Raw genomic sequence first — 57,671 nt, forward strand, 5'->3', positions numbered from 1 at the left:
TGGTAAGAAGTATAAAAGAAGAAGGTGGACTCCAAGTTACAACTCTTGGTGGATTTCCTCTAAATTATGCAGAATTTGAAAATGTAAAAATTTTTACAAGAGATGGAAAAGAATTTGAAGGAGTTTTTAGACTAAACGAGCCTTCAGTTCATGGATCAGATCTCCCAAATACTTCAAAGAGAAATTTTGATGATATGGAAGTTGTTCTTGATGAAATTGTAGAAAGTGATGAAGATGTTGAAAAACTTGGGATAAATCCTGGGGATTTTATTGCCCTTGATCCAAGATTTAGGTATTCAAACGGTTTTATAAAATCTCGCCATCTTGATGACAAGGCTTCAAGCGGAGTTTTGCTTGCTCTTGCCAAAGAAATTAAAGAAGAAAATTTAAAATTTGATAGAAATATTTATATGATGTTTACAACCTATGAAGAAGTTGGACATGGAGCAAGTTCGGGCCATCCAGCTGGAATAAAAGATATGATTGCAGTTGATATGGGTGTGGTTTTTGATGATTTAAAAACAAATGACAATAAGGTTTCAATTTGTGCAAAGGATTCATCAGGACCTTATAATTTTGACTTAACAAATGATTTAATAAATACAGCAAAAAAAATCGGCATAGACTTTGCCATAGATATTTATCCATTTTATGGTTCTGACGCATCAGCTGCCATGAGCTCATTTTATGATTACAGGCATGCTTTGGTTGGATGTGGAATTTCTGCATCTCATGGTTACGAAAGATGCCATGAAAATGCTTTGATGGAACTTTTCCTTCTATTAAAAACTTATATTTCACTTTAAAAAAAGCTTTGAAAAATCCAAATAACTAGACATTATTATTAAATTCATATAAAATAGATTTGTAAAGGTAAACTATTTTTTAATTTTAAGGGGGAGAGATGAAAATTAAAAAAATTATGGCTGGAGCCTTAACTCTAGCACTTTCACTAAGCATTACAGCTTGTGGTTCAAAAAAAGATTCTGATAATGCATCAACAGCTTCAAACGGAAAAGAAGCAAAAGTTTCAGCAACTATGGTAACTGACCAAGGTGGAATTAATGATAAATCATTTAACCAATCATCTTATGAAGGCTTAAAAGCATACGAAAAAGATGGAAAAGTTAAATTTGATTATATTGAATCACATAAAGATTCTGATTATCAACCAAACCTTGAATCAGCTCTTGATAGTGAATCAGACATTATTTTTACAGTTGGATATGCACTTTACGATGCAACAAGCAAGGCTGCAAAAGATAATCCTGATCAAAACTATGCAATAATTGATAATGCAAATCCTGATAAAATTAAAAATCTTCTAGGAATTACATTTGCAGACCACGAAAATTCATTTTTAGTTGGATATATTGCTGGTATGACAACAAAATCAAATAATGTAGGATTTGTCGGAGGAATGGAATCAGCAGTAATTGATAGATTTGAATATGGTTACAGAGCAGGAGTCAAAGAAGCAGCAAAAGAAAAAGGCACAGACATAGAAGTTCAAGTTCAATATGCAAACTCTTATGCTGACCAAGCAAAAGGAAAAAATATAGCTAATCAAATGTATCAAAAGGGTGCAGATGTAATCTTCCACGCAGCTGGTGGTACAGGAATCGGTGTATTTGAAGCAGCAAAAGAAAATGATAAATATGTAATCGGCGTTGACCGTGACCAAAAAGATGAAGCTCCAGATAATATTTTGGTTTCTACAATTAAGGGAGTTGGAAAAGCTGTTCAACTAACAATTGATGATTACAAAGATGGAAAATTCAAAGGTGGAGAAACAAGATCATTCTCACTTAAAGATGGAGATGCTTTGGATATAGCTTACGGTGACAACGACCTAGTTGACCAAAAAGTTAAGGACAAGGTAGAAGATTTAAGAAATCAAATAGTTGATGGAAAAATTAAAGTTCCACAAAACGAAAAAGAATTTAAATCAATGGGTTACGATAAATAAAACGTACTAGAAATATGTAAATTAAAAAGAGTAGGAAGATTCACTACTCTTTTTTTTACAAATAAATGTTTAGAAAATTCTAAATTAGTAGTGAGGTAATATGGATAAGTATTTAAATGAAAGCCCTATTGTTTCATTAAAAAATATTCATAAAAGTTTTGGCGATAAAAAAGTTTTAAAGGGAGTAGATTTTGATCTTCACAAATGCGAAGTCCATGCTTTGCTTGGAGAAAATGGAGCAGGAAAAACTACTCTGATGAATATTTTATATGGAATGTTTCCACAAAATGAGGGGGAAATTTACATTAAAGGTGAAGAAATTGTAAATAATTCACCGAAAAAAGCAATAAAAATGGGCATAGGAATGGTTCACCAACATTTTATGTTGATAGAACCTTTTACAGTAACAGAAAATATAATTTTAGGTTACGAAGGAAAAAATAATTTAATTATCGACAGGAACAAGGCCAAAGAAGAAGTTCTTAATCTTAGTAAAGAATATGGACTTTTGATAGATCCTGATAGCAAAGTTTCAGATATTTCAGTTGGTCAACAACAAAGAATAGAAATTTTAAAGGCTTTATATCATGGAGCAGATATTTTAATTTTCGATGAGCCAACTGCAGTTTTGACACCCCAAGAAATAAATGAATTTATAGAAATAGTTGAAAAATTAACTGATCTTGGAAAATCAGTTATAATTATCACCCACAAATTAAAAGAAATTAAGGCCATGGCAGATACTTGCACCATAATTAGAAGGGGCGAGTTTATCGATAAGGTCAAAGTAAAAGATGTAAGTGAAGAAGAACTTGCAGAAAAAATGGTTGGCCGTGACGTAAGCTTTAACGTTAAAAAAGAAAAAATCGATCTTGGAGATGAAATTTTTAAAATTGAAGATCTTTGGGTTAAGGACAACAGAAAAGTTGACAAGGTAAAAGGTCTTAACCTTTCTATAAGAAAAGGTGAAATTTTGGGAATTGCAGGAGTTGATGGAAACGGTCAAACAGAATTGATTGATGCAATTTCTGGAATGAGAAAAGCTGAAAAAGGAAAAGTTACCTTAAAAGGCGAGGACATTACCAATAAAAATCCTAGAAATATAATTGACCTTGGCATGAACCAAATTCCAGAAGATAGGCAAAAAAGAGGCCTTGTTTTGGAATATTCAATAAAGGATAATTTAATTTTAGAAAAATTGGACAAAGATTTTTCAAAAAACGGAATTTTAGATTTCAAAAAAATTGAAGAAAATGCCAATGATTTGATTGAAAAATTTGATATTAGGCCAAATGATATGAATGAAAAAGCTGGAAGCCTTTCAGGTGGAAACCAACAAAAAGTTATTATTGCAAGAGAAATTACAAATGATCCCGATCTTTTGATTGCTGCTCAACCTACAAGAGGACTTGACGTTGGAGCAATTGAATTTATCCACCAATATTTGGTAGAACTTAGAAATCAAGGAAAGGCAGTTTTATTAATAAGTTTTCAATTAGATGAAGTCATGGACTTATCTGACAGAATTTGCGTAATATATGATGGAAAAATTGTAGGAGAACTCGATCCAAAAGAAACTGACGAATACGAGGTAGGAAGATTGATGGCAGGAGGAGATCATGAATAAAAAAGTAAAAACAAAAAGAAAATTTTCTTTTTCAAATTCAAAATTATTATTTACTCTTGTATCAATAATCTTGGGCCTTTTGGTTGGAGCTTTAGTTTTATCCCTTACAGGTTACAATCCGATTGAAGCTTATGGAAAATTGATTGAAGGAATTTTTAAATCCCCAAGAAATATTGGTTGGGCTCTTGTAAATTCAACTCCAATAATTCTTACAGGTCTTGGAGTTTGTTTTGCCTTTCAAACTGGCCTATTTAACATGGGAGCTGAAGGACAATTTATAATTGGTTCAACTGTAGGATTTTTGCTAGGATATTTGTTAGAACTTCCTCCAATAATCCATGTGATTGTTACAATAATTGTTGCACTTTTGGCAGGATTTTTGTACGGGGGACTTGCAGGATTCATAAAGGCAAAATTTGGAATTCACGAAGTAATTTCAACCATAATGCTAAACTGGGTTGCCTTTTATTTTCAAAATTTTGTAGTTTATCGCTATCAAAAACCAAATTCTATGGGAACATTTGACATTAAAGATTCAGCAAAAGTAACTCTTGTTACAAATGCTAGCCAAAAATTTGATGGATTTTTTGGGAAATTTTTTAGAGCGCCAATTCATTTGGGAATAATTCTTGCAATTTTAAGTGTAATTATTATTTGGTTTATTCTTGAAAAAACTACTCTTGGATACAAATTAAAAGCTGTAGGATTAAACAGAGAAGCAAGTGAATATGGTGGAATCGATGCAAACAAAAAAATAATTCAGTCTATGGCAATTTCTGGATCTTTGTGTGCCCTTGCTGGAGTTACTCAAGTTATGGGCTACACATTTTCACTTCCACTTTTATCAGCTATGGAAAATTTTGGATTTGACGGACTTGCCGTTTCACTTTTGGCATCAAACAATCCAATCGGTTGTATTTTCTCAGGCCTATTTTTGGGATCTTTGAAATATGCAGGAAGTAACTTACAAAGAACCATGGGAGTTCCAAGCGAATTAATTTCTATAATTATCGGAACAATAATTTTATTTACAGCTATTCCTTTGATATTTAGAATTATAAAAGCGAAAGCAAACAAAAAGAAAAATAGAAAGGCGGGAAATAATGCTTAATTTGACAGTTTTAGGATTAATAATTGGAAATACACTTTCAAATGCTACACCGGTATTATTGACAGGCCTTGGCGGAATGATGAGTGAAAAATCTGGAGTTGTAAATATTGGACTTGAAGGAATGATGACAATCGGAGCCTTGGTTGCTGCGACTGTGGGATATTATTTTGGAAATCCTTGGCTAGGATTTTTTGCAGGAGGACTTGCAGGAATGTTTTTTGGACTTATCCATGCTTTGGTTTCAGTAACTTTTGCAGGAGACCAAACTATTTCTGGTATTGCTATAAATACACTTGCACCAGGTTTGGCCTTATTTTTGGCAAGATTATTTTTTGACGGAGCAACTCAAACCCCATCAATTCCTTTGGAAAATAAAATCCCAAGATTATTTGACGGCTTAATTAAAAATCAAGGTTTGAAAAATATTTTCTCCCAATATGCAACAGTTTATATAGCTTTAATTTCTGTAATTTTACTTTATGTATTTTTATATAAAACAAAATGGGGCCTAAGGCTTATTGCAGTTGGTGAGCACCCAAAAGCAGCAGAAACTTTGGATATTTCTGTGAAAAAAATTAGATATCTTGCAGTTATGTTTTCGGGATTTATGGGAGGACTTGGAGGAGCAAGCATGTCACTTGCAGTTGTAAGTGTATTTTCTCCAACCTTAATTGCAGGACAAGGATATATTGCCCTTGTTTGTGTAATTTTTGGAAATTGGAGACCGCAAGGAGTTTTGATAGGATCCTTATTTTTTGGACTAACTCAAGCAATAGCAACCTATCTTACAGGAACAAGTATAAGACTTCCAATGGAATTTATTTCAATGATTCCATACATTTCAATTTTGATTTTCTTGATTTTATTTAATAAAAAATCAAGAGCACCGAAGGCAAGTGGTAAACCATATTTGACAGAAGATATATAAGAAAAAATAGAAAATAAAACCCATATCGATAGCAGAATTGATAGAGAACTCATATATAAAAATTAAGACAAAGTCAATAAATGAGATCTCTCGACTGGGCTCGAGATGGGTTATTTTTGTTTTTTGCTAATTACTAAAGAATTTATTATTTTAATGGCTTATTAGAATTTAATTTAAAATAAGAATGTAATAAATGAAAACTCATATAAATAGCAGAATCGATTGAGAACTCATAGATAAATCTAGATAGATTTAATAAATGAGATCTCTCGACTGGGCTCGAGATGGGTTGTTTTTGTTTTGAATTAATTACTAAAGAAAAAATCTCATAATATTAAAAAATTACAAAATAAACATTGTGACCAACCCATATCGACCGACTGAAAGGAGTGGAGATATCTCATAGATTATTTTAGTATTTGGAAATTGATTTTTTAATGTTTTAATTTTTCTAACCTATTTAAAAAATGAGATCTCTCGACTGCGTTCGAGATGGGTTATTTTTGTTTTGAGTTAATTACTAAAGAAAAAATCTCATAATATTAAAAAATTACAAAATAAACATTGTGACCAACCCATATCGACCGACTGAAAGGAGTGGAGATATCATGTGTATTATTTTAATATTCGGAGTGTTAATTTTTTCGAATATTTTAAATTTTCTAATCTATTTATAAAAAATAAGATCTCTCGACTGCGCTCGAGATGTATGTTTTTTCTTACGTTGATTACTAAAGAAAAAATCTGATAATATTATGAAATATTTACAAAATAAACGTAGCTACAAACCCATATCGACCGACTGGAAGGAGTGGAGATATCTCATAAATCATTTTTATATAGAAAATAAATTTGAAATTTATTTGATAGGTTTAAATTTAATTATTTTATTTAATCTATCTATTATTTTAAAAATGGGCATAAAAAAAGCACCATTTGGTGCAATTTTAAAAGGGAAAATTTACGTATTACAACTAAAAAAGCAAGCTTTAGCTTGCAAAAAAATGGTCGGGGTGAAAGGATTCGAACCTTCGGCCTCATGGTCCCAAACCACGCGCGCTACCAAGCTGCGCCACACCCCGATGTCCTAACGACAATATATAATATACCAGCTTTAAAATTATTTGTCAAATCTTTTTTTAAAGTTTTTTAATTTTTGTAAGATTCGCTTAATTTAGCTGATAAGTAAGAATAAAAATCTTCGATTTCTTTCTCACTGAAAATAATTATACCATTTTTCTTTAAGATTTGGCAAGTGACCCCGTCACCTTTTATTAAATTTTTATTAAAATTTCCATCATAAATTAAATCTTTTCCGCAAGATGGAGATTTTGCTTTTAAGAGGGCAATTTTTATCTTATTTTTTTTGCAAATTTTTAGGGCGATTTCTGCCCCTTTTTTGAAATTTTTTGTAAAATCTTTCCCATCAACATTTATTACTCTAGAATTTTTTATCTCACATGGTTTTCTTGGCGTTTTCATTCCGGAATCTACTTCTGGACAAATGTCTATGAAATTTACTTGGGGAAATTTTTCTTTTAAATTTTTTATTTCGTTATTTTTTCCATCATAGCGACAATTTATTCCCAAAAGACATCTTGATATTAATACATTCATATTTTTATCCTTTCTGATATAATTATAGCAAAGGAGAATTTAAATGAAAATTAAAAAAATTTTTTATAAATTTATTTTAAGCTTTTTTCTTATTTTTGCCTTTACTGGATGTGTAAAGCATGAAAATATTAATTCTAATGAAGATATTGAATCGAAAAATATTTTAGAGGATAAGGCTTATTATAAAAAAGATGATGTGGTTTCTTATATTAAATCTTTTAAAAAACTTCCCAAAAATTATCTTACAAAAAAAGATGCGAAAAAACTCGGCTGGATTCCTAAAAAAGGAAATTTGTGGGAAGTTACTGATAGTGGTGTAATTGGTGGGGATTATTTTGGAAATTTTGAAAATAAACTCCCAAAGGCTAATTACAAGGAATGTGATGTAAATTATTTTGGTGGAAGACGTGGTGGTGAAAGATTAATTTATGATGAAGATTTTAATATTTTTTATACGTCTGACCACTATAAAAGTTTTACTGAGGAGAAATAGATGATTTTTTTGGATGGAAATAAATTTAAGTCAAGGGATGAGGCCTTTTCTTATTTGAATGAAAAAATTGATTTTGAATATAAAGTAAATAATCTCGACGCTCTTTTTGACGCTCTTTCTATGGTTGATGAGAAAATAATTATTGAAAATTACCAAGAAATTTACAACAATTTGGGTCAATACGGGGAGAAATTTTTGTCATGTTTTATGAAGGCAAGTATTGAATTTCTTTTGGAAATTGATTTTTTATCTAAGCTTAATATAGTAAATTAAAGGAGCAAATATGGAAGATAGGTCAGTAAATAATGAAATTAGAAACTTTGTTGCCAAAAATATTATTAATAATTTTCTAAAAAATGGGGACAAATTTTATGAGAAGGAATTTCTTATTAATAAATTTAGGGTAAATCCTTCTTATGTCGACAAAACCTACCAAAGACTTTTGGATGAGGATTTGATTGAGGCAAAAAGTGATTATTATTATATGAAAATTGATCAAAATAAGATAAATGCCCTAATAGTTGAATTTTCAAATGGATATTTGAATGAATTTTTGAAAAATATGAATTCAATTGGAATTTCTAATGAAGGCGTTTATGATTTTGTAGCTTTGAGGATGAATGCTAATGGATAATATATTAGAAATTAAAAATTTGAAAAAAACTTACGGCAAAAAAAACGTGCTTGATGGGATAAATTTAAAACTTGAAAAAGGACAAATTTTGGGACTTATGGGTCCCAACGGGTCAGGAAAAACAACTCTTTTAAAATGTATCATGGGTCTTATTAAGCCAAATGATGGAGAAATTTTAATTGACGGGAAAAAAGTTGGAGTGGATACAAAAAAAATAATCTCCTACCTTCCAGATGCCTATCATCTTTATGATAATTTGACGATTGAAGATACGGTAAATCTTTACAAGGATTTTTATGATGATTTTAATATGAGAGTTTGCAAGGAACTTTTTGAATTTATGAAAATTCCAAAGGACGGCTTTTCTGATAAATTATCAAAGGGAATGAAGGAAAGACTTCTTTTGGCTTTGACTTTATCTCGTGATACAAAATTATATATTTTGGATGAGCCAATTGAAGGGGTAGATCCAATTGCAAAGGATATGATTTTATCTGCAATAATAAAAACCGTAGATATTGGTAGGACAATTATTATTACAACCCACCAAATTGGAGATTTGGAAAATCTTTTTGACAGGGCTGCCTTTATCCAAAGAGGGCAAATTCTTTTTGAAGATGACGCTGAAGATTTGAGGGATAAGTATAAAAAACAATTGGTAGATTTGTATAAGGAAATTTTTGTAATATGATTAAGTTTTTGAAATATGAATTAAAAAGATCAAGGGGATTTTTTCTAATTATGGCAATTTTTGCTATAATTTCCCAAGCCTTACTTAGTATATTTTACAAATTTAATAGCTTTGAGATAGAAAATAAAAATACTTCATTTTTTATTCTTCTTATATCTTTAGCCCTAATAATTTTATCAATTTCCTTGATATTTTTTACCGTAAGATATAAAAGAGATATTTTTGACAAGTCATCATACATTACTTTTACCATAAATATTTCAGTAAGTAAGATAATTTTAGCGAAATTTTTGGCAAGCTTGATTTTTGGATTTTTAAGCCTTGTAATTTTTGTGGGATCATTAATTTTTACTACAAAATTTTTGGGAATAAATGAAAGTTTAAATAATATTTCCATAAAAGTTCTAATACTTTATATTTTCGTTAGTGAAATTTATTATTCCATAGCCTACCTACTTTTGGTTTTTGGAATTACACTTTCAAAAGTACAAATTTTTAGAAGGTATTATTCCTTTGTTTCAGTGGTTTTATCCATTGTTTTATTTACCATTATAGTTTGGCTTTTAAGAAATATTTACACAATAAGTCCTGTGGTTTTAAGATTTAAAGACTTTGCCATTCAAAGAATTATAAATATAAATGGGCTTGATATATCCATGCTTTATAATGGAGTAGACGGAAAAGTTTTGGGAATTAATATTTGGATGTTGGTTTTTTCTATTTTAATTATAGCAGTTACATTTTTTTATAATGTATTTTTGATAGAAGAAAAAATAGATTTTTAGGAGAAGGATATGAGAAAATATTTAAAATATGATGTAAAATCAAATATGAAATTTTTTATCTCGACAATTGCAAGTTTTGTAATTCTCCTAATATCACTTTTATCAATAAAAACAATAGGAGCCATTTCAAGATCACTTGAAATAAATTCAGCCCTAAATTCAATAGAAATTATTGTACTTGTAGTATTTATCCTAACCATATCCTATTTTATTATAAATACATTTTACAAGGACCTTTATACAAATAGGTCCATACTTACATTCTCACTTCCAATTAGTGCAAAAGAATTTATTTTGGCAAAGCTTGTAGTAATAAATATTTTTTATTGGCTTTTGGTTTTTTTATCAGTATTTTTATTTTATATAGTAGGAAAATATTTAAACACAAAAACCCTTTTGTCCTTAATATTTATAATGAATCTTGTAAATGTTTTTTCCATGCTAATATTTTTTTATATGCAAATGGACAGGTTTATATTTAGAAAAAAAACTTCAGCCCTCGTGATTTTTACAATTACAGGATTGATTTTTGGTCTGGGATTTTTTATAAACAAAAATTTCTTGCTCTTGCACAATAAAATTGTTTTGAAAAATTATAATTACATGTCCTTTATTTATTCATATGTAAAATACAAGGGAGAAGCCTATGTAAATCTTACAGGGTTTATTTATTATATTTTGATATTTATGGGCTTATTTTTTATAAATGCAAAAATTTTGAAAAAAGATTTAGACTTATCGTGAGGATTTTATGAACAAGAATATGTATTTAGGGATAATTGGAGGAGTTATAATATCAATAATTTTAAATAATGCCTACAATTTTCCAAACAAAGAAATGGTAGCTGTAGCTTGTGCTGTAATAGGTGCATTTTTTGGGGCGAGCATTGATAATAAATTTAAAAAAAAGAACTAGGGTATAGTCATAGTAAGGAGATATTATGGATAATAAAATTAATGAAGTCAAAAAAATTATAAAAGAGTCAAATAATATTGTATTTTTTGGAGGAGCAGGGGTATCAACTGCATCCGGAGTTCCAGATTTTAGGTCTGCGACAGGACTTTATAATAGGGAAAATAATTCATCATACTCACCAGAATATATGCTAAGCCATGAATTTTTCGTAAATCATCCAGACGAATTTATGGAATATGCAAAAGAAAATTTGATGATTGAAGGAATAAAACCAAATGACTGCCACTTTGCTTTAACAAAACTTGAAAAAGAAGGAAAATTAAAAGGGATTATAACCCAAAATATAGATTCCCTCCACCAAGAAGCAGGAAGTAAAAATGTAATTGAGCTTCACGGAAATTTAAGAGATTATTATTGCACATCTTGCGGGAAAAATTTCGACCTTTCTTATGTAAAAAAATTTAAAAATTTAGTCACATGCGATGAGTGTGGATCGGTTGTAAGACCTGACATAGTTTTGTACGGAGAAAGTTTAAACAATGATAATATAAGCTATGCAGTAAAATTAATGAGCGAAGCAGATGTTTTAATAGTTGGAGGAACAAGTTTGGTTGTCTATCCTGCAGCAGGATTAATAGATTTTTATAGGGGAAATAAACTTATTGTAATAAACAGGGATCCTACCCCAAAAGATAATAAAGCAGATTATCTTTTAAAAGGAGATATTTCAAAAATAATGAAAGAATTAGTAGAAGGTGTTTAATTTTGAAAAAACGACATGGAATAGATGAGTTATCAATAGGCCTAGTTTGGATTGCCATAGGACTTATGCTAATAAACTACTTTGCAAAAATTGAATTTTTGCAAGCACTTCCCTTAGCTATAGTTTTTTATGCGATTTTTAGGACTATATCAACAAATGAAATAAAAAGAAACAGTGAAAATTATATTTTTAAATTAAAATTTTTAAATCCAATCCAAAAAAAATATGGGAAAATTAAGAGGAAAATATTTGGAGATAAAAAATATAAGTATATTAGGTGTAAATCATGTGGACAAGAATTACGTATTCCTAAAGGCAAGGGTAAAATAATCGTCAAATGCCCTAAATGCAAGACTAAACAAAAAATAAAATCTTAAAAAAAAATTAAATTTTAACTTTATTTTTTAAAAAAATTAATGTATAATACGTTAGGAAGGAGCATGTATGGATAGATTAATAGGAACAGTATCAACGGGTGTAAGGACACCTATTATTGAGACAGGAGATAACTTAGTAGATATAGTATTTGATAGCGTAAACAAAGCTGTTGAGTCAAAAAATATCGAAATAAACGACAAGGATGTAGTTTGCGTTACAGAATCCCTTGTAGCAAGAGCTCAAGGAAACTACGCAAGTTGTGAACAAATTGCTAAAGACATCAACAATAAATTTAAAGGTGATGAAATAGCAATCTTATTCCCAATTTTAAGTAGAAATAGATTTTCTATAATGCTAAAAGCTTTCGCTTTGAGTGGAAAAAAACTTCACATTTGCTTATCTTATCCACAAGATGAGGTAGGAAACTACATTATGGACAGAATGGATTTATTTGAAAGTGATGTAAATCCTTATTCAGATATTTTAACAGAAGAAGAATTTAGAAAACTTGCAGGAGATTACAAACATCAATTTACTGGAGTTGACTACATTTCACTTTACAAAGAAATGGCAAAAAATAGTGAGGTTCATTTCTTCAACAATCCAAAAGATGTACTAAAATTTACAAAAAGTGTTTTAGTTTGCCAAATTCATACTAGAGATTTAACAAAAAAACTTCTAGAAAAATCTGGAGCAAAAGAAGTATACGGACTTGATGAAATAATGACACAATCAGTTGATGGATCAGGCTATAATGAAGATTACGGTTTACTTGGATCAAATCTTTCTACAGAAGATGTAGTAAAATTATTCCCAAGAGATGGACAAAAATTGGTAGATGAGCTTCAAGAAAAATTTATTGAAAAATATAATAAACAAGTTGAAGTTATGATCTACGGTGACGGTGCTTTCAAAGATCCAGTAGGAAAAATTTGGGAGCTTGCAGATCCAGTTGTTTCCCCTGCTTTTACAAAGGGACTTTCTGGAACACCAAACGAATTAAAAATAAAATATATAGCTGATACCGAATTAAAAGATTTATCAATTGAAGAAAGAACCGCAAAAATGAGAGAAAGAATTTCTCAAAAATCAGAAGACTTAAAAGGAAGTGATGAAACACTAGGAACAACACCTAGACAAATTACAGATCTTTTAGGATCACTTTGCGATTTAACTTCAGGTTCTGGAGATAAAGGAACTCCTGTCGTTCTTATTCAAGGGTATTTTGATAATTATTCAAATGATTAAAAAAAAAGCCGCGAGGCTTTTTTTTTATAAACTTGGAGGATTAAAAAAAATTTAAGATGAAAGAAAAAAAAGATCCTAAACAGCTTTCAGAACAAGAAAAACTTAAACATATACTTGAAAGAAATGCTGCTATAAAAATTTTAAGAAAAGATAGGCACAAAGATAAATTTGCCCACGAGCCTTTAAGTAATAGAAAAAAAATTTTCCTAATGAGTTTTGCCGCAATACTTATGGCAAATGGAACTCATTTTTTTAAATATCCCAACCATTTTGTAATAGGTGGAGTAGAGGGGGCATCCATACTGCTTTCAAATAGCCTTCCTCTTTCTCCCGCCCTAATAACTTTAATTTTAAATGTGACTTTATTGGTTGTGGCATATTTTATTTTGGGAAAAAAATTTGTAATAAAAACAGGATATGTATCCATACTAAATTCCTTGACAGCCCTTTTACTAAGTAAAATAATTCCCCATACAACTCCCTTTACAGATAATAAATTATTGGAATTATTTTGCGCAGTTTTAATACCAGCTGTAGGCTCTTCAATTTTATTTAATTTAGCCGCATCAAGCGGGGGCACAGATATAATTGCCATGATTATAAATAAATACACAAAATTAAATATAGGAAAATCACTTTTGATGGGAGATTCTATTTTGACCATACTATCAATAAAAATTTTTGGAGTGGAAATAGGAATTCTTTCCTGTCTAGGACTTTTGATGAAGGGAGTCGTTGTAAATGAATTTATAAAATCATTTAATACAGCAAAACTATTTTTAATAATCACATCAAAGCAAGAAGAAATAAGCGTATTTATTAGAGATAAATTAAATAGGTCGGCAACCGTAATAGATGGGACAGGCCTATATTATAAAAAAGACCAATCAGTATTTTTGTGCGTAACAAATGATTATGAGGCAGTTTTATTTAGAAAATTTATAAAAGAAATTGACCCACGCTGCTTTATAACAGTTCTAGATACCTCATCAATAATAGGTAAGGGCTTTTATACTACAGATTTGCAATAAAAAAACTCCTGATTTTTCAGGAGTATTTTTTATTCCAAAAATAATTTTAAATGGTACATAAAGTAGGCTATTATTAAAATTTCTAAAAATTTTGCCACAACCATTATTTTTATGTATTCTTTAAATCTGATTTTTTTAAAACCTGCAACCATGGATAAGGCGTTGTCAGGGGCAAATGGAGTTGCACTTGTTATAAACAAAATCTTTTTGAATTTTTTACTACTTTGTCTTGTTGCGCTTTCATATTTTTTGAGATTCTTTTTTGGAATAAAAATATTTAAAAATCTTTTTCCATAAATTCTTGTTAAAGTATAATTTATTACTGCAGTCATAAGGCCAGTAATATAATTTAAAAATAAACCGAATTTTTGTCCAAATAAGGCAAAACCAATTATTATAAAAATGGTTGTTGGAATAAATGGAACAAATCCAATCATTACCTTCAAAATTATAAAAATTAAAGGAGCAAGGTATGTAAAAGCTCCGATATAATCATATAATTTGTCGGAATCTGTAAGAATTCCAAGTTTATATAATTTATATAGAAAGCTCAAAAATAAAATCGAAAGTCCAAGGCTTATTAATATTTTAATTTCTTTGCTGTATTTTTTTAAAAAATATTTCATAATTAGTTTTTAATACGGACTTAGAAAAAAGAGAGGCCGAGGGCCTCCCTTTAAAAAAATCTTATTCTTGTTCTTCGAACATATCTTTACCTACTCCACAAACTGGGCAAACCCAATCTTCTGGAAGGTCGTTGAATTCTGTTCCTGCATCGATTCCGTTATCTGGATCTCCTTTTGCAGGATCATAGATATATCCACAAGCTGTACATACGTATTTCATAATATTCTCCTTTCATTTGTTATATTTACATTATACTACAAAATAAAAAAAATCAATAATTTAGGAATTTGTACAAAATTTGACAATTTTTTTTAAAAAGATAAGAAACTTAATTTTCTTTGGGTATATAATTAATAGAGATGAGGGATTAAGATGGAACTTATTAGAAACACAATGCCGACTGACCTAAAAATGATAAAAAAATTTAGGGACGGGCTTGTTTTAAATTTAAAAAATAAAAATATAGATGAAAATTTAATTTTCAAAATTAGATTAATTTTGGATGAGCTAATAATAAATTCATACGAACACGGAAACAGGTGTCAGTATGAAAAAATTATCGACACAACTTTTATGATGGATGATGAATTTTGTCTAATAAAAGTTAAAGATGAGGGAGAAGGCATTGATTATCTTTTTGAAAATGACGGACTTCATGATCATGGCAGGGGAATCAAACTTGTTTATAGCCTAGCAGATGAGCTAATTATTAAAGATAATATCATAATTGCTTTTTTGAAAAGAGATTCCAAGAGAAAATTATATATATAATACTTGGTAAGTTTATTTTATCAAGTATTTTTTTTGATATTTATTGATAATCTTATCACATATGATATAATAAATTGATGAATAAATAGTTTAATTTAGATAAGAAAGAAGTGATTTAATGAAACGTGAAGATATAAGAAATGTAGCGATAATCGCCCATGTAGACCACGGTAAAACAACTTTGGTTGATGGACTTTTAAAAACTAGCGGAATTTTTAGGGAAAACCAACAAGTTGATGAAAGAGTAATGGATTCAAATTCTATTGAAAAAGAGAGAGGAATTACAATTCTTTCAAAAAATACCGCAATTAATTACAAGGGAATAAAAATAAACATAATCGACACCCCAGGCCACGCTGATTTTGGTGGAGAGGTTGAAAGAGTTTTAAATATGGCTGAAGCTGTAGTTTTGGTTGTAGATAGTCGTGAAGGCCCAATGCCTCAAACAAAATTTGTTTTGAGAAAGGCAATTGACTTAAATTTACCTGCAATTATTTGTATTAATAAAGTTGATAGACCTGATCAAAGGGTTGAAGAAGTAATGGATGAAGTACTAGATTTATTTATTTCACTTGATGCTGACGAATCATATCTTGATTCACCATTTGTTTTTGCATCAGCAAAAGAAGGCTGGGCAAGTCTAGAATTTGGCGAAGAAAAAAATGATATGACAGATCTTTTGGATACAATAATTGATTACACTCCAGCTTTTGAAGCAGATCTAAAAGCTCCATTTAAAGTTTTGGTTTCAACAACAGATTATGACAATTATCTTGGAAGAATTGCAATCGGAAAAGTTGAAAGCGGACAAATAAATAAAAATGATTCTTGCATAGTTGTAAATTACAATGACAAGGATAGAAAAGTAAAATCAAAAATTGTTACAATTTATGAATTTGAAGGTCTTCAAAGAAGTGAAGTAGATAAAGCAGAATATGGTTCAATTGTAGCTCTTTCTGGAATGGAAGATATAAATATTGGAGATACAATTTGTACAGAAAATGATATGGATCCAATAGAATTTACAAAAATTTCTGAGCCAACTTTATCAATGACTTTTTCTGTAAATAATTCACCATTTGCAGGACGTGATGGAGATTATGTAACAAGTAGACATATTAGAGATAGGTTATTTAAAGAAAAAGAAACAGACGTTTCTTTAAGAGTTGAACCAACTGATTCAACAGAATCTTTCAAGGTTTCAGGAAGAGGAGAGCTTCATCTTTCAGTTTTGATAGAAAATTTAAGAAGAGAAGGCTATGAATTCCAAGTTTCAAAACCTGAAGTTATGTTTAAAGAAGATGAAAATGGTAAAAAATTAGAACCAATTGAGCTTGCAACAATTGATGTCGACCAAGAATATACAGGAGCAATAATTGAAAAATTAGGTCTTCGTAAGGGAGAACTAATTGATATGGCTCCAAATTCATCAGGCTATACAAGAATGGTATTTAAAATTCCTGCAAGAGGACTTATAGGTTATAGGCAAGAATTTTTGACAGATACAAAAGGAACTGGAGTTTTAAATACAGAATTTGATTCATACGAAAGATATAAGGGAGATATTGCAAAAAGACAAGCAGGTTCACTTATTTCTTTTGAAACAGGAGTTGCAACAACTTATGGACTTCACGCAGCCCAATCAAGAGGACAACTTTTTGTAAAACCACAAGATGAAGTTTACGAAGGTGAAGTTATAGGATCAAATGCTAAGGGAATAGACATTGACGTAAATGTTTGTAAAAAGAAAAAACAAACCAACGTCAGAGCATCAGCAGCTGACGAAGCCCTTGTCCTAACTCCTGCAAAAATTATGAGTGTAGAAGAGATGATGGAATTTGTGGAAGAAGATGAATTAATAGAAATTACTCCACACAATTTAAGAATTAGAAAAAGAATTTTAGATAATAATCTAAGGTATAAAGCTAAAAAAAATAACAAATAAGGTGGAAAAAATGAAAAAGAGATTTGAAAGATTTCTTTCAAGTACTCTGCTTCTATCAGTATTAGTGGTTTTTATAGCAAATTTAATCCTAATTCTTACAAAAATTAACCCACAAGTAGTAAATGATATTTGGAATATTTCCTTTATCATTTCGTGGGTTATCATGTTGATATATCCTCTTTATATATTAATGGAAAAACAAACAAGAGGATATTCAATTTTTGTAGGAATAATTAGCATATTTGGATTTGCTGTATTAAGTTATCATGCCCTACTTGTGGCAAGCACTTACACACCACTAATTCCAAAATTTATAGCAGTAGATGAAAGAATATCAAATTATTGGCAAGAACTATTTTATAGTGGACTTATTATCGTTTATATTGCTCATTTATTAAATGTAATACTTTTAAATAGATTAAAATCAAAAGAAATAAAAAATGACTAGGGGAGGTTGTTATGAAAAAAGGATCAAACGTTTCTTTATCAGTTATAAAAAGGTTACCAAAATATTATAGGTACCTAGAAGCGATTAATGAAAAAGGCATTGTAAGAGTTTCATCAAAGGAACTTTCACAAATCACAGGTCTAACAGCAAGCCAAATTAGACAAGATTTAAACCATTACGGTTGCTTTGGCCAACAAGGCTACGGCTACAATGTAAAAGAATTGATGGATGAGCTTGCAAAAATTATTGGAGTAAACAAAGAATATTCAATGGTAATAATTGGATACGGAAATATAGGCCATGCTCTTAATCAATACTCAGGATTTAAAACTCTAGACTACTATGTAAAGGCAATTTTCGATAAAAACAACGAAGAAGTTTCTACAGATGAAGTAAAAGTTTTACCAATTGACGAATTAAAAGAATATTTGGAAAAAAATAAAATCGATATAGGAATTATTACAACACCAAAAGAAGGTGCCCAAGAAGTTTGTGATATTCTTTGTGAAGGAGGAATAAAAGGAATTTGGAATTTTGCACCAGTTGATTTAAAAACAAAAAATAATGTGGTAATAGAAAATGTTCACCTAGACGAATCATTATTTACCCTAACATATTTTATCAACTCACCAGAAGATTTCATTTTCTAAAAAAATTATGATTGTAGCTTCAGTATCAAATTTATCAAAATCCTATCCTACCCAAGATGTATTTTCAAATTTATCCTTTACTATAAATAAGGGAGACAAAATTGGCCTAATAGGAAATAATGGTTCTGGAAAGTCTACACTATTTAATATATTAACAGGAGAAATTTCAAAAGATTCTGGAAATATACATATACCAAACGATGTAAGTCTTGGTTATTTGAAACAACAATTAGGACTTATGTCTAACAAAAGTATATACGATTATTGTTTGGAAGTTTTTAAAGATCTGATAAAACTTGAAAAAAATTTAAGAGATCTTGAAATGAAAATGAGCGAGGAAAAAAATCCAGATAAGCTCAATGATATAATGGCAGAATATGCAAGAAAAAGCGAGGAATTTGAAAAACAAAACGGCTATTCCTACAAATCAGAAATAAGAGGGGTTTTGATTGGAATGGGCTTTAGCGAAGAAGATTTTTCAAAAGAAATTTCGCTTTTATCAGGAGGACAAAAGGCAAGGGTTGAACTTGCCTGTCTTTTATTGGAAAAACCTGACCTTATTTTGTTAGATGAGCCGACCAATCACTTGGACATTAAGGCTATTAATTTTTTGGAAAATTTTGTGAAAAATTTTAACGGATCGGTTATTGTTATAAGCCACGATAGGTATTTTTTGGATGCGACAGTTTCCAAAATATTTTTGTTAGAAAATGGTGGATTAAAAATTTATGATGGCGATTATACTTCTTTTATGAAACAAAGAAAAAAAGATTTGAAAGTTCAAAACCACCTTTACAAAACCCAACAAAAAGAAATTAAAAGGCAAGAAGAAATAATTGATAGGTTAAAAAATTTTGGCGGATCAAAAAGAAAAAGAGGAATTTCTCAATCAAGATCTAGACAAAAACTTTTGGATAAGATGGAAAGGGTAGAAAAACCTGAAAGTCTTAATGAAACAATAAATATAAGATTTACTCCAAGAATTGTTTCAGGAGTTGATGTATTAAGTGTAGATAAACTCAAAAAATCCTATGATAGGGAAATTTTTGAAGATATTTCTTTTAATATTTATAGAAATGATAGGGTTGCAATAATTGGAGAAAATGGTGTAGGAAAAACTACTTTATTTAAAATTATTTTAAACCAAGAAAGAAAAGATGACGGAGAAATAAAATTAGGATCTAGCGTAAAAGTTGGATATTTTGACCAAGAACAAAAATCTCTTAATACGGAAAACACTTTGTTTGAAGAAATAAGAGAGGCTTATCCCGACCTTACAAATTATGAAATTAGGTCTTATCTTGCAAAAATAATGTTTTACCAAGATGAAGTTGATAAGCCAATAAATGAATTGTCCGGAGGTCAAAGGGCAAGAATTTCTTTATTAAAACTTATGCTTTCAGATTGTAATTTTATTTTGATGGATGAGCCAACCAACCATCTTGATATAGATTCGAAAGAAGCTTTGGAAGATGCTCTTATAGCGTACGAGGGGACCGTTCTTGTAATAAGCCACGACAGGTATTTTCTAAATAAAATTGCTGTAAAAATTCTTGATATGCACAAGGATTATATGAAAGAATATTTGGGTAATTACGATTATTATGTTGAAAAATTAAAAGAAGACTTGATGGAAGATGAGAAAAAACCAGAAATGACTCAAACCCAAATTAAAAAGGAAGAAAAAAAGAAAAAATTACAAAGGCTTGAAATCAAAAAAATAAAAGATAAGCTAGAAAAATTGGAAAAAGAATCAAATGCTATTGATGCAAAAATTCATCACCTTACGGAAGAAAGCCTCAAGGAAGGTTTTTATGATGATCAAAAAAAAGTTATAGAAACTTTTAATATGATAAAAAATCTTGAAGATAAAAAGCAGAGATATCAGGATAAGTGGTTAGAATTATCTTTGGAATTGGAAGAAAATTAAAAATTATTTGTTTCAAACGATATAGCATGGGTAAACTTATAGTGAGGAGGCATTATGGGAGGATTTAAGAAATTTTTGTGGTCACTTATGACTATAGTATTGATAATAATTGCCGCAATTTTAGGAACCGTCTCTCTTGTTGACGATGGAATCAGGCATGATTTGTTATCATATCTAGAAATTCAAAACTATAGATACGTGCTTCTAGGCGTTGCAATTGCTATTTTAATTTTTGCAATTATTCTTTTAATAGATATTATCGCAAATCAAAATGATAAGCGTGAGTATTTAGTAGAAGATAATAATGGGGATATTTTTATAACTAGAAATTCTTTAGATGCAGCTGTGAATTCTTCAGTAAAAAAATTTGCTGGAGCTGAGCTTACAGATTCAAAGGTTAAAATAATTAAAGGCGAAACCGTTGAAGCAAATATAAAATGCGATATTTTTGGAGACAGAGACTTTGAAGACTTGGGAAGAAAAATCCAAGCGGAAGTTGAAATGGGACTAAAAATGCTTACGGGCATTGAAAATGCAAATGCTCATGTTCAGCTAAACAAGGCAGAAAAATCTCAAGAAAGAGAAATTAGGTAGGTACAATATGGAAAAAAATAAAGAAAATTTAGATCTTGAAAATAAAACTCAAGAAAAACAAGTATCCGCCTATGACGTAGAAATGAGAAAACTAGACATAAGGGAAAAAAAGGAAAAAGAGTGCAAAGAATTTAAAGAAAAAAATAAGCACAAAATAATTGCCCTTATTTTGGGAATTGTGACTATTGGATCTTTATTTGATTATGGATTTTTTAGAACTTTAGGAATTTGGATAGTTTTAGGTTTTTGCTATTGTTTAGGTGGATGGTTTGACAGAGATCCTAAAGTAATGGGATTTGTAATTAACTTATTAAAAAAATTTCAATAAAAAAAGATAGGGGAAAATTATGACAGAAAAAACATTTGACAAAGATTACGAAAAAGGAATCGAACAAGACCAAGAAATTGAACAAGAAGTTTCAAAGCTTACAATTGCTGATAAGGTTGTAGCAAAAATTTCAAGAATTGCAGTAAACAGAGTTGATGGAATTTTGGATATGAAAGCAAGTTTTTTTGATTCAGTTTCATCAGTTTTCCAATCATCAAACGAACAAGATACATCTGGAGTTGATGTAGAAGTTGGACAAAAAGAAGCAAAAGTTAATATGCAAATAATTTTAGAATATGGAAAGTCTGCTCCAAGAATTTTTGAAAATATCAAAAAAGTTGTAAAAGAAAATGTAAAAGAAATGACAGGCCTTGATGTTGTAACAGTAAATGTAGATGTTGTTGATGTTATGACAAGAGAAGAATACAAAGCAAAAAAATCTGATAACGACGATAGAAAATAATAAAAACTGAAGGGATTGGCTTTGCCAATCTCTTTTTTTAAAAAAATTTAGGAGAAATTATGGAAGCTTTATTAATTGGATATAAATCATGCTCAACTTGTAAAAAAACTGAAAAATTTTTAGAAGAAAAGAAAGTTGATTATAAATTTCAAGATGTAAAAGAAGAAAAACCAGAAAAAGATCAAATAAAAAAATTATATGAAAAAAGTGGTTTAGATATTAAGAAATTTTTTAATACATCTGGACAAATTTATAGGAAATTGAATTTAAAAGACAAATTAAAAGATATGAGTGAAGATGAAAAATTGGAATTACTAGCATCAGATGGCATGCTATTAAAAAGACCAATACTAGTTTATGGTGATGATGTTGTAGTTGGTAGATTAAATATAGAAAAATATTTTGAAAAATAGGGCAGGAAATCCTGCCTTATTTATATGCGCTTTTGTTTTCATAAATTACAAGAATCATGCCCTTATCAAATTCTATTTTAAATTCTTTTCCAACCGGTTCGTTTGAAACGCCAATATGCATATGATTTTTTAAAGTGAAATTTTTTAATTCGTATTTTAAATTAATAAGATTTAAATTTTCTATCTTTTCTGTTAGGGCAAAAAGAGAAATGTAGGTATTTTCTATTTGTTTTTTTTCTACAAAATTTTTATCTATCACAAATAATTTTTGATTTTTATTTTTTAATTCTATATCAATTCCTTTTTTCTTAAACTCTTCCATTATTTTTATATTTGCAATTGTGTGGGAAATTCTTCCTCCAAGTCCTCCATAGACTATTATTTTTTTGTATCCTTTTTTTATGGCAATATTTATTGCAGCATAAAGGTCAGTTTCATCTTTTTCAGGCTTTAATTTTGTTTTTTCTTTAAAATCTGGCTCTTTTGAGGAATCAAAATCTCCGATTATTTCATCTGCCTCTAAGCCAATTTTTTTTATATAAGTATAGCCCTTGTCAGCTCCAATGATATAATCTTCATTTTTTATTTGGTCAAAAAATCCATCAAATTCTCCGCCAGCAAATATATAACATTTTTTCATAATCCACCTCAAAGCTATTATATCATTGTATAAATGGAGATGAAAAATTTCTATGGTAGAATATAGATAAATGAATAAGAAGGAGTATTAAATGTAATGAAAAAATTAGATGAAAAGAATTCACAATTATTAAAGGTTATTCTTATATCTATTTTAGTATTTTTTGCCTTTTGGTATATTGAAAGTGTAAAAAATGGCTTATCTGTATTTATAGCTGTAATTCAACCTTTTTTGATTGGATTCATGTTGGCATTTGTCATTAATTTGCCTATGAATTTCTTTGAAAAAAAAGTGTATTCTAAAATTTTTAAAACAGAAAAGACAAAAAAGTTAGTTCCAATATTTTCGCTTATAACATCTTGGATTTTATTTATCCTAGGCATATGCATATTTTTAAATGTATTAATTCCAAGAATTTCAAATGCGGTAACAACTCTTATTAATAAGTTTCCAGACTTTTTAAATGATTTGGTAAGGCTTTTAAACAAAAATAAAATGACAAAGAGATTTGCAGATGACGTTCAAGATTACATTTATAGTGTAAATTGGAACAAAAGTTTGGAACAAATTAAGGATTATTTCCTTGGTGAAGCTGGAAATATTTTTACCAAAACAACTTCAATTATAAATTCAGTATCATCAACACTCGTTACAATTGTTGCTGCTATAGTTTTTTCAGTCTTTGTTTTGATAAACAAAAAAGATTTGAAAATTTTTTCTAACAGGATTATTTATTCTTTGTTTAAAAAAGAAAATGCCGATGAAATAAACAAGGTTGCAAGTCTATCATATTCATCATTTGCTTCCTATATAAATTCAAAAGCCCTTTCAAGTTTAATTCTTGGAATTTTGGTATTTATTGGAATGTTAATTTTGAAAATTCCTTTTGCAGCCATGGCAGCAATTTTGGTTGCAATTGCAGATTTTATTCCATATGTTGGACCTTTGATTGCAACTATTATAATGATGATTTTAATTTTTATAGAATCACCTTTCCAATCTTTGGTATTTTTAATATTTTTATTAATTGCCCAACAAGTTCAAGGCTCAATTATTTATCCAGCTATTGCAGGAAAAACAATAGGTCTTCCATCAATTTGGGTAATTGTATCAATTGCAATAGGAGGAAGTTTGTTTGGAATTGTTGGAATGCTTGTTTCAATTCCAATAGCTTCAATTTTGTATACACTTATGAATGAAAAAATGGATAAGACCTTGGCAAAAAAAGAAATTTCTGAAAAAGAGATAGAAGAAATATCAGAAAAAATTCACTATAAGAAGGGTGAAAAATAAATGAAATTAAAAAGATCTAGAATGGGCGAATTTGTTCCTGTAATAAAAAATGAAAAAATTTATTATGGGGGCTATCAAAATGACTTAAAAGAAGTTGGGGTAAGTAAATTTTATAGGGATAGGTCCTGTGTAGTTACTGCCTTTACCAATACTTATCTTTATCTTTTTAGACCCTTTGAAGAATTTAGCCTAGATCAATTTAATGATTACCAATATTGGTTTTTTAAAATTTTGAAACCGAAAATCTATGGAGTTCCAACGGCAAGAGTCTTAGATTTTAAATTAAATAAAATAAGATCAGCCTATCATTTGAAATTAAAATCCCATATTTTGGAAGATTTTCCACTAAGAAGAAAATCCTTAGATGAAATAGCGGGTTTTATTTCAAGGGCAATTGGACAAAATTTACCCGTAATATTTTTTAATTGGTTGAGCAGTTCAGTTGATCTTATGAAACATCATGGGGTTACAATTACAGAAATTGAAAAATATAATGATGATTACAAGCTAACAATTTCTTCCTGGGGTGAATTATATAAAATTTCATTAAAAAAATTTTTGGCCCAAAAAAGAACCTACACAGGTTTGATTTATTTTGAAAGAGATGACATATAAGTGTTTAACCTAAAGTTGATAAAAATTTAAAGTGTAAAAAAGATTCATTGAAAAAGGAATAGGAGATAAATATGAATAAAAATAAATTTATGGAAAGCTACATTGAAAACCTGCAAAGGATCACCCTTAAAAATTTTAGTGATACATCTGATAAGGACAGGTATTTTGCCCTTTGCGATACAATAATGGAGCTTATTAATCAAGAGTGGAGAAATTGTAAAAATAGGACAAGAAAATCTAGAAAAGCCTATTATTTTTCAGCAGAATTTTTGGTAGGAAGGTCTCTTGGAAATAACCTTATAAATCTTGGAATTTATGACCAAGTTAAGGAAATTTTAAGCGAAATAGATATTGATTTTGAATCAATAGAAAATTTTGAAGATGATGCTGCTCTTGGAAATGGTGGTCTCGGTAGACTTGCTGCTTGTTTTATGGATTCAGCAGCAACCCAAAAGCTAGATTTGTATGGTTACGGCGTAAGATATAGAGAAGGACTTTTCAAACAAAAAATTGAAAATGGATTTCAAGTAGAAGAGGGCGATCACTGGATAAAAGATGGTGATGGTTGGTCAATAAGAGTTGAATCTGATTCAAAAATTGTAAAATTTAGGGATCAAACAGTAAAGGCAGTTCCATATGATATGCCAATGCTTGGCTTTGAAAATGAACAAGTAAACACCCTAAGACTTTGGCAAGCAGAGCCATTTGAAGAATTCGATTTTTCATACTTTAATAATTTTCAATATGATAAGGCAGTCGAAGAAAAAAATAGGGCTGAAGATATAACCAGAGTTTTATATCCAAATGATATGCAAAGAGATGGAAGAGTTTTAAGATTAAAACAACAATATTTCTTCTGTTCAGCATCAATCCAAGATATGGTTTCAAAATACAAACAATTTTTTGAACACGACCTTCAATTTAATGATTTTCCAAAATATCATGTAATTCAATTAAATGACACCCACCCAATAATTGCAATACCAGAGCTAATTAGGGTTTTGGTTGATGAAAATTCAATTGAATTTAATAAAGCAGTAGAAATAACCAAAAAAACTTTCGCCTTTACAAATCATACAGTCTTACAAGAAGCCCTAGAAACTTGGCCAAAAGATATAATGCTAGAAGTTTGTCCAAGATGCTTTGAAATAATTCAAAATTTAAATGATAATTTAGTAAAAGAATTTAAAGAAAAGGGACTTTCAGAAGAGGCAATCGATCCATACAGAATTATAAGATTTGATCAAATAAGAATGGCAAACCTTGCAATTGTTATGAGTAAGTCAGTAAATGGAGTGGCAAAACTTCACACACAAATTTTAAAAGATGATACTTTTAACAATTGGTATAAAATAATGCCAGAAAAATTCAACAATAAAACAAATGGAATAACTCCAAGAAGATGGCTTGTTTATTCAAACATCAAACTTTCAGATTTTATTACAGAAAAACTTGGAAACGATGAGTGGAAATATGACCTTACAAAATTAAAGGAACTTGAAAAATATCTTGACGATGAAAAAACTCTAGAAGAACTAAACCAAATAAAATTTGAAAACAAAAAAGATTTGGCAAAATATATTTTAGACAATGAAGGAATAAGTATAGATCCAAATTCAATTTTTGACATTCAAGTAAAAAGAATTCACGAATACAAAAGACAACACTTAAATCTCCTTCATATAATTAGTCTTTACCATAAATTAAAAAATAATCCAGACATGGACTTTTATCCGACAACTTTTATACTTGGAGGAAAAGCTGCGCCAGGATATTTTAGGGCAAAGGCAATAATAAAACTTGCAAACGAAATAGCAAGAGTAATAAATAATGACGAGGATGTAAATGATAAAATTAAACTTGTTTTTGTAAAAAATTACAGGGTAAGCTATGGTGAAAAACTCTTCCCAGCAGCAGATATTTCTGAGCAAATTTCAACAGCAGGAAAAGAAGCTTCAGGAACTGGAAATATGAAATTTATGCTAAATGGAGCTTTAACACTTGGAACATATGATGGGGCAAATATAGAAATATTTGAAAATGCAGGATTAGAAAATAATTATTTATTTGGAGCAAGGGTTGAAGAATTAAATGAAATTTATGATTCTTATAATCCAAAAGAATTTTATCACACAAACCAAGCTATAAAAGATGCAGTAGATGCCCTAGTTTCAGGAGAATTAAAAGACAATGATTCCTATATGTTTTTAGATATTTATAACTCTCTTATAAATCCACAAGGTGGAGAAAAAGCCGACACATATTTTCTTTTAAAAGATTTTGAAGATTACAAAAATACACAAGAAAAAATAAATAAAGAATATTCTAATAGACTTACATGGGCAAGAAAGAGCCTAAAAAATATAGCAAACGCAGGATATTTCTCATCAGACAGAACAATTCTTGAATATGCAAAAGATATTTGGAAATTATAATTTAAAATAGAAAGAAATAATAATAATGAACAAAGATATAATAATAGGAATACTCATACCCTTTATAGGTACAAGCCTAGGAGCGGCTATGGTGTATTTAATGAAAAATGAATTATCAAAAAAATTACAAAAATCCCTATCAGGCTTTGCTGCAGGAGTAATGGTTGCAGCAAGTATTTGGTCACTTTTAATTCCTGCCATGGAAATGGTAGAAGAAAAAATGGGAAGAGTTTCTTGGGTTCCTGCCGTAGTAGGATTTGCAGTAGGAATAATATTTTTATTATTTTTAGATAATGTAATACCCCACCAACACTTTGATAGCGATGTAGCAGAAGGACCAAAAAATGAGTCTTTAAGAAAAACAACAATGATGGTTCTTGCAGTTGTAATTCACAATATTCCAGAAGGAATGGCAGTGGGAGTTTCATTTGCAGGAGTTTTATCAGGAAATACAGATTTGACAATGGCAGGAGCTATGGCACTTTCTTTAGGAATAGCAATTCAAAATTTCCCAGAAGGCGCGATAATTTCTATGCCTTTAAAAAGTCAAGGAATTGGAAAAAATAAATCATTTGTTATGGGAGTTTTATCAGGAGCAGTAGAGCCAGTAGCGGCAGTTTTGACAATAATTTTATCCCAAATAATGATTCCAATTTTGCCATATTTATTAAGCTTTGCAGCTGGAGCAATGTTTTACGTAGTAGTAGAAGAATTAATTCCAGAAGCAACAGGCGAAGGCGAAGACCATTCAAACCTAGGAGTAATTTGGTTTTCAGTAGGCTTTTCAGTAATGATGATCCTGGATGTGGCATTAGGCTAGAAATTGTGCCAGTGGCACAATTTCTACTAATGCCCCGCGGAGTAAAAACGAAGAATTAAAAATTAGTTTTAATTTGGAAACTAACCACATTAAGTTTAACGCAACCAAAGAGCGTATGTTGGGCTAAAAAATGTGCCGGTGGCACATTTTTTACAAGCATGCCGCGGAGTAAAAACGAAGAATAAAAATCAAGTTTTAAAATAATAAAAAATCAAATTAAGTTTAACGCAACCAAAGAGCGTGCTTGGATAATAAATTGTGCCAGTGGCACAATTTCTACTAATGCCCCGCGGAGTAAAAACGAAGAGTAAAACTCGAATTTCAAATTAAAAAAAGATTAAGTTAAGTCAAACGCAACCAAAGAGCGTATGTTGGGCTAAAAAATGTGCCGGTGACACATTTTTTACAAGCATGCAGGTGATAAAAAACGAAGAATAAAATTTAAATTACAAAAATAAATAATAGTTGAAAACAAAAATTAAAATTAACAAAAACACCAAGCTAAAAGCTTGGTATTTTTTTGTGATTTTTTTCCATTAAATTCAATCAGCAAAAAAATTTATCAAATTTAAATTTTATTTTAGCCTTTCTTTTCTACAAAAATTCATAATAAAGTATATAATATACTTAGAATTAGGAGGTAGACATGTCATATTTAGATAATTTTATTGCCTATTTATCATTAATTAGAATTACAGATATAATTGATATAGCGCTAATCGCCTTTATTGCTTATAAATTATTAAAGCTTCTTAAAAATACTAGGGCTGAGCAGGTTATGAAAGGATTTATTTTTGTTTTAATTTTTGCATCGATTGCAGATATTTTCAAATTAAATACAGTTTCATGGCTTATGAATCAATTTTTTACTGTATCTTTGGTATTTATAATTGTTGTTTTTCAACCAGAATTAAGGTCTGCCTTGGAGAGAATTGGTAGGGGAAGAAATTTTTTTGTAAATGATTCTTACAATAAAAATGAGAGGTCCATTGATGAAATTGTTTCGGCTATGAGTTCTTTGTCAAGGCAAAAAATTGGTGCCTTGGTCGTTATTGAAAGAGAAGTTGGTCTTAATGATATTATTGAAAGTGGGACTCTTTTAAGATCAGAAATTTCTAGTGAGCTTTTGATAAATATTTTTATTCCAAACACTCCTCTTCACGACGGAGCTGTAATAATTCGTGATGATTTGATTGAGGCTGCTGCTTGCTATTTGCCTTTAACTACAAATAATACTCTTTCCAAAGAGCTTGGCACTCGTCACAGGGCTGCTATTGGAATTAGCGAAAAAAGTGATTGCCTTGTGGTTGTTGTAAGTGAAGAAACGGGAACAATTTCAATTGTAAGTAATGGAACCATCAACAGATATTTTGATGAAGAATCTTTAAAGGATAGGCTTATTAAAGAGCTTAAAGAAAATGAAAATAAATTGAATTTTAAAAGGAGGGTTGATGATGAACAATAAAAATGATAGAAAATTAGTTGCTTTGTCAATTCTTGTTGCAGTTATCATGTGGGCTTTTGTAATGACTTCAACCAATCCTTCCCTTTCAAAAACTGTTAGAAATGTTCCTTTGACCATAAAAAATCAAGAAGATTTACAAAAAGATGGATACACCTTGGTTGGAAGAGATCAAGTTTCAAGTGTAAATGTAAAAGTTGAAGGATCAAGATCAGATCTTGCATCTTTAACAGCTGATGATTTAATTGCAAGTGTTGACTTGGGAGTTCCAACTGAGGGAATAAAAACTTTAAATGTAAAAGTTGAAGGCCCTTCTGGAATAAAAATCGAAAGTGTTAGTCCTTCAAATTTTAATTTTAAAGTGGAAAAAATTGTAAAAAAGGACTTGCCTATAGAGGTAAGAATTCCTGATAGATTAAAAGAATCAAAAATTATTAATGTTAGCGAGCAAGATCCGAAAAGAATTACTGTTTCAGGTCTTAGGAATAATGTTGATAAGGTAAATAAGCTTGTCATAAGTATTAATGATGATGAATTTCTTGATGGAAAAATTCACGATATTGGAGTAAAAGTACTTGATAAAAATGGAAAAAGTGTAGAAAATATCGACCTTTCAAAAAACGATGTATCAATTGCCTTTGATGTTTTACAAAGTAAGGAAGTAAATCTAGAACTTGATTATGAAAATCTACCAAAAAATATGCAAATTGAAGAAAGTAAAATTTCTCCTCAAAAGATAATTATTAAGGGCGAGAAAAATATTTTAGATAAAATTAATAGCATAAAAACTAGAAAAATTGACCTATCTAGCCTTAAAAATAATGTATTTGAACAAAGTGTAGAGTTAAATATTCCAGAATCTGTTGAACTAAGCGATACTGATTCTTTTGCAAATGTTTATATAAAATTAGGAAAGAAAAATTAATGTCCTACAAAGATTTAGTAAAAAGGCTAGAAGATGAGGGCTTTGAAACTTATCTGGTTGGAGGAGCCTTAAGAGATAAACTTTTGGGAAAAAAAATCCATGATATTGACCTTACAACAAGGGCAAGGCCTAGTGATATAATTAGAATTTTTTCTGATTTAAAATTAATAGATATAGGGAAAAAATTTGGAACTATTAAGGTTATCTATAAGTCCAAAGAATATGAAATCACAACTTTTAGGGCAGAGTCATCTTATAAGGACAAAAGGCATCCGGATGAAATTTCTTTTTCAAATACAATTGAAGAAGATTTAAAAAGAAGAGATTTTACCATAAATGCAATGGCTGAAAGAAAGGGCCAAATTATAGATTTATTTTCTGGAAGAAAAGATTTATCCCAAAAAATAATAAGGGCAGTTGGAAATCCTTACGAAAGAATAGAAGAAGACTATCTAAGAGCCCTAAGGGCTGTAAGGTTTGCCACTGTTCTTGATTTTTCTATAGAAAAAAATCTAAAAGATGCCATAAAAAATAAGGCAGGTCATATTGAAGAAATTTCAAAAGAAAGAATTAGAGATGAGATTGATAAAATTTTACTTTCAGATAAGCCGTCAAGAGGAATTAGGCTTTTGAATGAATTAAATCTTTTGGCATATATTTTTCCGGAAATAAAAAAAATGATAGGCTTTGACCAACACTCATCCCACCACAATTTGGATTTATTTGACCATTCCATGAAGGTTTTGGATTTAAGTCCAAAAAATTTAAAAACTAGGATGGCAGCTTTATTTCATGATACAGGAAAAGTTCAAAGCTTTTTTCTCGATGAAAATGGGGAAGGAAGATTTTTTGGCCACCAAGATATTTCAAAAGAAATAATTGAAAAAAGATTAAAAGAATTAAAATATCCAAAAAAATTTATAGAAAACACTTCGCTTTTAGTCGAAAGGCACATGGATAATACCAATACCTACACAAAAAAATCTGTAAGAAAGCTTTTGAGAAAAGTTGGAGATGAAAATATTTACGATTTATTTGACCTTCAAAGAGCAGATGTTTTATCGACAGTCCACGATAATACAGAAAATATTTCAAATGCTAAAATACTTTTGGAAGAAATTTTAAATTCAAATACGCCAATAAAAAAAGACCAGATAGATTTTTCTGGTCACGATTTGATAAATTTGGGATTTAAAGAGGGCAAAGAGCTTGGTATAATCTTAAATGAAGTTTATAATTTGGTTATGGATGAAAAATTAGCAAATAAAAAAAATGAAATTAGCAAATATATTAAAAATAAATACAATAATCTTGATAGAAATTATTAGAAGTAGTATATTAAACTAATGAGTATATAGTGTTTTAGGAGGCAAAACGATGACAGAATTAAAATCACATGAAAATAATATAGCAAAATTTGACCTAACAGTAGCTGCTGAAGATTTCCAAAAAGCAGTAGATAATGTTTACAAAAAAAATAAGTCTAGATATAGGGTAGACGGATTTAGAAAAGGAAAAGTTCCAAAAAGAATAATTGAAAAAATGTATGGAGCTGAAGTATTTTATGATGAAGCAATCCAAGAAGTTTTCCCAGAACCTTATAACAAGGCTATTGAAGAATTAAATCTTGAAGTAATTGATCAACCATCAGTTGATTTTGACGATATAGAAAAAGATAAAGACGTTGTATTTAAGGTGGAAGTTGAAACAAAACCACATCCAACTCTTGGAGATTATTCTGAACTTGAAGTTACAGAAATTCCAACAGAAGTTACAGATGAAGATGTAGAACACGAACTTAAACACCAACAAGAAGAAAATGCAAGAATTATTCCAGTAGAAGACGGCGAAGCTCAAGATGGAGATACAGTAAATATCGATTTTGATGGTTTTCTTGACGGAGAAAGATTTGAAGGCGGAAAAGCTGAAAATCACGATTTAGTTCTTGGATCAAAATCATTTGTAGGCGATTTTGAAAAACAAGTTGAAGGCCACAAAGTTGGAGACAAATTTGACGTTAATGTAACTTTCCCAGAAGATTACCAAGCAAAAGAATTCCAAGGAAAAGATGCAAAATTTGAAGTAGAAATCAATTCAATTTCAAGAAAAGAACTTCCAGAAATTGACGATGAATTTGCAAAAGATATTTCTGAATTTGAAACATTAGAAGAATTAAAAGAAGATACAAAGAAAAATCTTAAAGAAGATAAAGAAAAATTTGTAAAAAATCAAATTCAAAATGAAGCAATCAAAGCACTAGTTGAAAAATCTGAAGTAAGTGCTCCAGATCCATTAGTAAACCAAGAAATTGATCTTGAAATGCAAAATCTTGACCAAAGATTACGTCAAATGGGAATTTCTTTACAACAATATATTGAAATGACAAAAATGGACATGTCTGCCATTAGAGATCAATACAGACAAGTTGCTGAAGACAAAGTTAAGGCAAATCTTGTAATGGATGAAGTTGCTTTAAAAGAAAATGTTGAAGCAAGTGATGAAGAGATAGAAAATGAAATAAAAGATGCTGCTAAGCAATATGGAGTAGACGATTACGAAAAATTCAAAGAAATCTTCGAAAAGAATGTTTCTAGAGATACAGTTATAGAAAATATTAAAAGAAGAAAAGCTGTAGAAATTCTAGAAAAAAATGTAAAATTAGTTCCTGCAAAAAAAGATTCACAAGAAGCTAAAGAAGAAGAAAAAGAAGATTAGTAATCATAAACTCCAAAAAGATAAGGAGATTTAATGAACGCAAAAAATTTTTTAGTTCCTACAGTAATAGAGCAAACAAATAGGGGCGAGCGTGCTTATGACATTTACTCAAGATTATTAAAAGACAGGATTATTTTTCTAACAGGTCCTGTTGAAGATGGAGTAAGTGATATAATTATTGCTCAACTCTTATTTTTGGAAAGCCAAGATCCAAACAAGGATATTCAATTTTATATAAATTCACCAGGTGGAGTAGTTACAGCAGGTCTTGCTATCTATGACACAATGAATTATATAAAACCAGATGTATCTACAATTTGTATAGGACAAGCTGCATCTATGGGAGCAGTTTTACTTTCATCTGGAGCAAAGGGAAAGAGATTTTCTCTTCCAAATTCAAATATCCTAATTCACCAACCATCTGGTGGAGCCCAAGGTCAAGCAAGCGATATTCAAATCCAAGCTGAACAAATTTTAAAAATCAAAAAAAGATTAAATAAAATTTTGGCAGATAATACTGGCCAAAGTATTGAAAAAATTCAAAAAGATACGGACAGAGATTTTGCTATGGATGCTTATGAAGCAAAAGAATATGGTTTAATAGACAAGGTAATAGAATAAGTATGGGTAAAATGGAATTTGAAGAAAATAGATGTTCCTTTTGTGGTAAAAGTGCTGACGAAGTTGATAGGTTAATTGCAGGGCCAGATGCTTTCATTTGTAATGAATGCATTGAGCTTTGTGCTTCAATTATCGAAAGAGAAGAATTGGTTGAACACAGCCACATGGATGTTGATCTTGCAACACCAAGTGAGATTAAAGAATATTTGGACCAATATGTAATCCAACAAGATATGGCGAAAAAAACTTTATCAGTTTCAGTTTATAACCACTACAAAAGAATAAATTCAAATTATGATAATGACAGCGAAGTTGAGCTACAAAAATCTAATATTTTGATGCTAGGACCAACAGGTTCTGGAAAAACTCTTCTTGCCCAAACTCTTGCCAAAAAATTAAATGTTCCATTTGCAATTGCAGATGCTACAAGTTTGACCGAGGCAGGTTATGTTGGAGAAGATGTTGAAAATATTATTTTAAAATTAGTTCAAGCTGCTGATTATGATATTGAACTTGCCCAAACAGGAATAATCTATATAGATGAAATAGATAAAATTACTAGAAAAAGTGAAAATCCTTCAATAACTCGTGATGTTAGTGGAGAAGGAGTTCAACAAGCACTTTTAAAATTGATTGAAGGAACTGTTGCAAATGTTCCTCCTCAAGGCGGAAGAAAACATCCAAGCCAAGAATATATCCAAGTTGATACAACAAATATATTATTTATTGTCGGCGGAGCCTTTGATGGAATTAAAGATATAATAAAACAAAGAACCAACAAAAAATCAATTGGTTTTGGTTCAGAAGATAGTGAAAATAAAGAAGTTTCTTTGGCAGATGTTACTACAGAAGATCTTTTGAAATATGGATTAATTCCAGAATTTATTGGAAGAGTGCCAATAGTTGTTTCGCTAGAAGATTTGAATGTGGAAAGTCTTGTAAGAATTTTACAAGAGCCAAAAAATTCTCTATTAAAACAATATCAAAAATTATTTGAACTTGATGGAGTAAAATTAAGTTTTGAAGATGAAGCAGTCAAAGAAATTGCCGAAAAAGCCTACAAGCAAGAAACAGGTGCGAGAGGTCTTAGGACAATTTTAGAAGATTTGCTTTTGGATGTAATGTTTGAAATCCCTTCAAAAGATCATATAAAAGAAGTTATTGTATCAAAAGGTGCTATAGAAGATAAGAAAAAATTAATATACAAATAAAAGGGGAGACTTAGTGCTCCCTTTTTATAACACAAGGAGATAAAATGAACTTTATCTATAAAATAGATACAAAAGAATATCCAATGGTCCCTGTAAGGGGCTTGTGGGCTTTTCCCGATACAGTTGTCCATTTTGATTGCCAAAGAGCAGTTTCAAAAAAAGCTGTTGAAGATGCCTTATTGAATGAATCTGAAATTTTTTTGGTAAATCAAAAAGATATACTTGAAGACAATCCAAAAAAAGAAGATATTTATGACTTTGGAACTGTTGCAAGCATAAAACAAACTTTTAATTTGCAAAACGGCGAGCTTAGGGTTTTGATTGAAGCGAAATCTGTTGGGGAAGTTTTGGATGTAAAAATCGAAGATGGTTTTTTTAAGGCGAATATTAAAGAATATATTTTTGATGAAGAAAACTTTGAAAGTAATGAAAATATAGAAGCCTTGAAAAAAATGCTAATTGAAGATTTTAGGTCTTATGTCGAAATTGATAATTCTATCCCACCAGAAATTGCCTTTTCTTTGGTAGAAATTGAAAATATTGATAAACTTGCAAATCTTATAACTTATTATCTTCCTTTAAGTCCAAAGGAAAATTATTCTCTTTTAAAAGAGCTTGATATTGAAGAAAAATTAATAAATCTTCACAAATTAATTCAAAAAGAAATTGAGTTAAAAGATTTATCCAAAAAAATTGACGCCAAGGTTCAAGAAAATATTAATAAGGGACAAAAAGAATATTATCTTAGGGAGAAACTTGACGCTGTAAAAAATGAATTAAATGATCTTACAGGAAAAGATTTAAACGAGGCGGATGCCTTTAGAAAAAAAATCAAAAAATTAAAAATCAATAAGGAAGACAAGGAAACTCTTCTTAAAAGTGTCGATAGGCTTGAATTAATTCCTGAAATGAGCCCTGATTATGGGGTTATTACCTCCTATCTTGATTTTGTCTTATCACTTCCGTGGTCAAAAAAATCAAAGGATAATTTGGATATAATTCATGCAAAAAAAGTTTTGGATGAAGATCATTATGGACTTATGGAAGTAAAGGAGAGAATTTTAGAATCAATTGCTGTAAGAAAGAAAAAAGGCGACAACCAAGCTGCTGTAATTTGTCTTTCAGGCCCTCCTGGAGTTGGAAAAACTTCAATTGCAAAATCAATTGCGCGTGCTTTAAACCGTAAATTTATTTCTATGCGTCTTGGTGGAGTAACTGATGAATCAGAAATAAGAGGTCACAGAAGAACTTATGTTGGAGCTATGGCTGGAAGAGTTTTATCAAATATTTCAAGAATAAAAGTAAAAAATCCAGTATTTTTGCTAGATGAAATTGATAAATTGGGCTCGGATTTTAGGGGAGATCCTTCATCAGCCTTGCTTGAAGTTTTGGATCCTGAACAAAATGATAAATTTATTGACCGATATCTTGATATAGGTTTTGATTTATCAGAAGTATTTTTCATAACAACAGCAAACGACATTTCAAATATTCCTCCAGCCCTTTTTGATAGGCTTGAAATTATAGAAATTTCTGGCTACACTCAAAGAGAAAAGGAAGAAATTGCCAAAAGATATTTGATTAAAAAAGAAATGGAAAACAATGGTCTTTGTAAAGATGATTTGAATATTTCAGATAAGGTTATAGAAAAAATCATAAAATCCTACACAAGAGAAGCAGGAGTAAGGTCACTTGAAAGAAATATTGCAAAAATATGCAGACGAGCTGTAAAAGAAATTCTTGAAGGAAAAGATAAGGTCAATGTTTCTATGAGAAATTATGAGAAATATCTTGGTAAGGAAAGATTTTTTGAAGACCAAAGACTCAAAGAAGATAAGGTTGGAATTGCAAATGGACTTGCTTGGACCCAAGTTGGTGGAACAATTTTAACAATCGAAGTAAATGTAATGGATGGAAAAGGTGCAAATTTATTTACAGGAAGTCTTGGAGATGTTATGAAAGAATCGGCTCAAGCTGCGATTTCATATTTGAGAAAAAATTCCAAAGATTTAGGAATCGATCCAGATTTTTATAAAAATAAAGATATCCACGTCCATGTTCCAGAAGGGGCAACTCCAAAAGATGGTCCATCAGCAGGAATTACAATGACAACTGCCATTGCCTCAGCTCTTACAGGAAAAAAAGTAAGGAGTGACCTTGCAATGACTGGAGAAGTTACAATTACAGGAGAAGTTTTGCCAATCGGAGGGCTTAAAGAAAAAGCCCTTGCAGCTTATTCTTATGATATTAAAAATGTAATTATTCCAAAAGAAAATGAAAAAGACATTGAAGATATTGACAAGGAAGTTAGGGAAAAAATAAACTTTATAAAAGTATCTCAAGTTGGAGAAGTTTTAAAGGAAGCTTTGCTATGAAAATAAAATCAGTAAATTTGGACCAAGTTGCAGGATTTTCTTCCCAATTTCCAAATGATAATTTTGAAGAAATTGCCTTTGCAGGAAGATCTAATGTGGGAAAATCTTCATTTATAAATTCATTTTTGGATAAAAAAAATCTTGCCAAAACTTCATCAAAACCAGGCAAGACCAAAACCATAAATTTTTATAAAATAAACGATAAATTTAGGCTAGTCGACCTTCCAGGCTATGGCTATGCCAAAGTTTCAAAAAAAGAAAAAGAAAAATGGAATAATTTAATCCACCAATATTTGTACCAAAGGGAAAATTTAAAAGAAGTTTTTCTTTTGGTTGACATAAGACATGCTCCTACCAAACAAGATAAAGAAATGTATGATTGGATAATAGATTCTGGATTTACAGGATTTGTTATAGCAACAAAATACGATAAAATTCCTAAAACACATTTAAAAAAACACATAAAAGAAATAATGAAGACATTAAATATTGATGATGAGGGTTTGATATTTGCCTACTCATCAACCACATCTCACAATAAAAATGTTTTGCTTGAGCAAGTAGAAGTAATAATAAATTCATAAAATAAAAAGATTTCACTAAATAAAAAGTGAAATCTTTTTTTGTGTAAATTAAAAAAGATGGCAAAGCCATCTCAGAGCGTAGACAAAGTCAGTTTAATAATTTATTAATAATTTAAAAATAAAATCATGCTAGAACCCATCTCGACTAAGTGAGTGAAACGAACGCATGGAGAGATCTCAGGAGATTTCTCGACTCACTACGTACGATAAATCGGGATAAACAACCGAAACCGACGGTCGTTTATCTGCTCGAAACCTGCTAGGAAAAATCAAGTCTTTTTTTAAAAAAATCAAATAATTTTATTACTAAATTTGACCATAGGAAATAAGCCCTCTTGTTTGGGCTTTTTTTTTCTATTTTTTTATTATCCCAAATGGGCTGCGTCTGTTACCTTCATTATATTAAAAAAAGTGTAGGTAGAAAGTTTTTTCTACTTACACTTTTATAGTACTGAAATGGGTGAAAATTTAGTTTGTCAACAGTCTGAGATGGCAAGGCCATCTTTATATTAGTCAATAAAATCTATTTCTTTTCCGTCCATGTGGGAAATTCTTGCAAGAGAATAAACATCAAGACCCATATCGTCTAAAAGTTTTCTTCCATCTTGGTAGGATTTTTCTATAACTATTCCAACTCCAGCGACATTTGCTCCTGCTTGTTTACAAATTGCAACCATAGCTTTGGCAGCTTGACCGTTTGCCAAAAAGTCATCTATCAACAAAACATTATCATCTTCATGCAAGAAATCCTTGCTTACTATAAGTCTTTTCATCTCTTCTTTTGTGTAAGAATAGCAAGTTGATGAATATGTATTGTCATCAGTTGTAAGAGATTTTTGTTTTCTTGCAAAAACTACATCACAATCAAGAACAAGACCTGTTATAACTGCTGGGGCTATTCCTGATGATTCTACTGTCAAAATTTTATTAATATTTTTATCTTTAAAATGTTCGGCAAACTCTTCTCCCATTTCCTTTATCAATTTTGGCTTTATTTGATGATTTAGGAATGAATCAACCTTTAAAATATCTTTGCCAAGAACTTTTCCGTGGCTTAATATTACTTCCTCTAATTTCTTCATTATAAATACTTACCTCCATACCCTTTTTACTATTATAATGCATAGTTTAAGCAAAAGTCAAAATTCGCTTTTAATAAAGACTCTAAAGGGTACTATATATTATATGAATAGAGAAAAAATAATCAATGATTTAATAGAATTTATTGACAATAGTCCTGTAAATTATTTTGCAGTCAAAAATTCTATTGAAATTTTAGAAAAAAACAATTTTAAAAAATTAGAAGAAAATGAAAAATGGAAACTTGAAAAAGGCGGCAAATATTTTGTAAGTCGTGATGATACAGCTCTTATAGCCTTTAGTGTGGGAGATGATCCAAGGGAGGGCTTTGATATAATTGGATCTCACACAGATTCTCCAACTTTTAAAATAAAATCAAATCCAGAAATGACTTCAAATGGATTTTTGAAATTTAACGTTGAAGGTTATGGGGGAATGATTGTATCTTCTTGGTTTGACAGGGACTTATCCCTTGCAGGCAAAGTTGTTTTTGAAAATAAAGGTGAATTTAAATCAAAACTTGTAAAAATTGATAGAGATCTTTTGACAATTGCAAATTGTGCAATCCATATTAATAGGGATTTAAATTCAGGCTATAAATATAATATGCAAGATGAGCTTTCTCCAATAATAAAAACCATAGAAGATGATTTTAAAAAAGAAGGATTTTTGCAAAAATTATTGGCTAAAGAAATTGGAGTTGATGAAAATAAAATAATAGATTTTGATTTGGCACTTTTTGATAGGCAAAAAGGAAAAATTCTTGGAAGTGAGGATGAATTTATTCACATTGGAAGACTTGATAATCTTGCAAGCGTCCACCAATCTCTTACAGCTTTAATTAATAGTAAAAATGAAAAATTTAATATATGCGTATTAAATGATAATGAAGAAATCGGATCTGGGACAAGAACTGGAGCAGCTTCACCATTTTTAGATCAAATTATGGAAAGAATTGTAATGAATTTGGGATACGATAGGGAAGATTATTTTATTGCCCTTGCAAATTCATATCTAATTTCAGCAGATCTTTCCCACTCAATTCATCCAAATTATTCAAATCTTTTTGATAAAACAAATAATACCAGAATAAATATGGGTATAGGAATAAAGGTAGCTTCTAATGGTGCTTATACAACAAATGTAGAAACTAGGGCGAGATTTTTAAAACACGCAAAAAATGTTGGAGCAAAAGTTCAAACTTTTCACAATAGATCTGACAAGGTCGGTGGATCTACAATTGGACCAATTGTTTCTTCAAAATCTGGAATAAAATCAATCGATGTAGGAACACCAATTCTTTCCATGCACTCAATAAGAGAGCTTGGTGGAGTAGATGATCATATAGAAGCTATAAAAATATTTGAAGATTTTTACAATAACAAGTAAAGGAGATATTATGGCAGTTTTAGAATTAACAGTAGTACCAATAGGAACAAAAGAAACTTCTGTTTCAAAATATGTAGCAGGTTGCGAAAAAGTTTTGAAAGAATACGAAGATTTGGAAGTAAGGTTAAATCCAATGGGAACAGTTATCCATGGAGATATAGACAGAGCTTTCGAAGCAATCAGAGCCTGCCAAGAATCAGTTTTTAAAAACGGAGCTGATAGAGTTTACTCAGTAATAAAAATAGATGATAGACGAGATAAAAAAGCAAGTCTTGACCAAAAAATAAAATCTGTTGAAGATAAGATGTAAAATTTAAAAAAATATAAATATGTAAAAAAATTCCCCAAATACTGGGGAATTTTTTTTAATTTTTTATGAAAATAATGGAAGCATATATCTTAGTAAAAATACTAGGGCAAGTACATAAACAAGTGGTGAAACTTCTTTGCCTTTTCCTGTTAATAATTTTACGCTTGCATATGAAATCATTCCAAAAGCAATTCCTTCTGCAATTGAGTAAGCAAATGGCATCATGATTATTGTCATAAAGGCTGGGAATGATTCTGTGAAATCTCCAAAATTTATATCAACGATTGAATCTATCATAAATAATCCTACCATAACTAGGGCAGCTGCAGTAGCTTGGGCTGGAATTATTGTAATTAATGGATAGAAAAATATTGATAGGAAGAAACAAAATCCTGTTGAAAGTGCAGTTAGTCCTGTTCTTCCTCCTTCTGCAACTCCTGTTGCACTTTCTACAAAAGTTGTTACAGTTGATGTTCCCAAAATTGATCCTAGGGTTGTTCCAATACTATCAGCCAAAAGAGCACGGCCAGCATTTGGCAATTCTCCATTTTCATCTAACATTCCTGCCTTTGTAGCAACTCCTGTTAAAGTTCCTACTGTGTCAAATAAGTCTACAAATAAAAATGCAAATACAACAGAAAACATTTCAAATGAAAATACTGATGATAAATCAAGTTTGAAAAATATTGGGCTAAGTGATGGAGGAAGTTGAATAAGTCCTCCTTCTGGAATCTTGCTTACTCCTGTAAAAAGAGCAATAATTGTAGAAATTACAATTCCTATTAACAAGGCTCCCTTTGTTTTTCTTGCAGTTAAAACTGCCATAATTAAAAGTCCTATAAAAAATATAAAACTTTCTTTGCTAACTAAATTTCCAAGGCCAAGGCCTATATCATTTTTTACAATTACTGTTGAATTTAATAAACCGATTAGGGCAATAAATAAGCCGATTCCTACAGACACTGCTGTTTTTAAACTTCTTGGAATGGCATTAAAAATTGCTTCACGCACATTAAAAAATGTCAATAATATAAAAATAATTCCTTCTATAAAAACGGCTGCTAGTGCAAATTCCCAACTTTTTCCCATAGTCATTACAACCGTATAGGTGAAAAATGCGTTTAGTCCCATTCCTGGAGCAAGGGCGAAGGGAAGATTTGCATAAAATGCCATAATTATAATTGCAATAATTGATGAAATAATTGTTGCAGTGAAAACTGCTCCCTTATCCATGCCAGCATCTCCCAAAATTTGTGGATTTACTGCCAAAATATAAGACATGGTCATAAATGTTGTTATTCCTGCCATAATTTCAGTTTTAACATCAGTTTTGTGTTCTTTTAATCTGAAAATTTTATTGACAAGTGATTTGTTCGAATTTTTTTCCATAATTCCTCCTTTTTTTCGCCCATATTATACCCTAATTACTTTACTTAATCACTTTATTTTTTTATAAATATCTCTTATAATATATGCAAGGAGGAAGTTTTGACGACAAAAAATATAATTGAGTTAATTGTAATGATTGTTGGAATTTTATTTTCCGCATTTTTTTCATCTTCTGAAACTGCAATTACATCTATAAATAAATTTAAATTAAGGCAGCTTGAAGAAAAGGGTGTAAAAAATGCATCATTACTTAGAAAACTCGTTGATGATAGCCAAAATACCATTACAACAATTCTTGTTGGAAATAATATAGTAAATATTCTTACAACAACTATAGCAACACTTTTTTTTACTGATATTTTTGGAGGAGCAGGAGCGGCGATTTCCACAATTGTTGTAACCATAACTGTATTAATTTTTGGTGAAATCACTCCAAAACTTGCAGCTCAAATAAACAGCGAAAAAATGGGTCTTAAATTTTCTAAGGCTATTTTTATTATTTCTATAATTTTAAAACCTACAGTAATTTTACTCGGAATTTTTACCAAATATCTTACCAAAAAAATGTCCGATGGGGCAGAAAATTCTGATAAGGTGACTGAAGAAGATTTGAAAACCATAGTTGATGTTGGTGAAGAGCAAGGTGTTATTAATAATGAAGAAAGTGAAATTATAAATAATGTTTTTGATTTCGGCGGATCTTTTGCATCAGATATTATGACTCCAAGAACAAATATGGAAGCGATAGCAATAGATTCTACAAAAGAAGAATTGGATAAGTTTTTAATTGAGTGCAAACATTCAAGAATTCCAGTTTATGGAGAAAGCATTGATAATATTGTTGGAGTTTTGCACATGAAAGATATAGTAACTTTTGTTGCTGAAGGTCGCGAGGCAATTTTAAAAGATATGGTCAGGCAAACTTACTACGCCTACGAAAATATGAATATAATTGATCTTTTTAAATCAATGAAAAAAATGAACGTTTCACTTGCCATTGTTGTTGATGAGTATGGTGGAACGGAAGGACTTGTTTCAATTGAAGATATAATTGAGGAGCTTGTTGGAGATATTTATGATGAATATGATCCTGCTGATGAGAAAGTCTACAAAGTTTCTGACAATGAATTTATAGTTGATGCAAGCATGCACATAAATGATTTTAATGATTATTTTGATAAAAATTTAAAGGAAGTTAAAAACGATTCGGTTGGAGGTTTGGTTATTGATTATCTTAACCGTCTGCCAATAACTGGAGATGTTGTAAAGATTGATGATGTTACTTTAATTTGTGAAAAAGTTGAACGTTACAAGATAAATTTACTAAGGGTAAAATTTAACAGCGAAAGTTAGAGGTTTTATGAAACAAACAGTTTATATTACAGGTCACAAAAATCCAGATACTGATTCTATTTGCTCAGCTCTTGCCTATGCAAATTTAAAAAATAGGCTAGGTGATACAGAAGCAATTCCAATTAGGCTTGGTCACGTTAATCAAGAAACCCAATTTGTTCTTGATTATTTTGGAGTAAAGGCTCCCCTTCATAAGGATTCAATGAAACTTCAAATAAAAGATATTGATTACGACAATTCTTACAATGTGGATGAGTCTCTTCCAATTAGAAATGCCTGGTCAATAATTCAAGAAAATAAATTGAATTCTTTGTTTGTAGTTGATGAAAATGAAAAATTAATCGGAGTAGCATCCCTTTCAAATTTGACCCATTCATACATGGAAGTTTGGGATGATGGGATTATTGGAAGGACTCACACTCCTCTTGAAAATATAGTAGATATTTTATCAGCAAAAATTGTTGTAAATCCTAAAAATCCTAGAGCATTTACAGGAAAAATGATGGTTTATGCCATGAATGAAAAAGATTCACCAAAAAATTCCTTGGTTGGGGATGGAGATTTGGTTATAACTGGAAATAGGCTTGAAGCTCAAGAATATCTAATAAATACAAATATTTCCCTAATAATTTTGACAAATGGGTCAGAAATGAAAGAGGATTTAATAAAAGAAGCTGAAAAAAATAATATTACAATTATTTCAACTGAATATGATACTTTTATGACTGCAAGACTTTTGCCAATGGCAGTTCCAATTGCAAATGTAATGAGTACTGAAAATTTAGTTTATTTTTCACCAGAAGATACAGTTGATACAGTTCGTGAGGTAATGGGGAAAACTAGATTTAGGTCTTATCCAATTGTTGATGCAAGGGGAAGGGTTCTTGGGGCAATTTCAAGATACCATTTGATTTCAGATGAAAAGAAAAAATTAATTTTGGTTGACCACAACGAAAGAAACCAATCAGTTGATGATATTGATTATGCAGAAATTATTGAAATAATTGACCACCACAGAGTTGCAAATGTCGTTACAAACCAACCCCTATTTTTTAGGGCAGAACCTGTGGGATCAACTGCAACAATTGTAGCAAAAATGTTTTTTGAATCTGGAATTAGACCAACAAAAGAAATTGCAGGCCTTCTTTCAGCAGCTATAATTTCTGATACTCTTTTATTTAGGTCTCCTACAACAACAGAAACTGACAAAAGAGTTTTAAATAGACTTACAAAAATTGCAGATATAAATCCAGAAGAATTTGCAATGAAGATGTTTAAGGCTGGAACAAGTTTAAAAAATAAATCGCCAGAAGATTTGATTGATGGGGATGTAAAGGCCTTTACAATTGGCGATGATAAAATTAGGGTTGGACAAGTTATGACCATGAATCCAGAAGAGCTTAATCCAATAAAAGATAAGCTTACAAGTTTAATGGAAGAAAGAATTCATGCTAAGGGAGAAAACACCTTTGTTCTTGTCCTTACAGATATTTTTAACAAAAAATCTGAGCTTTTGGTTGTAGGAAATTATTTAAGTGATATAGAAAATGTTTTTGGAAACAAGGTAAAAAATGGAACGATTTCAGCTCCAGGAGTTTTATCAAGAAAAAAACAAGTTATACCAAAACTAACTGAAGCTATTATGAATTCACATAATAATTAACTTTACTGAAAAAAATATCTGTGCTATAATATAAAAAAATTTAAAACAGGAGAAAATAATGAAAAACTTAAATTTTGCACAAAATAGCTTTTACTTTTTTAACTTTACTTTTGACAAAAGTAAGGCTATTTATCATGTGCAAAATTTTTAAAAGATTTAAGTTTTTTTGAATTTTAGCTTCTTGGTAATAGCCAAGAAGCTTTTTTAATTATTTGGAAAAAAATTAGGAGGAAAATTATGATTATTAAATTAAAAAATAATGCAAATGAAAAAGAAGTTCAAGATCTTATAAAAGAAATTGAAGATATGGGACTTAAAGTAAGCAAGGCAGTTGGTTTTAAAACAACAATTTTGGGACTTTTGGGAGATACATCCAAGGTTTCAAAGGATGATATGAAATCAAAAAATGTTGTTGACGATGTAATAAGAATCCAAGAACCTTACAAAAAAGCAAACAGAAAATTTCACCCAGAAGATACAATAATTACTCTTGAAAATGGAACAAAAATCGGGGGAGGTTCTTTTGTTTATATGGCAGGACCATGTTCTGTTGAAAGTGAAGAGCAAATTTTATCAATTGCCAAAAAAATAAAAAAATCTGGTGCAACAATTTTAAGAGGTGGAGCTTTTAAACCAAGAACAAGCCCATATTCTTTCCAAGGTTATGGAAAAAAAGCCATTGATTATCTTGTAAAAGCAAAAGAGGAAACTGGTCTTGCCCTTGTTTCAGAAATTATGGAAATAAACCAATTAAAATATTTTGACGATGTAGATATTTTGCAAGTTGGAGCAAGAAATATGCAAAATTTTGATTTGTTGAAGGCACTTGGCGAAACTGATAAGCCAATTTTATTAAAAAGAGGTTTGGCTGCAACTTATGAAGAATTATTGATGGCAGCAGAATATATAATGAGCAGGGGAAATACAAAAGTAATTCTTTGCGAAAGAGGAATTAGAACTTTTGAAACTGCAACAAGAAATACTTTGGACGTTACTGCGGTACCATTTTTACATGAAAAAACTCACCTTCCTGTAATAATTGATCCATCTCATGCAGCTGGAATTGCAAGATATGTAAAAGATTTGTCCCTTTCTGCGGCAGCTGTTGGAGCAGATGGACTTATGATTGAAGTTCACGAAAATCCTTCCAAGGCATTTTCAGACGGGGCCCAATGTGTTATTCCAGATGAGTTTGATAAGATTTTAAAAGCAAGCAAAAAAATCCATGATTTAAGAAAGGAATTCTAAAATGAGCCAAAGCTTTGGAAAAAATTTAAAAGTTACTATATTTGGATCAAGCCACCAAGAATATATGGGGGTTGTGATGGATAATGTAAAAATTGGTTTTGAAATTGATATGGAAAAACTAGACCATTTTATGCAAAGAAGAGCTCCGGGTAAATCAAAATTTACCACAAAAAGAAATGAAGCCGACCAAGCTATTTTTATTTCTGGAGTAAAGGAAAATAAAATAATTTCAAAAACCATAACAGCCCTTATAAAAAACAAGGATTACAAATCCAAAGATTATGATAATTTAAATGATATTCCAAGGCCATCTCATGCAGATTACACTAGTTTTATAAAATATGGAAGCGAAATGGATATGAATGGTTCTGGTCCATTTTCTGGAAGATTGACTGCGCCATTTTGCCTTGCAGGGGCAATTGCCAAGCAAATTTTGGAAGATGATGGGATAAAAATTTCATCTAGGATCAAAAATATTGGCGGAATTGAAGATAAAAAACTTGATTTGGCAAATCCTCCCATGGATGATTTAGAAAAAATTTCTCAAAAAGAAATTCCTCTTTTGGATGGGAAAAAAGAAGATGAGATAAGAAAGCTTTTGGAAGAGGTTAAAAGCGAAGGGGATTCTCTTGGTGGAATTTGCCAAGTTTTTGGAGAAAATATTCCAGAGGGTTTGGGAGAGCCTTTGTTTGATTCTTTTGAGGCAAATATTTCCTATCTTTCTTTTGGAGTTCCAGGACTTAGGGCAATTTCTTTTGGGGAGGGACTTTCTTCAATAAATATGAGAGGCTCAGCCCACAACGACCAATTTGAAATCAAAGACGGGAAAGTTAGAACTCTTACCAATAATGCTGGTGGAGTTGTCGGCGGAATTACAAATGGTATGCCAGTTGTTTTCGATTTAATTTTTAAGCCGACTCCATCAATTTCCCTTGCTCAAAAATCTTTTTCTATAAAAGAGAAAAAAGAGAAAATTTTACAAATTAAGGGCCGTCACGATCCTTGTTTTTGCTTAAGAACACCCCCAATTGGAGAATCAATCCTCGCTTTAACAGTATTGGACTTTTTAAATGAGTGAAAATATGAAAAAACTTATTAAAGATTTAGAAAAAGAAAATTTTAGTAGAGAAGATCTGGAAAAAATCGATAAAATTATAAAAGAAAAATACAAAAATTATTTGATGGAACTTGATGATGGCGATTTTTCCAAAAATCTTCAAGATAAAATTATAAATGAAAATTTTCCCAAAAAAGGAAAGATAGGTCTTGGAGGAGCTAAGGGATCTTATGCCGACCAAGTTGGAAATATTATTTTTCCTAAAGGCGAGATGAAATATTTTAAACAATTTGACCAAATTTTAGATGCAATTGATAAAAAAGAGTGTGATTTTGGGATTTTACCTTTGGAAAATTCTTCCTTTGGTTCTGTAAAAGAAGTTTATAATTTGATGCTTGAAAGAAATTTTTACATTATTGGAAGTTATAAGCTTGACATTAACCATTATCTTCTTGGAAATTTGGATGCAAATTTATCCGATATTAAAAAAGTTTACTCTCATCCCCAAGCTTTGGGTCAGTGCGGAAAATATATCAAAAGATATGGTTTCATTCCTAAAGAATATTATAATACGGCTCTTTCTGCAAAATTTATTAAAGATAAAAAGGATAATAGTCTTGGGGCAATAGGGTCAAAATTTGCAGGGGAAATTTATGACCTTAAAATTCTTGATGAAAATATCCAAAATCAGTCAAATAATTATACAAGATTTATAATTGTAGCCAAGGACTTAAAAATTTATAAAGATGCCGATAAAATTTCTGTAAGATTAAAAGCTCTTGATAAACCGGGATCTCTTATAAATATTGTTGAAAAATTTAAAATTTTGGGTGTAAATATGACCAAACTTGAATCATCCCCAATACCGGGATCTGATTTTGAATTTGTTTTTTATTTTGATTTCCAAGGATCTGTTAATGAAAAAAGAATTAAAATTCTTTTGGATTTTTTAAAGGAAAAGGCAAGAGATTTTGTTTTTATGGGAGCTTACATAGACTTTAGCAAGGTAGTTGACAAAAATAAAAATACCTTGTATAATCAAAATAACTTATAAGTTAAAAAAATAAAACTTTGATCAGAAGTAAGTAAGTTTTATAAATCTTTTATAGAGAGCTTGTGTGTAGTGGAAATAAGCAAAGAAATAAAACTGAATGGATCTGAGAGTGCCGAGGTGAAAAAAGTACCCGAGGCCGTCTTCCCACGTTACAGGGATATGATATGAAATTATTTTAAATTAGTATCAGAAAAAAGATGTGTAAAATTTAGAAAATTATTTTACATAAAAAGGATGGCACCGCGAATTCAACCATTTGCTCCTTTGTGGAGTGGATGGTTTTTTTATTGGAAATTTTTAAAGGAGAAGATTATGAAAACAAAAAATATAACTCAAGCGTCAATTTTACTTGCTATTGGAACAATACTTCATTTGATTCCAGGATTTGTAGGAATGGTAAAACCAGATTTTATGTTATTTTGTGTCTTTATAATTATTATTTTAAATAAGAATTTTAAAACGAGTCTTGCTGTAGGAATAGCTGGAGGAATTTTGGCAGGAATTACTACAAGTGCACCAGGAGGCTTTTTGCCTAATTTAGTTGATAAAATTGTTTCTTCATTATTTGTATATTTTGCTGTAGTATTTTTGGAAAAAGCAAAAGTCGAAAATATTTTTTCTATTGGATCTTTATATTTTATTGGAACAGCAATTTCTGGACTTGTATTTTTAATTTTGATGAATATGGCAGGGGCCTTGCCTGAAGGATTTGGTTTAAAATTAATGTTTGTAAGCCTAGTTCTTCTAACAGCTGGAATAAATATTATTGTTGGCCTATTTTTTGATAAGGTTATGGGAGTTTATAATAAAAATTTTGCAAGAAGTCTAGCTTAATAAGGAATTTATATTTTTACAAGAGGATAAAAAAAGATACTGTTGCAAAATTATTTTTATTAATAGTTTTGCAACAGCTTTTTTTATTAGATAAAAAATTTTTTTAAAAAAAATATAAATTACTATTTTATTTTTCAAAAAATAGTTTATAATATTAAGAATGAGCTTATATTAAATAGAAAGAAGGTTTTGTCCTATGGATAATATTATAAAATTAAATTCTAAGCTGAGCGACTTTTTGTGGGGTTATCCTATGATAGTCGTTTTGCTTTTTGGAGGTCTTGTTTTAGTTTATAGGTCAGATTTTTGGGTTTTTAAGAATTTTTCCTATATTTTCAAAAATACTTTTGGTAGACTTGTTAAGGATTCAAAATCTGATGAAAATTCAATTTCTCCTTTTGAGGCAGTTTCGACTGCTCTTGCTGGAACTATTGGGGCTGGAAATATTGTTGGAGTTGCAACTGCAATTGACTTTGGTGGACCCGGTGCAATTTTTTGGATGTGGATAGCAAGTTTTGTTTGTATGACTACAAAAATGGTTGAAGTTAGTATGGCAGTTGCAAGTAGGGTTTCAGATGATGATGGAAAATATATTGGTGGGCCCATGTATTATATTGAAAAGGGAGCAGGCTCAAAAATTTTGGCAAAAATATTTTCATTTTTTGCCTTTATAGCAATTATTGGAACAGGAGCCTTGGTTCAATCAAATTCAATTTCTGAATCTTTAAATGCTATGACAGGTTTAAATCTACACCTTGGTGGAATTTTAATTGTAATTTTCATGCTTTTGGTTGTTGTTGGTGGAATTAAAAGAATTGGTGCTTTTGCAGCAAAAATTGTTCCAATCATGTCAGTTTTTTATATTATTGGCTGCATTTTAATTCTTATTTTCCAAATTGAAAATTTGATTCCTGCTTTAAAAGAAATTATTATTTGTGCCTTTAATCCAAAATCTTTTGCAAGTGGAGCGGCAGGTTCTGGAATTTTAATTTCAATTAGGTGGGGGCTTGCTAGGGGAATTTTTTCAAACGAAGCTGGTCTTGGAACAGCTCCCATGGCTCATGCAACAAGTCACACCGACCATCCTATAAGACAGGGAATGTGGGGAGCGATTGAAGTTTTTGTATCTTCTATGATTATTTGTACCATGACTGCCCTTGTAATTATTACAAGTGGAGTTTATAAAATTGAAAAATTTGAAGGAGCAGCTTTAACTGCAGCATCTTTTTCAAAATCACTTTTTTTGGGAAAATATATAGTTTCTTTAGCCCTTGTTTTATTTGCCTTTACAACGGCAGTTTCTTGGTGCTATTATGGGCAAAGATGTGTAAAATATTTGACAGGATCCACTAAGCTTTCAAATATTTTCAAATATATTTATATAATTTTTTGCTATGTAGGATCAATTGGAGGCTTAAAATTTGCATGGACTATTGCAGATACAGCCAATGCTTTTATGGTTATTCCAAATATCCTTGCACTTATTATGATGAGTAAAACCTTTAAGAAAATTTTGGATGATTTCGATAAGTACAAAGATTCAGAAAAAAGTGGAAATTATTCTTGGACCTATGATAATAAGTGGGAAAAATATTTTGAAAAATAATTTTGAGATGAAAAAAAAGACTTTTGCAAAACGCAAAAGTCTTTTTTTTTATTTATTTAATTTTTCAAGCAAGAAATCAGGATCAATTCCGTGAACCATACAAGCTTCATCTAAAGTTTCATATAAAGATGAAGGACAAGCAATGCATCCCATTCCGATTGAAAGGAAAGTGTTGATTGATTCTGGTTTTGCTTGAATTATATCGCCGATTAGCATATCATGTGTGATTTCCACTTTTTCTTTTTTTCTATCTTCTAAAGCCATAAAACCCTCCTTATGTCTAAATTTTATTTTACTATAAGTAAGATAAAAATCAAAGTAAAAGACTAGGAATTGGGGTACAATTATTTTGGTGATAAAATGAATGAAAAAAATTATGAAAAAATTATAAATTTAAGAAAAAAGTTGGAAGAACTTGATAAAAATTTGGAAAAAATCAAAAATAAAAATTCATTTTTCAAATTTTTCACAAGATCTCTTCTCTTATCTTTTATATTTTTATTTATAGGATCTGTATTTAAAATTCAAAATTCGACAAAAATTTTAATTTTTGTTCTTGTTTTCATCCTTTCAAATTTGATTCAAATAATATTTATTTCAAAAAATCAAAAGAAAGAGATAGAAAAAATAAAAAAAGAACAAATTAAAATCCAAGCCCAAATTTTTGCCTTTGTAAAAGAGGATGAAAATTGAAAAAAACTGAATATTAAGTATAGTATTAGCAGTCGAAGACTTAAAGTGCTAAGGAGGATTTATGAAAAAAGAATTTAAAGCAGAAGCCAAAAAAGTTATGGATTTGATGATAAATTCAATCTATACAAATAAGGATATTTTTCTAAGAGAATTAATATCTAACGGCTCAGATGCTATAGATAAATTATATTATAAAGATTTAAAATCAGATAAAAACGTGGACAAAAACGATTATTATATCGAAATTCTTCCAAATAAAGAAAAAAGAACTTTAACCATAAGGGATACCGGAATTGGAATGGATGAAAAAGATTTGGAAGAAAATCTTGGAACAATTGCAAAATCTGGTACTGAAATTTTTAAAAAAGAAATTAAAAATGAAGATTTAAATAATCTAATTGGACAATTTGGAGTTGGATTTTACTCAGCCTTTATGGTAAGCAAAAAAATTCTTGTAAATACAAAAAAAGATGACCAAGCTTATAAATGGATAAGTGAAAATGCTGAAAGCTATGAAATTGAAAAATCTGATAAAAAAGAAAATGGAACAGATATTACCTTATTTTTAAAAGAAAATACTGAAGATGTAAACTTCGATATTTATCTTGACCAATATAAAATAAAAGAACTTGTAAGAAAATATTCAAATTATATAAGATATCCAATTAAAATGGAAGTTACAAAGTCAAGAAAAACAGAAGATTCAACCGATGAAGATCCAAAATATGAAGATTACAGTGAAGTAGAAGTTTTAAATTCTGAAATTCCAATTTGGAAAAAATCTAAAAAAGATTTAACAGACGAGGATTATATAAATTTCTACAAGGACCAAGGATATGGATTTGATGATCCTTTATCATGGATTCATTTAAATATTGAAGGAACTGTCGAATTTAAGGCAATAATTTATATTCCAAGAAAAGCACCTTTTGATTTTTATTCAAAAGATTACCAAAAGGGCCTACAACTTTATTCATCAGGAGTAAAAATAAAAGATAGGCATGAAGATTTACTTGAAGATGAATTTTCTTTTGCCAAGGGAGTTGTTGAAAGTGACGATATTTCCCTAAACATTTCAAGAGAAACTCTCCAAGAAACCAGAGAGTTAAGATTTATTGCTAAACAAATAAACAATAAAATCAGATCTCACTTAATGGATTTGATGAAAAATGATAGGGAAAAATACCAAATATTTTTCAAAGAATTTGGAAATAATTTGAAAGTTTCTATCTATGAATCTTTTGGCGCAAAAAAAGATAGGCTAGAAGATTTACTATTATTTAACTCCTACAGAAAAGATAAGATGATTTCATTAAATGAATACAAGAAAGATATGAAATCAACAGATGAAAATATCCTCTATACAGTTGGAGAAAATCTTGAAAAAATCAAAAATTCTCCAGCCTTAAAATCAGTTGATAAGGACAGGGATGTTCTTTTACTTGATGAAAAGTTGGATGAATTTTAATAAAAATGCTACATTCTTACAAAGAAATTCCTTTTAAATCAATAAATCAAGTTGATGAAAGCGAAGATGATAAGGAAGAAAACAAAGACTTGGTTGAAAAAATCAAGGAAATTTTACCGGAAGAAGTAGTGAATGTAAAAATTTCAGAAAATTTATCAGAAGATGTAATTTCAATGATAAAACAAAGGGGAGATGTTTCAATCGAGATGGAAAAAACTTTAAAATCTCAAGTAAACGCTCCAGATATTAAGGCTCAAAAAGTTTTGGAAATAAACAAAAATTCCAAGGCCTATGAGCTTCTAGAAAAAGACTTGAAAGAAAATTCTGATGAATTTAAAATGATAGTAAATATTTTATTTGACCAAGCAAAACTTATAGAAGGACTTGAAATTGATAATCCTCTTGAGTATGCAAAAAACATTTGGAAATTAATTTAGGAGAAAAAATGACAGAGTACAAGAGAAAAAATGTCTGGGAAAATTTATCACAAGACCAAGAAAAAGAATTAGAAAGTCTTTCAAAAGATTATATGGATTTTTTAGACAAGGGAAAAACCGAAAGACTTGCTGCAAAAGAAATTGTAAATTTAGCAAAAAAGGAAGGTTATGTTTATCTTGAAGAAAAAATTAAGGCTGGAAAAATAAGTTCAGGCGATAAAATTTATGCAGTAAATAAAAATAAAGCTGTAGCCATGTTTCATATAGGAAGCGAAGATTTATCAAATGGACTTGCTATAGTTGGAGGTCATATAGATTCACCAAGACTTGATTTAAAACCAGTTCCACTCACAGAAGAAAACGGCCTTGCTTATTTAAAAACTCATTATTATGGGGGAGTAAAAAAATATAATTGGACAAATATGCCCCTTGCCCTTCACGGAGTAGTTTTTACAAAAAATGGAGAAAAAGTAGATATTTCAATTGGAGATAAAGATGATGAGCCAGTTTTTTTCATCTCAGAGCTTTTAATTCACCTTTCAAAAAAATTAATGACAAAGCCTGCTGAAGAAGTTGTAACAGGTGAACAATTATCAATAATTGTAGGAAATAGACCACTTTTGGATGAAAAAGAAAATCCAGTAAAGAAAAATATTTTAAAAATTTTAAATGAAAAATATAAAATTGAAGAAGAAGATTTTATAACAGCAGAACTTGAAGTAGTTCCTGCAGGAAAATCTAGGGAAGTTGGATTTGATAAGTCAATGATAGCCTCCCACGGCCATGACGATAGGGTTTGCTCCTACGCAGCTTTGAGGGCGCTTCTCGATATAAAAGAAACAAAGAAAACTTTGGTGGGACTTTTTGTTGACAAGGAAGAAATTGGTTCAGTTGGAGCAACAGGAATGACTTCACAATTTTTCGAAAACTCACTTTTAGAAATTATGAATTTAAAAGAAGATTTTGATTTAATTAAATTTAAAAGAGCATTGAGAAATTCTAAAGTTTTATCAGCTGACGTAACCTTGGCAGAAGATCCAAACTTTAAAGATGCAACAGAAAGCCAAAACTCAGCTCAAATTTCTCACGGAGTTGCCCTTACAAAATACACAGGTTCCGGCGGAAAAGGCGGCTCAAACGATGCAGATGCAGAATATTTATCTAAAGTTAGACTTGCTTTTGATAAGGATGGAGTAATTTTTCAAACAGGAGAGCTAGGAAAAGTTGACCAAGGTGGTGGAGGAACAATCGCCTATATTCTTGCAGAATATGGAATGGATGTAGTTGATTGTGGAACACCAGTAATTTCCATGCACGCTCCAATAGAATTGATTTCAAAAGCAGATTTCTATTCAACATTTACAGCTTATAGGGCATTTTATAAAAATATTTGACAAGAATTTTAATCTAGCGTATAATATTATGCTTATTTGACTTATCCACAATTTCATAGTATAATAATTACAAATGCATGGAAGGTGGATATATGGAATTTAAATCAGTTAATGAAATAAGGTCAGAAGTTAAAAAGAACGTAGGAAAAGAAGTTACTTTAAAAGCTGATAAGGGCAGAAAAAGAATTGTTACCAAAAGCGGTGTAATTTTAGACGCTTTCCCAAGTGTATTTACAATAAAAGTAAATAATGATTTTGATGCAGAAAGAACTGTATCATACAGCTACTCAGATGTTTTAACATCTACAGTTAGATTACAAATAAAAAATTAATTATAGATTAATTCAAAAAATCATCCTAATATTTTGAGGATGATTTTTTGATTTATTTTTAAAATTTGATTATTTTTATTTTTAAAAAATTTAAACAAAAAGAGAGCAAGGTTTCTTGCTCTCTTTTTATTTTCAAATTTAAAATTATTTGTTTGATCCAGCGTCTGAAGCAGGTGTGCTTTCTGCGTTTGAATCTGTTGCACTAGCGTTTGAATCTGTTGTACTAGCGTTTGAATCAGATTTTTCTGTTGTAGTTGTTGAAGCAGGTGTGCTTTCTGCGTTTGATTTTGTGTCAGCTTTTTTTCCACATCCTACTAAAGCAACTGTTAATGCTAATACTGGTAATACTTTTTTAATTTTCATTGTTTAATCCCCCTGTTTAAAAAAATATACTTACTATCATTCCCGATAGTAAGTATAATATACCGGATTTGAAGAAAAATTCAAATATTTATGTGAAAAATATTTTTCATTCATAACATATAATTAGAAATTTATTAATTAAATTTCTATATTAACCCAATCGCCTTTTCTAAATCTTAACCATAAACCTATAAATCTAGATATTTGGTCAGCCATAATTCCCATCCAAATTCCTTGAATTCCTAAATGTAGGATATTTACAAAAAATATGGTCGCTGCAGATCTTATAAATGTAATTGAAATTAAACTTACAGCAAGTGTATATTTTACATCTCCTGCAGCTCTTAGGGCTCCACCAAATATAATTTGAGATATTTGGAAAATTACTATAAAAATCAAATAAAAAGTTATGATTGATCCCATAGCAATTATATTCTCGTCGTCGAAAAACATTCTGAAAATATTTTTTCTAAATAAGACTAGAATTACTGACAATATTATTGAAATACTTAGGCCGATTTCTTGGCAAGTTTTTCCATATTTTATTGCCTCTTCTTTTTTTCTTGCTCCAAGGGCATTTCCTGTAAGGGCGACTGCTGCAACTTGCATTCCGTCTCCAAAGGAAAATGTAATTGAAAGCAAATTCATGCCGACATTGTGGGCTGCAAATTGGTCTGTACCAAGTTTTGCTGCTGTAATTGCTGTTACCAAAAATCCTATTCTTGCTGCTATATTTTCAACAAAAATATTTGATCCAAGTCCCAAAATTTCTTTGAAAATGAAATTTGAAAAATGTAGCTTATATTTTTTGATAAGTCTAAAGGACATGTATGATGATTTTCTAAATAGGGAAGAAAAACTCATTATAGCTGCAACAAAAGCTCCCAAAACTGTGGCAATAGCTGCTCCTGTTACTCCTAATTTTGGAAAACCAAAATTACCATTAATCAACAAATAATTGAAAAATATATTTATAATTGATGAAACTAGGTTGGTTGTAAAGGCTATTTGAGTGTTACCACTTCCTCTTTGGCCGGCGTTTATGGTCATTGAGATTACATTGAAAATCATTCCTGCCATAATAATTTTGAAATATGAAACTCCCAAATCGTGAGTGTCAGGGCTTGAGCCTGATAGTCTCATAATTAGTGGGGTAAATATTATAAAAATTGCAGAAATTACTATACACAAAGACACAGAAACAATCATGGCTGTAACCATGGTTTGGTTTGCCATTTTTTTGTCTTCTTCACCTTTTCTTCTTGCAACTAGTGCAGAAACGGAAACTGCAATTGCAATAAAGATTGAAAGGGCGATAAATTTTGGCTGTGTAGTAAGTCCGATTGCAGCTACAGCTGATGAACCGATTGATGAAACCATGAAGGTATCAATCAAACCTGCCAAGGAAATAAAAAATGATTCCAAGACAGATGGCCAAGCTATTTGTAGGGCCCTTTTCCGATATTTATTTTTTATCAAAAAACCACCTTACTTTCTATAATTTTTTTAAAATTTCGTTAATATTAATTTCATTTGCATTATCATCAAGTAATATTTGCATATTGAGAATACTAGCAATCATATCTCTCGTATTTTTAATTGCAAGTCTAAAGTCTTGATTTTTCAAAAAGTTTGCCAAAAAAATAGAGTCAAATAAGTCACCACTTCCACCAAAATTTTTATCCAAATATTTATATTCTTCATCAATAAATGACTTATCCTTTGCCAAAATAAAATACCTATCATTTTCTTTAACGCTTGTTATAATAATTTTTTTGCCAAGATTTTCAAAATAATCTATAATTTCGTGAGGTTTTTCATAGCTTTTATCAGTCAAAAACCTTGCTTCAGTAAGGTTTGGAATAATAATATCTGAAAAATTTGTCATATATTTATAAATTTCTACAATATTTTTATCAAGACCCTTATAAATTTTTCCAGAATC

The 57,671-nt window shown here is 30.1% G+C and carries 59 protein-coding genes, 1 tRNA gene, 1 pseudogene and 1 other annotated feature (2 of these 62 cut by a window edge); of the genes and pseudogenes, 50 read left to right on the forward strand and 11 right to left on the reverse strand.

Translation table 11 applies throughout. The features are described from left to right. The 5 genes from BN2087_RS03320 to BN2087_RS03340 all read left to right on the forward strand — a co-directional run. A protein-coding gene (locus tag BN2087_RS03320; RefSeq protein ID WP_049690460.1) for a M42 family metallopeptidase crosses the window boundary here: on the forward strand, positions 1 to 806 show its 3' portion. It extends 226 nt beyond the left edge of the window; only the last 806 of its 1,032 coding nucleotides appear in the window; its start codon lies beyond the left edge, outside the window; its stop codon occupies positions 804 to 806. A gap of 98 nt (positions 807 to 904) precedes the next feature. Continuing rightward, on the forward strand, positions 905 to 1,969 hold the full coding sequence (locus tag BN2087_RS03325) for a BMP family lipoprotein (protein WP_049690461.1): 1,065 nt from the start codon (positions 905 to 907) through the stop codon (positions 1,967 to 1,969). Between the two features lie 100 nt (positions 1,970 to 2,069). Further along, entirely contained in the window at positions 2,070 to 3,596 is a 1,527-nt protein-coding gene (locus BN2087_RS03330; protein WP_049690462.1) for an ABC transporter ATP-binding protein, read from the forward strand. Then, positions 3,589 to 4,707 carry an ABC transporter permease gene (locus tag BN2087_RS03335; RefSeq protein WP_049690463.1) on the forward strand — a complete coding sequence of 373 codons (1,119 nt, stop codon included), beginning with the start codon at positions 3,589 to 3,591 and terminating at the stop codon, positions 4,705 to 4,707. Before BN2087_RS03330 ends, BN2087_RS03335 begins: the two co-directional genes overlap by 8 nt. Continuing rightward, positions 4,700 to 5,635: an ABC transporter permease gene (locus BN2087_RS03340; protein ID WP_049690464.1), complete on the forward strand. Its 936-nt coding sequence runs from the start codon at positions 4,700 to 4,702 to the stop codon at positions 5,633 to 5,635. The genes BN2087_RS03335 and BN2087_RS03340 overlap by 8 nt, the downstream gene beginning before the upstream one ends. A gap of 1,005 nt (positions 5,636 to 6,640) precedes the next feature. Here the strand turns inward: BN2087_RS03340 and BN2087_RS03345 are convergent. Both BN2087_RS03345 and BN2087_RS03350 read right to left on the reverse strand, forming a co-directional pair. Continuing rightward, positions 6,641 to 6,717 (reverse strand) — tRNA-Pro (locus tag BN2087_RS03345). A gap of 67 nt (positions 6,718 to 6,784) precedes the next feature. Continuing rightward, positions 6,785 to 7,252, reverse strand: coding sequence for a 2-thiouracil desulfurase family protein (locus BN2087_RS03350; RefSeq protein WP_082144172.1), 468 nt, complete (start codon positions 7,250 to 7,252; stop codon positions 6,785 to 6,787). Between the two features lie 43 nt (positions 7,253 to 7,295). Between BN2087_RS03350 and BN2087_RS03355 the strand changes: the two genes are divergently transcribed. From BN2087_RS03355 to BN2087_RS03400, 11 genes are all read left to right on the forward strand, one after another. Beyond that, positions 7,296 to 7,745, forward strand: coding sequence for a ribonuclease domain-containing protein (locus BN2087_RS03355; RefSeq protein WP_049690466.1), 450 nt, complete (start codon positions 7,296 to 7,298; stop codon positions 7,743 to 7,745). Continuing rightward, on the forward strand, positions 7,746 to 8,018 hold the full coding sequence (locus tag BN2087_RS03360; RefSeq protein ID WP_049690467.1) for a barstar family protein: 273 nt from the start codon (positions 7,746 to 7,748) through the stop codon (positions 8,016 to 8,018). Between the two features lie 10 nt (positions 8,019 to 8,028). Next, entirely contained in the window at positions 8,029 to 8,379 is a 351-nt protein-coding gene (locus BN2087_RS03365; protein WP_049690468.1) for a hypothetical protein, read from the forward strand. Beyond that, a complete protein-coding gene (locus BN2087_RS03370; protein ID WP_049690469.1) occupies positions 8,372 to 9,070 on the forward strand; it encodes an ABC transporter ATP-binding protein in 699 nt (232 codons plus the stop codon). Before BN2087_RS03365 ends, BN2087_RS03370 begins: the two co-directional genes overlap by 8 nt. After that, positions 9,067 to 9,855: an ABC transporter permease gene (locus BN2087_RS03375; protein WP_049690470.1), complete on the forward strand. Its 789-nt coding sequence runs from the start codon at positions 9,067 to 9,069 to the stop codon at positions 9,853 to 9,855. The genes BN2087_RS03370 and BN2087_RS03375 overlap by 4 nt, the downstream gene beginning before the upstream one ends. A gap of 9 nt (positions 9,856 to 9,864) precedes the next feature. Further along, on the forward strand, positions 9,865 to 10,599 hold the full coding sequence (locus BN2087_RS03380; protein ID WP_049690471.1) for an ABC transporter permease: 735 nt from the start codon (positions 9,865 to 9,867) through the stop codon (positions 10,597 to 10,599). A gap of 7 nt (positions 10,600 to 10,606) precedes the next feature. After that, positions 10,607 to 10,771 (forward strand): hypothetical protein, encoded by a 165-nt coding sequence (locus tag BN2087_RS09260; protein WP_167335898.1) that lies wholly within the window; start codon positions 10,607 to 10,609, stop codon positions 10,769 to 10,771. Positions 10,772 to 10,796: 25 nt separating this feature from the next. Continuing rightward, a complete protein-coding gene (locus tag BN2087_RS03385; RefSeq protein WP_049690472.1) occupies positions 10,797 to 11,534 on the forward strand; it encodes an NAD-dependent protein deacylase in 738 nt (245 codons plus the stop codon). Between the two features lie 2 nt (positions 11,535 to 11,536). After that, the gene (locus BN2087_RS03390; RefSeq protein ID WP_049690473.1) at positions 11,537 to 11,911 is read left to right on the forward strand and encodes a Zn-finger containing protein; all 375 of its coding nucleotides are present in this window, start codon (positions 11,537 to 11,539) and stop codon (positions 11,909 to 11,911) included. A 67-nt stretch (positions 11,912 to 11,978) separates the two neighbouring features. Continuing rightward, positions 11,979 to 13,160, forward strand: coding sequence for a coenzyme F420-0:L-glutamate ligase (locus BN2087_RS03395; protein ID WP_049690474.1), 1,182 nt, complete (start codon positions 11,979 to 11,981; stop codon positions 13,158 to 13,160). A gap of 56 nt (positions 13,161 to 13,216) precedes the next feature. Then, entirely contained in the window at positions 13,217 to 14,191 is a 975-nt protein-coding gene (locus tag BN2087_RS03400; protein WP_049690475.1) for a YitT family protein, read from the forward strand. Positions 14,192 to 14,220: 29 nt separating this feature from the next. Here BN2087_RS03400 and BN2087_RS03405 read toward each other — a convergent pair whose 3' ends face one another. Both BN2087_RS03405 and rd read right to left on the reverse strand, forming a co-directional pair. Beyond that, a complete protein-coding gene (locus BN2087_RS03405) occupies positions 14,221 to 14,817 on the reverse strand; it encodes a VTT domain-containing protein (protein WP_049690476.1) in 597 nt (198 codons plus the stop codon). Between the two features lie 61 nt (positions 14,818 to 14,878). Then, positions 14,879 to 15,037, reverse strand: coding sequence for a rubredoxin (rd, locus tag BN2087_RS03410; RefSeq protein ID WP_049690477.1), 159 nt, complete (start codon positions 15,035 to 15,037; stop codon positions 14,879 to 14,881). Between the two features lie 153 nt (positions 15,038 to 15,190). Here rd and BN2087_RS03415 point away from each other — a divergent pair, with 153 nt between their 5' ends. The 9 genes from BN2087_RS03415 (at position 15,191) to BN2087_RS03455 (ending at position 22,360) form a co-directional block, all read left to right on the forward strand. Next, positions 15,191 to 15,589, forward strand: a complete 399-nt coding sequence (locus BN2087_RS03415) for an ATP-binding protein (RefSeq protein WP_049690478.1) — start codon at positions 15,191 to 15,193, stop codon at positions 15,587 to 15,589. A 118-nt stretch (positions 15,590 to 15,707) separates the two neighbouring features. Beyond that, entirely contained in the window at positions 15,708 to 17,534 is a 1,827-nt protein-coding gene (typA, locus tag BN2087_RS03420) for a translational GTPase TypA (RefSeq protein WP_049690479.1), read from the forward strand. Between the two features lie 10 nt (positions 17,535 to 17,544). Continuing rightward, a complete protein-coding gene (locus BN2087_RS03425) occupies positions 17,545 to 17,982 on the forward strand; it encodes a hypothetical protein (RefSeq protein ID WP_049690480.1) in 438 nt (145 codons plus the stop codon). A gap of 11 nt (positions 17,983 to 17,993) precedes the next feature. Beyond that, positions 17,994 to 18,632 carry a redox-sensing transcriptional repressor Rex gene (locus tag BN2087_RS03430; protein ID WP_049690481.1) on the forward strand — a complete coding sequence of 213 codons (639 nt, stop codon included), beginning with the start codon at positions 17,994 to 17,996 and terminating at the stop codon, positions 18,630 to 18,632. Positions 18,633 to 18,639: 7 nt separating this feature from the next. Continuing rightward, on the forward strand, positions 18,640 to 20,562 hold the full coding sequence (gene abc-f, locus BN2087_RS03435) for a ribosomal protection-like ABC-F family protein (RefSeq protein WP_049690482.1): 1,923 nt from the start codon (positions 18,640 to 18,642) through the stop codon (positions 20,560 to 20,562). A gap of 54 nt (positions 20,563 to 20,616) precedes the next feature. Beyond that, positions 20,617 to 21,156 (forward strand): alkaline shock response membrane anchor protein AmaP, encoded by a 540-nt coding sequence (gene amaP / locus BN2087_RS03440; protein WP_049690483.1) that lies wholly within the window; start codon positions 20,617 to 20,619, stop codon positions 21,154 to 21,156. Between the two features lie 7 nt (positions 21,157 to 21,163). Next, the gene (locus BN2087_RS03445) at positions 21,164 to 21,484 is read left to right on the forward strand and encodes a DUF2273 domain-containing protein (RefSeq protein ID WP_049690484.1); all 321 of its coding nucleotides are present in this window, start codon (positions 21,164 to 21,166) and stop codon (positions 21,482 to 21,484) included. 19 nt (positions 21,485 to 21,503) lie between these two features. Then, positions 21,504 to 21,947 (forward strand): Asp23/Gls24 family envelope stress response protein, encoded by a 444-nt coding sequence (locus BN2087_RS03450; RefSeq protein WP_049690485.1) that lies wholly within the window; start codon positions 21,504 to 21,506, stop codon positions 21,945 to 21,947. Between the two features lie 59 nt (positions 21,948 to 22,006). Continuing rightward, a complete protein-coding gene (locus BN2087_RS03455) occupies positions 22,007 to 22,360 on the forward strand; it encodes a Spx/MgsR family RNA polymerase-binding regulatory protein (protein ID WP_049690486.1) in 354 nt (117 codons plus the stop codon). A gap of 16 nt (positions 22,361 to 22,376) precedes the next feature. Here BN2087_RS03455 and BN2087_RS03460 read toward each other — a convergent pair whose 3' ends face one another. Then, complete coding sequence (locus BN2087_RS03460; protein WP_049690487.1) at positions 22,377 to 23,000, reverse strand: thiamine diphosphokinase; 624 nt, start codon at positions 22,998 to 23,000, stop codon at positions 22,377 to 22,379. Between the two features lie 96 nt (positions 23,001 to 23,096). Between BN2087_RS03460 and BN2087_RS03465 the strand changes: the two genes are divergently transcribed. The 12 genes from BN2087_RS03465 to yihA all read left to right on the forward strand — a co-directional run bounded on the left by BN2087_RS03465 (position 23,097) and on the right by yihA (position 38,056). Next, positions 23,097 to 24,293, forward strand: a complete 1,197-nt coding sequence (locus tag BN2087_RS03465) for an AI-2E family transporter (protein ID WP_049690488.1) — start codon at positions 23,097 to 23,099, stop codon at positions 24,291 to 24,293. Continuing rightward, positions 24,294 to 24,908, forward strand: a complete 615-nt coding sequence (locus BN2087_RS03470; protein ID WP_049690489.1) for a hypothetical protein — start codon at positions 24,294 to 24,296, stop codon at positions 24,906 to 24,908. A 71-nt stretch (positions 24,909 to 24,979) separates the two neighbouring features. Continuing rightward, positions 24,980 to 27,343, forward strand: a complete 2,364-nt coding sequence (locus tag BN2087_RS03475) for a glycogen/starch/alpha-glucan phosphorylase (RefSeq protein ID WP_049690490.1) — start codon at positions 24,980 to 24,982, stop codon at positions 27,341 to 27,343. Between the two features lie 25 nt (positions 27,344 to 27,368). Next, positions 27,369 to 28,163 (forward strand): ZIP family metal transporter, encoded by a 795-nt coding sequence (locus BN2087_RS03480; protein WP_049690491.1) that lies wholly within the window; start codon positions 27,369 to 27,371, stop codon positions 28,161 to 28,163. 646 nt (positions 28,164 to 28,809) lie between these two features. Next, a complete protein-coding gene (cdaA, locus tag BN2087_RS03485) occupies positions 28,810 to 29,628 on the forward strand; it encodes a diadenylate cyclase CdaA (RefSeq protein ID WP_049690492.1) in 819 nt (272 codons plus the stop codon). Then, a complete protein-coding gene (locus tag BN2087_RS03490) occupies positions 29,615 to 30,550 on the forward strand; it encodes a CdaR family protein (RefSeq protein WP_245190806.1) in 936 nt (311 codons plus the stop codon). Before cdaA ends, BN2087_RS03490 begins: the two co-directional genes overlap by 14 nt. After that, entirely contained in the window at positions 30,550 to 31,878 is a 1,329-nt protein-coding gene (locus BN2087_RS03495; RefSeq protein ID WP_049690493.1) for a CCA tRNA nucleotidyltransferase, read from the forward strand. The genes BN2087_RS03490 and BN2087_RS03495 overlap by 1 nt, the downstream gene beginning before the upstream one ends. A 49-nt stretch (positions 31,879 to 31,927) precedes the next feature. Next, positions 31,928 to 33,265, forward strand: coding sequence for a trigger factor (tig, locus tag BN2087_RS03500; protein ID WP_049690494.1), 1,338 nt, complete (start codon positions 31,928 to 31,930; stop codon positions 33,263 to 33,265). A 33-nt stretch (positions 33,266 to 33,298) separates the two neighbouring features. Next, entirely contained in the window at positions 33,299 to 33,886 is a 588-nt protein-coding gene (gene clpP, locus BN2087_RS03505) for an ATP-dependent Clp endopeptidase proteolytic subunit ClpP (protein WP_049690495.1), read from the forward strand. 2 nt (positions 33,887 to 33,888) lie between these two features. Then, complete coding sequence (gene clpX / locus BN2087_RS03510; RefSeq protein ID WP_049690496.1) at positions 33,889 to 35,097, forward strand: ATP-dependent Clp protease ATP-binding subunit ClpX; 1,209 nt, start codon at positions 33,889 to 33,891, stop codon at positions 35,095 to 35,097. A 44-nt stretch (positions 35,098 to 35,141) separates the two neighbouring features. Beyond that, positions 35,142 to 37,472 (forward strand): endopeptidase La, encoded by a 2,331-nt coding sequence (lon, locus tag BN2087_RS03515; RefSeq protein WP_049690497.1) that lies wholly within the window; start codon positions 35,142 to 35,144, stop codon positions 37,470 to 37,472. Beyond that, the gene (gene yihA / locus BN2087_RS03520) at positions 37,469 to 38,056 is read left to right on the forward strand and encodes a ribosome biogenesis GTP-binding protein YihA/YsxC (RefSeq protein ID WP_049690498.1); all 588 of its coding nucleotides are present in this window, start codon (positions 37,469 to 37,471) and stop codon (positions 38,054 to 38,056) included. The genes lon and yihA overlap by 4 nt, the downstream gene beginning before the upstream one ends. A 509-nt stretch (positions 38,057 to 38,565) precedes the next feature. On the opposite strand, the gene BN2087_RS03525 is transcribed toward yihA, so the two are convergent. After that, complete coding sequence (locus tag BN2087_RS03525; RefSeq protein WP_049690499.1) at positions 38,566 to 39,138, reverse strand: xanthine phosphoribosyltransferase; 573 nt, start codon at positions 39,136 to 39,138, stop codon at positions 38,566 to 38,568. 103 nt (positions 39,139 to 39,241) lie between these two features. Between BN2087_RS03525 and BN2087_RS03530 the strand changes: the two genes are divergently transcribed. Next, entirely contained in the window at positions 39,242 to 40,525 is a 1,284-nt protein-coding gene (locus BN2087_RS03530) for a M18 family aminopeptidase (protein WP_049690500.1), read from the forward strand. A 10-nt stretch (positions 40,526 to 40,535) separates the two neighbouring features. After that, positions 40,536 to 40,835 carry an MTH1187 family thiamine-binding protein gene (locus BN2087_RS03535; protein WP_049690501.1) on the forward strand — a complete coding sequence of 100 codons (300 nt, stop codon included), beginning with the start codon at positions 40,536 to 40,538 and terminating at the stop codon, positions 40,833 to 40,835. Positions 40,836 to 40,898: 63 nt separating this feature from the next. Here the strand turns inward: BN2087_RS03535 and BN2087_RS03540 are convergent, their stop codons facing one another. Further along, positions 40,899 to 42,224, reverse strand: a complete 1,326-nt coding sequence (locus tag BN2087_RS03540; protein ID WP_049690502.1) for an NCS2 family permease — start codon at positions 42,222 to 42,224, stop codon at positions 40,899 to 40,901. A gap of 99 nt (positions 42,225 to 42,323) precedes the next feature. Here BN2087_RS03540 and BN2087_RS03545 point away from each other — a divergent pair, with 99 nt between their 5' ends. From BN2087_RS03545 to BN2087_RS03575, 7 genes are all read left to right on the forward strand, one after another. After that, on the forward strand, positions 42,324 to 43,577 hold the full coding sequence (locus BN2087_RS03545; protein ID WP_049690503.1) for a hemolysin family protein: 1,254 nt from the start codon (positions 42,324 to 42,326) through the stop codon (positions 43,575 to 43,577). Between the two features lie 7 nt (positions 43,578 to 43,584). Beyond that, on the forward strand, positions 43,585 to 45,240 hold the full coding sequence (locus BN2087_RS03550; protein WP_049690504.1) for a putative manganese-dependent inorganic diphosphatase: 1,656 nt from the start codon (positions 43,585 to 43,587) through the stop codon (positions 45,238 to 45,240). Between the two features lie 237 nt (positions 45,241 to 45,477). Further along, complete coding sequence (gene aroF / locus BN2087_RS03555; RefSeq protein ID WP_049690505.1) at positions 45,478 to 46,488, forward strand: 3-deoxy-7-phosphoheptulonate synthase; 1,011 nt, start codon at positions 45,478 to 45,480, stop codon at positions 46,486 to 46,488. A 1-nt stretch (position 46,489) separates the two neighbouring features. Beyond that, positions 46,490 to 47,566, forward strand: coding sequence for a chorismate synthase (gene aroC / locus BN2087_RS03560; RefSeq protein WP_049690506.1), 1,077 nt, complete (start codon positions 46,490 to 46,492; stop codon positions 47,564 to 47,566). Positions 47,567 to 47,570: 4 nt separating this feature from the next. After that, positions 47,571 to 48,599, forward strand: coding sequence for a prephenate dehydratase (locus tag BN2087_RS03565; RefSeq protein ID WP_245190815.1), 1,029 nt, complete (start codon positions 47,571 to 47,573; stop codon positions 48,597 to 48,599). Positions 48,600 to 48,607: 8 nt separating this feature from the next. Continuing rightward, positions 48,608 to 48,866, forward strand: a binding site (T-box leader). A 45-nt stretch (positions 48,867 to 48,911) separates the two neighbouring features. Then, positions 48,912 to 49,433: a tryptophan transporter gene (locus tag BN2087_RS03570; protein ID WP_049690508.1), complete on the forward strand. Its 522-nt coding sequence runs from the start codon at positions 48,912 to 48,914 to the stop codon at positions 49,431 to 49,433. Positions 49,434 to 49,629: 196 nt separating this feature from the next. Then, entirely contained in the window at positions 49,630 to 51,039 is a 1,410-nt protein-coding gene (locus BN2087_RS03575) for an alanine/glycine:cation symporter family protein (RefSeq protein ID WP_049690509.1), read from the forward strand. A gap of 48 nt (positions 51,040 to 51,087) precedes the next feature. Here BN2087_RS03575 and BN2087_RS03580 read toward each other — a convergent pair whose 3' ends face one another. Then, a complete protein-coding gene (locus BN2087_RS03580; RefSeq protein WP_004838081.1) occupies positions 51,088 to 51,303 on the reverse strand; it encodes a DUF1858 domain-containing protein in 216 nt (71 codons plus the stop codon). A 96-nt stretch (positions 51,304 to 51,399) separates the two neighbouring features. On the opposite strand from BN2087_RS03580, the gene BN2087_RS03585 reads away from it, so the two are divergent. The 4 genes and pseudogenes from BN2087_RS03585 to BN2087_RS03600 all read left to right on the forward strand — a co-directional run bounded on the left by BN2087_RS03585 (position 51,400) and on the right by BN2087_RS03600 (position 55,363). Further along, positions 51,400 to 51,732: a hypothetical protein gene (locus tag BN2087_RS03585; protein WP_049690510.1), complete on the forward strand. Its 333-nt coding sequence runs from the start codon at positions 51,400 to 51,402 to the stop codon at positions 51,730 to 51,732. A 61-nt stretch (positions 51,733 to 51,793) separates the two neighbouring features. Continuing rightward, positions 51,794 to 53,637: pseudogene (htpG, locus tag BN2087_RS03590) on the forward strand (molecular chaperone HtpG). An 8-nt stretch (positions 53,638 to 53,645) separates the two neighbouring features. Continuing rightward, positions 53,646 to 55,031, forward strand: a complete 1,386-nt coding sequence (locus BN2087_RS03595; protein WP_049690511.1) for an aminopeptidase — start codon at positions 53,646 to 53,648, stop codon at positions 55,029 to 55,031. A 92-nt stretch (positions 55,032 to 55,123) separates the two neighbouring features. Beyond that, positions 55,124 to 55,363 (forward strand): Veg family protein, encoded by a 240-nt coding sequence (locus tag BN2087_RS03600; RefSeq protein WP_049690512.1) that lies wholly within the window; start codon positions 55,124 to 55,126, stop codon positions 55,361 to 55,363. A gap of 144 nt (positions 55,364 to 55,507) precedes the next feature. Here the strand turns inward: BN2087_RS03600 and BN2087_RS03605 are convergent, their stop codons facing one another. The 3 genes from BN2087_RS03605 to BN2087_RS03615 form a co-directional block, all read right to left on the reverse strand. Then, entirely contained in the window at positions 55,508 to 55,726 is a 219-nt protein-coding gene (locus BN2087_RS03605) for a hypothetical protein (RefSeq protein WP_049690513.1), read from the reverse strand. Between the two features lie 138 nt (positions 55,727 to 55,864). Further along, positions 55,865 to 57,205: an MATE family efflux transporter gene (locus BN2087_RS03610; protein ID WP_049690514.1), complete on the reverse strand. Its 1,341-nt coding sequence runs from the start codon at positions 57,203 to 57,205 to the stop codon at positions 55,865 to 55,867. 16 nt (positions 57,206 to 57,221) lie between these two features. Beyond that, positions 57,222 to 57,671, reverse strand: partial view of a bifunctional hydroxymethylpyrimidine kinase/phosphomethylpyrimidine kinase gene (locus BN2087_RS03615; RefSeq protein ID WP_049690515.1) — the 3' portion only. 339 nt of this gene lie beyond the right edge of the window; only the last 450 of its 789 coding nucleotides appear in the window; the start codon falls outside the window, past its right edge; it ends in the stop codon at positions 57,222 to 57,224.

Source organism: Anaerococcus jeddahensis (genome assembly GCF_001182725.1).
In the GTDB taxonomy this organism is placed as follows: domain Bacteria; phylum Bacillota; class Clostridia; order Tissierellales; family Peptoniphilaceae; genus Anaerococcus; species Anaerococcus jeddahensis.

Excerpts from the sequence above, each read along its gene's own strand:
- BN2087_RS03325 (WP_049690461.1), top strand. The coding sequence starts at position 905 with ATGAAAATTAAAAAAATTATGGCTGGAGCCTTAACTCTAGCACTTTCA.
- BN2087_RS03330 (WP_049690462.1), top strand. The coding sequence starts at position 2,070 with ATGGATAAGTATTTAAATGAAAGCCCTATTGTTTCATTAAAAAATATT.
- BN2087_RS03335 (WP_049690463.1), top strand. The coding sequence starts at position 3,589 with ATGAATAAAAAAGTAAAAACAAAAAGAAAATTTTCTTTTTCAAATTCA.
- BN2087_RS03340 (WP_049690464.1), top strand. The coding sequence starts at position 4,700 with ATGCTTAATTTGACAGTTTTAGGATTAATAATTGGAAATACACTTTCA.
- BN2087_RS03350 (WP_082144172.1), bottom strand. The coding sequence starts at position 7,252 with ATGAATGTATTAATATCAAGATGTCTTTTGGGAATAAATTGTCGCTAT.
- BN2087_RS03355 (WP_049690466.1), top strand. The coding sequence starts at position 7,296 with ATGAAAATTAAAAAAATTTTTTATAAATTTATTTTAAGCTTTTTTCTT.
- BN2087_RS03360 (WP_049690467.1), top strand. The coding sequence starts at position 7,746 with ATGATTTTTTTGGATGGAAATAAATTTAAGTCAAGGGATGAGGCCTTT.
- BN2087_RS03365 (WP_049690468.1), top strand. The coding sequence starts at position 8,029 with ATGGAAGATAGGTCAGTAAATAATGAAATTAGAAACTTTGTTGCCAAA.
- BN2087_RS03370 (WP_049690469.1), top strand. The coding sequence starts at position 8,372 with ATGGATAATATATTAGAAATTAAAAATTTGAAAAAAACTTACGGCAAA.
- BN2087_RS03375 (WP_049690470.1), top strand. The coding sequence starts at position 9,067 with ATGATTAAGTTTTTGAAATATGAATTAAAAAGATCAAGGGGATTTTTT.
- BN2087_RS03380 (WP_049690471.1), top strand. The coding sequence starts at position 9,865 with ATGAGAAAATATTTAAAATATGATGTAAAATCAAATATGAAATTTTTT.
- BN2087_RS09260 (WP_167335898.1), top strand. The coding sequence starts at position 10,607 with ATGAACAAGAATATGTATTTAGGGATAATTGGAGGAGTTATAATATCA.
- BN2087_RS03385 (WP_049690472.1), top strand. The coding sequence starts at position 10,797 with ATGGATAATAAAATTAATGAAGTCAAAAAAATTATAAAAGAGTCAAAT.
- BN2087_RS03395 (WP_049690474.1), top strand. The coding sequence starts at position 11,979 with ATGGATAGATTAATAGGAACAGTATCAACGGGTGTAAGGACACCTATT.
- BN2087_RS03400 (WP_049690475.1), top strand. The coding sequence starts at position 13,217 with ATGAAAGAAAAAAAAGATCCTAAACAGCTTTCAGAACAAGAAAAACTT.
- BN2087_RS03405 (WP_049690476.1), bottom strand. The coding sequence starts at position 14,817 with ATGAAATATTTTTTAAAAAAATACAGCAAAGAAATTAAAATATTAATA.
- rd (WP_049690477.1), bottom strand. The coding sequence starts at position 15,037 with ATGAAATACGTATGTACAGCTTGTGGATATATCTATGATCCTGCAAAA.
- BN2087_RS03415 (WP_049690478.1), top strand. The coding sequence starts at position 15,191 with ATGGAACTTATTAGAAACACAATGCCGACTGACCTAAAAATGATAAAA.
- typA (WP_049690479.1), top strand. The coding sequence starts at position 15,708 with ATGAAACGTGAAGATATAAGAAATGTAGCGATAATCGCCCATGTAGAC.
- BN2087_RS03425 (WP_049690480.1), top strand. The coding sequence starts at position 17,545 with ATGAAAAAGAGATTTGAAAGATTTCTTTCAAGTACTCTGCTTCTATCA.
- BN2087_RS03430 (WP_049690481.1), top strand. The coding sequence starts at position 17,994 with ATGAAAAAAGGATCAAACGTTTCTTTATCAGTTATAAAAAGGTTACCA.
- abc-f (WP_049690482.1), top strand. The coding sequence starts at position 18,640 with ATGATTGTAGCTTCAGTATCAAATTTATCAAAATCCTATCCTACCCAA.
- amaP (WP_049690483.1), top strand. The coding sequence starts at position 20,617 with ATGGGAGGATTTAAGAAATTTTTGTGGTCACTTATGACTATAGTATTG.
- BN2087_RS03445 (WP_049690484.1), top strand. The coding sequence starts at position 21,164 with ATGGAAAAAAATAAAGAAAATTTAGATCTTGAAAATAAAACTCAAGAA.
- BN2087_RS03450 (WP_049690485.1), top strand. The coding sequence starts at position 21,504 with ATGACAGAAAAAACATTTGACAAAGATTACGAAAAAGGAATCGAACAA.
- BN2087_RS03455 (WP_049690486.1), top strand. The coding sequence starts at position 22,007 with ATGGAAGCTTTATTAATTGGATATAAATCATGCTCAACTTGTAAAAAA.
- BN2087_RS03460 (WP_049690487.1), bottom strand. The coding sequence starts at position 23,000 with ATGAAAAAATGTTATATATTTGCTGGCGGAGAATTTGATGGATTTTTT.
- BN2087_RS03465 (WP_049690488.1), top strand. The coding sequence starts at position 23,097 with ATGAAAAAATTAGATGAAAAGAATTCACAATTATTAAAGGTTATTCTT.
- BN2087_RS03470 (WP_049690489.1), top strand. The coding sequence starts at position 24,294 with ATGAAATTAAAAAGATCTAGAATGGGCGAATTTGTTCCTGTAATAAAA.
- BN2087_RS03475 (WP_049690490.1), top strand. The coding sequence starts at position 24,980 with ATGAATAAAAATAAATTTATGGAAAGCTACATTGAAAACCTGCAAAGG.
- BN2087_RS03480 (WP_049690491.1), top strand. The coding sequence starts at position 27,369 with ATGAACAAAGATATAATAATAGGAATACTCATACCCTTTATAGGTACA.
- cdaA (WP_049690492.1), top strand. The coding sequence starts at position 28,810 with ATGTCATATTTAGATAATTTTATTGCCTATTTATCATTAATTAGAATT.
- BN2087_RS03490 (WP_245190806.1), top strand. The coding sequence starts at position 29,615 with ATGATGAACAATAAAAATGATAGAAAATTAGTTGCTTTGTCAATTCTT.
- BN2087_RS03495 (WP_049690493.1), top strand. The coding sequence starts at position 30,550 with ATGTCCTACAAAGATTTAGTAAAAAGGCTAGAAGATGAGGGCTTTGAA.
- tig (WP_049690494.1), top strand. The coding sequence starts at position 31,928 with ATGACAGAATTAAAATCACATGAAAATAATATAGCAAAATTTGACCTA.
- clpP (WP_049690495.1), top strand. The coding sequence starts at position 33,299 with ATGAACGCAAAAAATTTTTTAGTTCCTACAGTAATAGAGCAAACAAAT.
- clpX (WP_049690496.1), top strand. The coding sequence starts at position 33,889 with ATGGGTAAAATGGAATTTGAAGAAAATAGATGTTCCTTTTGTGGTAAA.
- lon (WP_049690497.1), top strand. The coding sequence starts at position 35,142 with ATGAACTTTATCTATAAAATAGATACAAAAGAATATCCAATGGTCCCT.
- yihA (WP_049690498.1), top strand. The coding sequence starts at position 37,469 with ATGAAAATAAAATCAGTAAATTTGGACCAAGTTGCAGGATTTTCTTCC.
- BN2087_RS03525 (WP_049690499.1), bottom strand. The coding sequence starts at position 39,138 with ATGAAGAAATTAGAGGAAGTAATATTAAGCCACGGAAAAGTTCTTGGC.
- BN2087_RS03530 (WP_049690500.1), top strand. The coding sequence starts at position 39,242 with ATGAATAGAGAAAAAATAATCAATGATTTAATAGAATTTATTGACAAT.
- BN2087_RS03535 (WP_049690501.1), top strand. The coding sequence starts at position 40,536 with ATGGCAGTTTTAGAATTAACAGTAGTACCAATAGGAACAAAAGAAACT.
- BN2087_RS03540 (WP_049690502.1), bottom strand. The coding sequence starts at position 42,224 with ATGGAAAAAAATTCGAACAAATCACTTGTCAATAAAATTTTCAGATTA.
- BN2087_RS03550 (WP_049690504.1), top strand. The coding sequence starts at position 43,585 with ATGAAACAAACAGTTTATATTACAGGTCACAAAAATCCAGATACTGAT.
- aroF (WP_049690505.1), top strand. The coding sequence starts at position 45,478 with ATGATTATTAAATTAAAAAATAATGCAAATGAAAAAGAAGTTCAAGAT.
- aroC (WP_049690506.1), top strand. The coding sequence starts at position 46,490 with ATGAGCCAAAGCTTTGGAAAAAATTTAAAAGTTACTATATTTGGATCA.
- BN2087_RS03565 (WP_245190815.1), top strand. The coding sequence starts at position 47,571 with ATGAAAAAACTTATTAAAGATTTAGAAAAAGAAAATTTTAGTAGAGAA.
- BN2087_RS03570 (WP_049690508.1), top strand. The coding sequence starts at position 48,912 with ATGAAAACAAAAAATATAACTCAAGCGTCAATTTTACTTGCTATTGGA.
- BN2087_RS03575 (WP_049690509.1), top strand. The coding sequence starts at position 49,630 with ATGGATAATATTATAAAATTAAATTCTAAGCTGAGCGACTTTTTGTGG.
- BN2087_RS03580 (WP_004838081.1), bottom strand. The coding sequence starts at position 51,303 with ATGGCTTTAGAAGATAGAAAAAAAGAAAAAGTGGAAATCACACATGAT.
- BN2087_RS03585 (WP_049690510.1), top strand. The coding sequence starts at position 51,400 with ATGAATGAAAAAAATTATGAAAAAATTATAAATTTAAGAAAAAAGTTG.
- BN2087_RS03595 (WP_049690511.1), top strand. The coding sequence starts at position 53,646 with ATGACAGAGTACAAGAGAAAAAATGTCTGGGAAAATTTATCACAAGAC.
- BN2087_RS03600 (WP_049690512.1), top strand. The coding sequence starts at position 55,124 with ATGGAATTTAAATCAGTTAATGAAATAAGGTCAGAAGTTAAAAAGAAC.
- BN2087_RS03605 (WP_049690513.1), bottom strand. The coding sequence starts at position 55,726 with ATGAAAATTAAAAAAGTATTACCAGTATTAGCATTAACAGTTGCTTTA.